At 67.2% G+C, this 56,667-nt stretch carries 54 protein-coding genes (1 of these 54 only partly in view); 29 read left to right on the top strand and 25 right to left on the bottom strand.

Annotated features, from left to right (window positions below; translation table 11 throughout):
* The 3 genes from LL06_RS03230 to LL06_RS03220 form a co-directional block, all read left to right on the top strand.
* Positions 1–371: the 3' end of a dienelactone hydrolase family protein gene (locus LL06_RS03230; RefSeq protein WP_244447034.1), read on the top strand. It extends 520 nt beyond the left edge of the window; only the last 371 of its 891 coding nucleotides appear in the window; its start codon lies beyond the left edge, outside the window; it ends in the stop codon at positions 369–371.
* 158 nt (positions 372–529) lie between these two features.
* Positions 530–886 (top strand): hypothetical protein, encoded by a 357-nt coding sequence (locus LL06_RS03225; protein WP_035522067.1) that lies wholly within the window; start codon positions 530–532, stop codon positions 884–886.
* A 172-nt stretch (positions 887–1,058) separates the two neighbouring features.
* Positions 1,059–2,147, top strand: coding sequence for a hypothetical protein (locus tag LL06_RS03220; RefSeq protein ID WP_035522064.1), 1,089 nt, complete (start codon positions 1,059–1,061; stop codon positions 2,145–2,147).
* A gap of 182 nt (positions 2,148–2,329) precedes the next feature.
* Here LL06_RS03220 and LL06_RS03215 read toward each other — a convergent pair whose 3' ends face one another.
* Positions 2,330–2,533, bottom strand: coding sequence for a hypothetical protein (locus LL06_RS03215; protein ID WP_035522061.1), 204 nt, complete (start codon positions 2,531–2,533; stop codon positions 2,330–2,332).
* Between the two features lie 83 nt (positions 2,534–2,616).
* Between LL06_RS03215 and LL06_RS27615 the strand changes: the two genes are divergently transcribed.
* From LL06_RS27615 to LL06_RS03180, 8 genes are all read left to right on the top strand, one after another.
* Entirely contained in the window at positions 2,617–2,766 is a 150-nt protein-coding gene (locus tag LL06_RS27615) for a hypothetical protein (protein ID WP_161784926.1), read from the top strand.
* Positions 2,767–2,771: 5 nt separating this feature from the next.
* Positions 2,772–4,172, top strand: coding sequence for a TIGR03808 family TAT-translocated repetitive protein (locus LL06_RS03210; protein ID WP_152599475.1), 1,401 nt, complete (start codon positions 2,772–2,774; stop codon positions 4,170–4,172).
* Positions 4,173–4,469: 297 nt separating this feature from the next.
* Positions 4,470–4,829, top strand: a complete 360-nt coding sequence (locus LL06_RS03205) for a hypothetical protein (RefSeq protein WP_035522059.1) — start codon at positions 4,470–4,472, stop codon at positions 4,827–4,829.
* Positions 4,830–5,006: 177 nt separating this feature from the next.
* Entirely contained in the window at positions 5,007–6,764 is a 1,758-nt protein-coding gene (gene arsA / locus LL06_RS03200; RefSeq protein WP_035522056.1) for an arsenical pump-driving ATPase, read from the top strand.
* A gap of 281 nt (positions 6,765–7,045) precedes the next feature.
* On the top strand, positions 7,046–7,678 hold the full coding sequence (locus LL06_RS03195; RefSeq protein ID WP_035522053.1) for a LysE family translocator: 633 nt from the start codon (positions 7,046–7,048) through the stop codon (positions 7,676–7,678).
* Positions 7,679–7,867: 189 nt separating this feature from the next.
* Complete coding sequence (locus LL06_RS03190) at positions 7,868–8,470, top strand: superoxide dismutase (RefSeq protein WP_035522050.1); 603 nt, start codon at positions 7,868–7,870, stop codon at positions 8,468–8,470.
* A 204-nt stretch (positions 8,471–8,674) separates the two neighbouring features.
* Positions 8,675–9,121 carry a cytochrome c gene (locus tag LL06_RS03185; RefSeq protein ID WP_035522046.1) on the top strand — a complete coding sequence of 149 codons (447 nt, stop codon included), beginning with the start codon at positions 8,675–8,677 and terminating at the stop codon, positions 9,119–9,121.
* Between the two features lie 40 nt (positions 9,122–9,161).
* Complete coding sequence (locus tag LL06_RS03180; RefSeq protein ID WP_035522043.1) at positions 9,162–10,085, top strand: cytochrome c; 924 nt, start codon at positions 9,162–9,164, stop codon at positions 10,083–10,085.
* Positions 10,086–10,142: 57 nt separating this feature from the next.
* Here LL06_RS03180 and LL06_RS03175 read toward each other — a convergent pair whose 3' ends face one another.
* The 3 genes from LL06_RS03175 to LL06_RS03165 all read right to left on the bottom strand — a co-directional run bounded on the left by LL06_RS03175 (position 10,143) and on the right by LL06_RS03165 (position 14,767).
* Positions 10,143–11,339 (bottom strand): TadE/TadG family type IV pilus assembly protein, encoded by a 1,197-nt coding sequence (locus LL06_RS03175; protein ID WP_035522040.1) that lies wholly within the window; start codon positions 11,337–11,339, stop codon positions 10,143–10,145.
* A 194-nt stretch (positions 11,340–11,533) separates the two neighbouring features.
* The gene (locus LL06_RS03170; RefSeq protein WP_035522038.1) at positions 11,534–13,639 is read right to left on the bottom strand and encodes a S9 family peptidase; all 2,106 of its coding nucleotides are present in this window, start codon (positions 13,637–13,639) and stop codon (positions 11,534–11,536) included.
* Positions 13,640–13,762: 123 nt separating this feature from the next.
* Entirely contained in the window at positions 13,763–14,767 is a 1,005-nt protein-coding gene (locus LL06_RS03165; protein ID WP_035522035.1) for an asparaginase, read from the bottom strand.
* A 385-nt stretch (positions 14,768–15,152) separates the two neighbouring features.
* On the opposite strand from LL06_RS03165, the gene LL06_RS03160 reads away from it, so the two are divergent.
* Complete coding sequence (locus LL06_RS03160; RefSeq protein ID WP_081963617.1) at positions 15,153–15,776, top strand: transglycosylase SLT domain-containing protein; 624 nt, start codon at positions 15,153–15,155, stop codon at positions 15,774–15,776.
* Positions 15,777–15,873: 97 nt separating this feature from the next.
* Positions 15,874–16,716, top strand: coding sequence for an EamA family transporter (locus LL06_RS03155; RefSeq protein ID WP_035522032.1), 843 nt, complete (start codon positions 15,874–15,876; stop codon positions 16,714–16,716).
* 35 nt (positions 16,717–16,751) lie between these two features.
* Here LL06_RS03155 and LL06_RS03150 read toward each other — a convergent pair whose 3' ends face one another.
* The 3 genes from LL06_RS03150 to LL06_RS03140 are packed head-to-tail and all read right to left on the bottom strand — an operon-like array spanning position 16,752 to position 20,076.
* Positions 16,752–17,006: a phosphopantetheine-binding protein gene (locus LL06_RS03150; RefSeq protein WP_035522030.1), complete on the bottom strand. Its 255-nt coding sequence runs from the start codon at positions 17,004–17,006 to the stop codon at positions 16,752–16,754.
* Positions 17,006–18,502 carry a hypothetical protein gene (locus LL06_RS03145; RefSeq protein ID WP_035522028.1) on the bottom strand — a complete coding sequence of 499 codons (1,497 nt, stop codon included), beginning with the start codon at positions 18,500–18,502 and terminating at the stop codon, positions 17,006–17,008. Before LL06_RS03145 ends, LL06_RS03150 begins: the two co-directional genes overlap by 1 nt.
* Positions 18,499–20,076: an AMP-binding protein gene (locus tag LL06_RS03140; protein WP_052161160.1), complete on the bottom strand. Its 1,578-nt coding sequence runs from the start codon at positions 20,074–20,076 to the stop codon at positions 18,499–18,501. The genes LL06_RS03145 and LL06_RS03140 overlap by 4 nt, the downstream gene beginning before the upstream one ends.
* 373 nt (positions 20,077–20,449) lie before the next feature.
* On the opposite strand from LL06_RS03140, the gene LL06_RS03135 reads away from it, so the two are divergent.
* Complete coding sequence (locus LL06_RS03135) at positions 20,450–21,457, top strand: TerC family protein (RefSeq protein ID WP_052161159.1); 1,008 nt, start codon at positions 20,450–20,452, stop codon at positions 21,455–21,457.
* A 12-nt stretch (positions 21,458–21,469) separates the two neighbouring features.
* Here the strand turns inward: LL06_RS03135 and LL06_RS03130 are convergent, their stop codons facing one another.
* The 3 genes from LL06_RS03130 to LL06_RS03120 form a co-directional block, all read right to left on the bottom strand.
* Positions 21,470–22,240, bottom strand: coding sequence for an SDR family NAD(P)-dependent oxidoreductase (locus LL06_RS03130; RefSeq protein WP_244447033.1), 771 nt, complete (start codon positions 22,238–22,240; stop codon positions 21,470–21,472).
* Positions 22,237–23,403, bottom strand: a complete 1,167-nt coding sequence (locus tag LL06_RS03125; RefSeq protein WP_035522025.1) for an acetyl-CoA acetyltransferase — start codon at positions 23,401–23,403, stop codon at positions 22,237–22,239. Before LL06_RS03125 ends, LL06_RS03130 begins: the two co-directional genes overlap by 4 nt.
* Before the next feature lie 147 nt (positions 23,404–23,550).
* The gene (locus LL06_RS03120; RefSeq protein ID WP_035522021.1) at positions 23,551–24,159 is read right to left on the bottom strand and encodes a glutathione S-transferase family protein; all 609 of its coding nucleotides are present in this window, start codon (positions 24,157–24,159) and stop codon (positions 23,551–23,553) included.
* Between the two features lie 211 nt (positions 24,160–24,370).
* Between LL06_RS03120 and LL06_RS03115 the strand changes: the two genes are divergently transcribed.
* Positions 24,371–24,709, top strand: a complete 339-nt coding sequence (locus LL06_RS03115) for a hypothetical protein (protein WP_035522018.1) — start codon at positions 24,371–24,373, stop codon at positions 24,707–24,709.
* A 53-nt stretch (positions 24,710–24,762) separates the two neighbouring features.
* The gene (locus LL06_RS03110) at positions 24,763–25,455 is read left to right on the top strand and encodes a L,D-transpeptidase (RefSeq protein ID WP_035522016.1); all 693 of its coding nucleotides are present in this window, start codon (positions 24,763–24,765) and stop codon (positions 25,453–25,455) included.
* A 70-nt stretch (positions 25,456–25,525) separates the two neighbouring features.
* Here the strand turns inward: LL06_RS03110 and LL06_RS03105 are convergent, their stop codons facing one another.
* On the bottom strand, positions 25,526–25,993 hold the full coding sequence (locus tag LL06_RS03105; protein ID WP_035522014.1) for a hypothetical protein: 468 nt from the start codon (positions 25,991–25,993) through the stop codon (positions 25,526–25,528).
* A 507-nt stretch (positions 25,994–26,500) separates the two neighbouring features.
* Between LL06_RS03105 and LL06_RS03100 the strand changes: the two genes are divergently transcribed.
* Positions 26,501–27,532: a DMT family transporter gene (locus tag LL06_RS03100; RefSeq protein ID WP_035522012.1), complete on the top strand. Its 1,032-nt coding sequence runs from the start codon at positions 26,501–26,503 to the stop codon at positions 27,530–27,532.
* Between the two features lie 34 nt (positions 27,533–27,566).
* On the opposite strand, the gene LL06_RS03095 is transcribed toward LL06_RS03100, so the two are convergent.
* Positions 27,567–27,998, bottom strand: coding sequence for a type II toxin-antitoxin system HicB family antitoxin (locus LL06_RS03095; protein ID WP_035522009.1), 432 nt, complete (start codon positions 27,996–27,998; stop codon positions 27,567–27,569).
* Between the two features lie 475 nt (positions 27,999–28,473).
* Between LL06_RS03095 and betI the strand changes: the two genes are divergently transcribed.
* The 4 genes from betI to betB are packed head-to-tail and all read left to right on the top strand — an operon-like array spanning position 28,474 to position 32,708.
* Positions 28,474–29,067, top strand: a complete 594-nt coding sequence (gene betI, locus LL06_RS03085) for a transcriptional regulator BetI (RefSeq protein WP_035522006.1) — start codon at positions 28,474–28,476, stop codon at positions 29,065–29,067.
* Entirely contained in the window at positions 29,064–30,608 is a 1,545-nt protein-coding gene (betC, locus tag LL06_RS03080; protein WP_035522003.1) for a choline-sulfatase, read from the top strand. Before betI ends, betC begins: the two co-directional genes overlap by 4 nt.
* Position 30,609: 1 nt before the next feature.
* Entirely contained in the window at positions 30,610–31,248 is a 639-nt protein-coding gene (locus LL06_RS03075) for a glutathione S-transferase family protein (protein WP_035522000.1), read from the top strand.
* A complete protein-coding gene (gene betB, locus LL06_RS03070; protein ID WP_035521997.1) occupies positions 31,245–32,708 on the top strand; it encodes a betaine-aldehyde dehydrogenase in 1,464 nt (487 codons plus the stop codon). Before LL06_RS03075 ends, betB begins: the two co-directional genes overlap by 4 nt.
* 19 nt (positions 32,709–32,727) lie before the next feature.
* Here the strand turns inward: betB and LL06_RS03065 are convergent, their stop codons facing one another.
* Positions 32,728–33,078, bottom strand: coding sequence for a helix-turn-helix transcriptional regulator (locus LL06_RS03065; RefSeq protein ID WP_035521994.1), 351 nt, complete (start codon positions 33,076–33,078; stop codon positions 32,728–32,730).
* Between the two features lie 6 nt (positions 33,079–33,084).
* Positions 33,085–33,330, bottom strand: a complete 246-nt coding sequence (locus tag LL06_RS03060) for a cytotoxic translational repressor of toxin-antitoxin stability system (protein WP_035521991.1) — start codon at positions 33,328–33,330, stop codon at positions 33,085–33,087.
* Between the two features lie 86 nt (positions 33,331–33,416).
* Here LL06_RS03060 and betA point away from each other — a divergent pair, with 86 nt between their 5' ends.
* Complete coding sequence (gene betA / locus LL06_RS03055; RefSeq protein WP_035522110.1) at positions 33,417–35,087, top strand: choline dehydrogenase; 1,671 nt, start codon at positions 33,417–33,419, stop codon at positions 35,085–35,087.
* Positions 35,088–35,360: 273 nt separating this feature from the next.
* Here the strand turns inward: betA and cysQ are convergent, their stop codons facing one another.
* Positions 35,361–36,227 (bottom strand): 3'(2'),5'-bisphosphate nucleotidase CysQ, encoded by an 867-nt coding sequence (cysQ, locus tag LL06_RS03050; protein WP_244447032.1) that lies wholly within the window; start codon positions 36,225–36,227, stop codon positions 35,361–35,363.
* A gap of 226 nt (positions 36,228–36,453) precedes the next feature.
* Between cysQ and LL06_RS03045 the strand changes: the two genes are divergently transcribed.
* From LL06_RS03045 to LL06_RS03015, 7 genes are all read left to right on the top strand, one after another.
* Positions 36,454–37,272, top strand: a complete 819-nt coding sequence (locus LL06_RS03045; protein ID WP_052161158.1) for a phosphoadenylyl-sulfate reductase — start codon at positions 36,454–36,456, stop codon at positions 37,270–37,272.
* A gap of 20 nt (positions 37,273–37,292) precedes the next feature.
* Positions 37,293–38,225 (top strand): sulfate adenylyltransferase subunit CysD, encoded by a 933-nt coding sequence (cysD, locus tag LL06_RS03040; protein WP_035521988.1) that lies wholly within the window; start codon positions 37,293–37,295, stop codon positions 38,223–38,225.
* Positions 38,225–39,703 carry a sulfate adenylyltransferase subunit CysN gene (gene cysN / locus LL06_RS03035; RefSeq protein WP_035521986.1) on the top strand — a complete coding sequence of 493 codons (1,479 nt, stop codon included), beginning with the start codon at positions 38,225–38,227 and terminating at the stop codon, positions 39,701–39,703. The genes cysD and cysN overlap by 1 nt, the downstream gene beginning before the upstream one ends.
* 50 nt (positions 39,704–39,753) lie before the next feature.
* A complete protein-coding gene (locus LL06_RS27610; RefSeq protein WP_161784925.1) occupies positions 39,754–39,894 on the top strand; it encodes a hypothetical protein in 141 nt (46 codons plus the stop codon).
* A gap of 171 nt (positions 39,895–40,065) precedes the next feature.
* Positions 40,066–41,310 (top strand): cation:proton antiporter, encoded by a 1,245-nt coding sequence (locus LL06_RS03030; protein ID WP_035521985.1) that lies wholly within the window; start codon positions 40,066–40,068, stop codon positions 41,308–41,310.
* Positions 41,311–41,492: 182 nt separating this feature from the next.
* Positions 41,493–42,440 carry a DUF808 domain-containing protein gene (locus LL06_RS03025; RefSeq protein WP_035521984.1) on the top strand — a complete coding sequence of 316 codons (948 nt, stop codon included), beginning with the start codon at positions 41,493–41,495 and terminating at the stop codon, positions 42,438–42,440.
* Between the two features lie 495 nt (positions 42,441–42,935).
* A complete protein-coding gene (locus LL06_RS03015) occupies positions 42,936–43,205 on the top strand; it encodes a hypothetical protein (RefSeq protein WP_035521983.1) in 270 nt (89 codons plus the stop codon).
* Positions 43,206–43,221: 16 nt separating this feature from the next.
* Here LL06_RS03015 and LL06_RS03010 read toward each other — a convergent pair whose 3' ends face one another.
* The 10 genes from LL06_RS03010 to LL06_RS27605 form a co-directional block, all read right to left on the bottom strand.
* Positions 43,222–46,362, bottom strand: coding sequence for an efflux RND transporter permease subunit (locus LL06_RS03010; RefSeq protein ID WP_052161162.1), 3,141 nt, complete (start codon positions 46,360–46,362; stop codon positions 43,222–43,224).
* A 62-nt stretch (positions 46,363–46,424) separates the two neighbouring features.
* On the bottom strand, positions 46,425–47,645 hold the full coding sequence (locus tag LL06_RS03005; RefSeq protein WP_035521982.1) for an efflux RND transporter periplasmic adaptor subunit: 1,221 nt from the start codon (positions 47,643–47,645) through the stop codon (positions 46,425–46,427).
* A gap of 329 nt (positions 47,646–47,974) precedes the next feature.
* The gene (gene bchJ / locus LL06_RS03000) at positions 47,975–48,634 is read right to left on the bottom strand and encodes a bacteriochlorophyll 4-vinyl reductase (protein WP_052161156.1); all 660 of its coding nucleotides are present in this window, start codon (positions 48,632–48,634) and stop codon (positions 47,975–47,977) included.
* Complete coding sequence (gene bchE / locus LL06_RS02995; RefSeq protein ID WP_035521981.1) at positions 48,634–50,271, bottom strand: magnesium-protoporphyrin IX monomethyl ester anaerobic oxidative cyclase; 1,638 nt, start codon at positions 50,269–50,271, stop codon at positions 48,634–48,636. Before bchE ends, bchJ begins: the two co-directional genes overlap by 1 nt.
* Before the next feature lie 213 nt (positions 50,272–50,484).
* Positions 50,485–50,763: a hypothetical protein gene (locus LL06_RS02990; protein ID WP_052161155.1), complete on the bottom strand. Its 279-nt coding sequence runs from the start codon at positions 50,761–50,763 to the stop codon at positions 50,485–50,487.
* Positions 50,763–51,956, bottom strand: a complete 1,194-nt coding sequence (locus tag LL06_RS02985) for a geranylgeranyl diphosphate reductase (protein ID WP_035521980.1) — start codon at positions 51,954–51,956, stop codon at positions 50,763–50,765. Before LL06_RS02985 ends, LL06_RS02990 begins: the two co-directional genes overlap by 1 nt.
* 5 nt (positions 51,957–51,961) lie before the next feature.
* A complete protein-coding gene (locus LL06_RS02980; RefSeq protein WP_035521978.1) occupies positions 51,962–53,311 on the bottom strand; it encodes a BCD family MFS transporter in 1,350 nt (449 codons plus the stop codon).
* A 25-nt stretch (positions 53,312–53,336) separates the two neighbouring features.
* Positions 53,337–54,233, bottom strand: a complete 897-nt coding sequence (gene chlG, locus LL06_RS02975; RefSeq protein ID WP_052161154.1) for a chlorophyll synthase ChlG — start codon at positions 54,231–54,233, stop codon at positions 53,337–53,339.
* Positions 54,234–54,358: 125 nt separating this feature from the next.
* Entirely contained in the window at positions 54,359–55,693 is a 1,335-nt protein-coding gene (gene ppsR / locus LL06_RS02970) for a transcriptional regulator PpsR (RefSeq protein ID WP_161784924.1), read from the bottom strand.
* 106 nt (positions 55,694–55,799) lie between these two features.
* A partial coding sequence (locus LL06_RS27605; RefSeq protein WP_052161152.1) for a hypothetical protein occupies positions 55,800–56,667 on the bottom strand: 868 nt, incomplete at its 5' end.

The following is a 56,667-nucleotide window of genomic DNA, read 5'->3' as shown; positions in this document are numbered from 1 at the left end:
AGAGATCCAACGGCAAGGTCGGCGCGGTCGGCTTCTGCTGGGGCGGCGGGCTGGTCAACCAGCTCGCGGTGCATGATCCGGAGCTCGACGCGGGCGTCGCCTATTACGGCCGCCAGGCGGACGCCGGCGAGGTGGGGAGCATCGAGGCGCCGCTGATGCTGCATTATGCCGGGCTCGACGAGCGCATCAATGCCGGGATCGACGCCTATCGCGCGGCGCTCGAGGCGGCCGGCAAGGCGTTCGAAATCCATGTCTATGACGGCGTAAACCACGCCTTCAACAACGACACTTCGGAAGCGCGCTACGACAAGGCGGCGGCGGAGCTGGCCTGGTCGCGCACGGTCGCGTTCTTCAGGCAGCATCTGGCCTGAGGCGCCCGGGCGGTGTCATCGGGATGTGGCGGACCGGGTCTAAACCGGCGGGGTGTTGCAGCCCCGCAATATCCCGTTCAAAACGGCGCGGGGCTGCTTGCAATGACCCAATTGCCTGTTTACGCTTACGTTAACGTCACTCATCCGGAGGATTCGCCGTGAACCCACTCGTCCAACGCATCACCGACACCGTCGGCATCGATTCCGCCACCGCCCAGCAGGCCATCGGCGCCATCCTGGTCTTCCTGCAGTCCGAAGGCCCCGCCGACAAGGTCAATGAGATGCTTGCCTCCGTCCCCGATTCCGAGGCGCTGATCGCGCAGGCGCCCAAGGGCGGCATGCTGTCGATGGGCGGCGTCATGGGTCTCGGCCAGAAGCTGATGGGCCTGGGCCTCGGCATGGGCGAGATTTCCGGCATTTCCAAGCAGACCATGGCATTCGCCCGCGAAAACGGCGCCGGCGATGCGATCGACGACATCGTCGCCTCGATCCCCGGCCTGTCGCAGTTCGTCTGAGGCCAGCCGACGCCTTTTCTTCTCCGATGCACCCGGCGGTCCGCGACCGCCGGGTTTTTTTACGTCCGGCGCCGCCGCGCGCGGCCGGGAGCCGTGCCTTGACGCCGGTCAAGGCGCAGGCCGCGAAATGCCCTTAAGGTCGGCCGCAGGGCCAACCAAGAGGTGCAGGATCATGAAGCGACGGGATCTCATCATTGGCGGCGGCGCGATCGCCGCGCTCGGGCTCACCGCCCATGCCCTCACCCGCGGCCCGTCCTACGAGACCGAAGCGGCGGCGCTCCGGGCGCCGCGGTCGCCGCAGGCAATGGGCGAGTTCGAATTCCTGGTCCATCACGCCACGCTGGCCGCCAACAGCCACAACACCCAGCCCTGGCTGTTCTCGGGCGGGGCCGACCAGGTGACGATCCGCCCGGATCTCGCGCGGGCCACGCCCGTCGTCGACCCGGACCATCACCATGTGTTCGCGAGCCTCGGCTGCGCCGCGGAGAACCTCGGCCTGGCGGCATCAGTCGCCGGCCGGTCGAGCGCAATCGAGAGCCTGGATGGAAACAACGGGCTGCGGGTGAGCCTCGGCGGCGCCGGCGCCACGCCGGATCCGCTGTTTGACGCCATCACCGAGCGGCAATGCACCCGCTCGGTCTATGACGGGCGCCCGGTGCCCGCGGCGGATCTCGCGGCGATCGAGGCGGCCGCCGCGGTGGACGGCTGTTCGGTGATGCTCGTCACCGACACGCCGCGGATGGAGCAGATCCTCGAGCTGATCGTCACCGCCAACACCGCCCAGGTCGAGGACCCGGCCTTCGTCGCCGAGCTCAAGCGCTGGATCAGGTTCAACGCCGGCGAAGCCCTGCGCCAACGCGACGGCCTCTATTCGGCCTGTTCGGGCAACCCCTCGCTGCCGGGCTTCATCGCCCGGCCCGCCTTCGGGCTGGTGTTCACGGCCGAGGCCGAGAACGCCAAATGCGCCGACCAGGTGCGCTCCTCGGCGGGGTTCGCGGTGTTCGTCTCCGAGCGCGACGACCCGGAGCACTGGGTGCGCGCCGGCCGCAGCTACCAGCGTTTCGCGCTGGCCTCCACCGCGCGCGGCATCCGGCACGCCTTCCTCAACCAGCCGGTCGAGGTGGCGCGCATGCGGCCGGAACTGGCGGCACTCCTGGGCACCGGCGGCCGGCGGCCGGATCTGCTGGTCCGGTTCGGCTACGCCAGGCCGATGCCGCGCTCGCTCAGGCGTCCGCTCGGCGACGTGATCGTGACTGCCTGAGCAGCGGCTGGAAGGGATGGGGCGGAACGCGCGCTAACCGGGGCGGCAGAAACGAAGCCGACGCCCGTAAGGGCGCCGGATCGTCATCGGTACAGTGAAATTGGGGTACAGCGAAATTGGGAGGAGCGGCGGGGCCGGGCCCGCCCCCAGGCCGACCCCGCGCTCCTCATCCGCCCTGCCGGCTAGGAGGCCTGGGCGGGACGGATAACTTTGTTCAGTCTGGCGGCGACGAACCAGGACACCGGGATCGCCACCAGCGCGCCGATCAGCGCCGCTATGGAAATGGAAACGGCATCCATGCGATCGACGGTCAGTGCCGCCACGACGAAACTGCCGGCCAGCATGGAACCGACCATGATATACACAACAGCTACAAGCTTGAGCATCGATGCCTCCTGAAGCTGGCCTTGCCGCCAGACCGCTGCAAGACCTTCGACAACCAAGCTAGACCCGGAACGGACGCAAAAACTTGATCTGGCTCAAGGAAAATGCGGATTCTTTGCCGACGGTGCATTTTCGCTGCCCCGGCGACAGCCGCCCGCTGTCGGCCGCCGTCCCGTTCAACGGCGCGGTGTGCCAGAATGGGGCAGCGGCGGCTGGCACGCTTCCTGCACCTTGAGCCGCATGAGCACGATCAATCCCATTCTGAGCCGCCGCGGCCTTCTCGCCGGCCTCACCCGCCTGGGCGCCGGCGCCGGCGCGGCCGGCCTGCTGGCGCCCCCGGCGCTGGCCGGAGAGCTGTTCTCGAGGATCGACCTGCGCGGCGGCCACGACGCGGATCTCGCCGGCCTGCTGCCCGACGCGATCGACGACCAGAGCCGGCTGTTCCAGCGCGCCATCGACCAGGCGGCCACGGAGGACCGGATCCTGCGACTGCCGCCGGGCAGCTACGTGATGTCCAACATCACCCTGCCCGACGGCGCGCGCATCGCCGGCGTGCCGGGCGCGACGCGGCTGATCTATGGCGGGCGCGGCCACGGGCTGCTGGCCGAAGGGGCGCGGCGGGTGGAGCTCACGGGCCTGGTGATCGACGGCGCCAACCAGCGGCTGGGCTCGCATGTCTCGGGACTTGTGCATCTGAGCGGCGTCGCGGAGGCCGTTCTTGAGGACGTGACCATCGCCGGCGCCGACGGCCACGGGATCACGCTGCAGGCCTGCGGCGGCCGGATCAGCACCTGCGAGATCTTTGGCGCACGGCTGGCCGGGATCTATGCGGTCGAGAGCCGCGGGCTTTCGATCACCCGCAACACCGTCCGCGATTGCGCCAATGGCGGCATCCTGGTGCATCGCTGGTCGGAGGGCGAGGACGGGACGCTGATCGACGGCAACCGGGTGATGCGGATCTCGGCCCGCGACGGCGGCACCGGCCAGAACGGCAACGGCATCAACATCTTTCGCGCGAACAACGTGATGGTGACGGACAACCATGTGTCGGACTGCGCCTTCTCGGCGATCCGCGCCAATGCGGCGAGCAACATCCAGATCGTCTCCAACCAGGCGCTGCGCTCGGGCGAGACGGCGATCTACGCCGAATTCGGCTTCGAGGGCGCGGTGATCGCGTCGAACCTGATCGACGGCGGCACGGTGGGGATCTCGGTCGCCAATTTCAACGAGGGCGGCCGGCTCGCCGCCGTGACCGGCAACATCATCCGCAACCTCAGCACCGTCGGCCCCTATCCGGCCGAATATGCCGGCTTCGGCATCGGCCTGGCGATCGAGGCCGACGCGGCGGTCAGCGGCAACGTCATCGAGGGTGCGCCGAAATGGGGCGTGCTGATGGGCTGGGGCCCGTTCCTGCGCGCGGTCAGCTTCACCGGCAACACGGTGCGCCAGTGCGGCGCGGGCGTCGCCGTCTCGGTGGTCGAGGGCGCGGGCGCGGCGCTGATCGCCTCGAACCTGTTCGACAGCGTGCCGGGCGGCGCCATCCTCGGCTGCCGCTGGAACGAGGTGGTGACCGGCGACCTGGCCAAGGGCGGCGCGGGCAAGTTCGGCCACCTGACGCTCGAGCGCAACGCGTTGGCGTGAGCTGTCTCCGTCACACCTCCCCCTTGAGGGGAGGTCGGCGACTGGCGCGCGAAGCGCGACAGAGCCGGGTGGGGGTGATGGGGACAAGATACCCCCACCCGGATCAGCTACGGCCTTCGGCCTTGCTTCTCCGACCTCCCCTCAAGGGGGAGGTGGACCGGTGTGGCGCGGGCCCGATCCATCCGAAAAATAATCCCCGGGCGCGCCCGGCGGGCCGATTGACAGCGGTTGCGGGCCGGCGGATCTTCGCTCTTGCCCGCCGGACAGACCGGCCCGGCGTCAACAGGGGTGAAGCGCATGACAAGACTGATTTCAATCTGCCTGGCGGCGACGCTCGGCATGGCGGGCATCGCGCAGGCGGATGTCGCCGCAGGCACCTACACGGTCGAGGGCACCAATCTCGACGGCAGCAGCTACGGCGGCACGGCGACCATCACGCTGAGCTCCGACACCACCTGCCACATCCACTGGAGCACCGGCAGCGAATCCGACGGCATCTGCATGCTCTACGGCAACGCGTTTGCCGCGGGCTACGTGTTCAAGGGCGGCGGCGTCGGGCTGGTGGTCTACCAGGTGATGGAAGACGGCTCGCTCGAGGGCGCCTGGACCATCGACGGCCAGTCGGGCTCCGGCACGGAAATCCTCACGCCTGAATGATCGCACGGGGCCGCCTCCCTCTCCTGTCGGGGAGAAGGTGGACCGGCGCGTGAGCTGCGAGACGGAGGAGGGGGCGGCGGGCGCGGCGCGCCCCTCCCCGCGTTTGCCCCAGATCAAGCCGGCGGGCGCGGATTGGCGCTAGGATGGCGTCTCCGCGTCCTGCACAGAAAGCCGGCCATGACAGATTTCAACGCCCTCACAGATCCCACCCCCTATCTGTTCTTCACCGGCAAGGGCGGCGTCGGCAAGACGTCGCTGAGCTGCGCCAGCGCGATTGCGCTCGCCGACCGCGGCCTCAAGGTGCTGCTGGTCAGCACCGATCCGGCCTCCAACCTTGACGAGATGCTGGGCGTGGCGCTCGCCGATGCGCCGACGCCGGTTCCCGGGATCCCCGGACTGTCGGCGATGAACATCGATCCCGAGGCAGCCGCCGACGACTACCGGGCCCGTGTGCTCGCGCAACTGGGGCCCGAGGCCAATGAGGAGGAAAGATCGACCGTCCGGGAGCAGCTCTCGGGCGCATGCACCACCGAAATCGCGGCCTTCGACGAATTCGTCGGGCTGCTTGCGGGCGACGCGCCAGAGTTCGACCACATCATCTTCGACACGGCGCCGACCGGCCACACGCTGCGGCTCCTGAGCCTGCCCAAGGCGTGGACCGGGTTTCTGGAAAGCAACGAGCGCGGCGCCTCCTGCCTGGGGCCGCATTCAGGCCTGAAGATGCAGGAGGAGCGGTTCCGCACGGCGCTCGAGTGCCTGGGCGACCCGGCCCGGACCACGATCGTGCTGGTGACGCGGCCCGACCGCGGCGCGATCCGCGAGGCGGCGCGGACCTCGGACGAATTGAGCGCGCTGGGGCTGTCCAACCAGATGCTCGCCGTCAACGGGCGGTTCCGCGCGGCGGGAGATGCGGACGCGGTGGCCTCGGCCATGGCGCGCGACCAGGAGGAGACGCTGGCCGCGATGCCCGCAAGGCTCGCGGGACTGCCCCGCGCCGAATTCCCGCTGCTCGGCTTCGACATGGTGGGATTGCCGGCGCTCCGCGCGCTGATGGCGCCGGAAGCGCCGCATCCGGCCGCCGTCGCCACGGAGCAGGAGCCGCTCGACCTTCCCGGTCTTTCCGCGCTGGTCGACGAGATCGCCGCGGGTGCGCGCGGCCTGGTCATGGTCATGGGCAAGGGCGGCGTCGGCAAGACCACCATTGCCGCGGCCATCGCCGTCGGGCTGGCCGCCCGCGGCCACGCGGTGCACCTGACCACCACCGACCCCGCCGCGCATGTGGGCTTCGTGGTCGACGGCGCGATGGCCGGGCTGACGGTCGACCGGATCGATCCCGCAGCCGAGACAAAACGCTACATCGACAAGATCATGGCCTCGCGCGGCCGCGACCTCGATGACGAAGGCAAGGCGCTGCTGCTCGAGGACCTCGCCTCGCCCTGCACCGAGGAAGTGGCGGTCTTCCATGCCTTCTCGCGGGTGGTGGCCGAGGCGCGCAGCGCCTTCGTGGTGATCGACACCGCGCCCACCGGCCACACGCTGCTGCTGCTCGACGCCACCGGCGCCTATCACCGGCAGATGACACGGCATCTCGACCCCGGCACTCCGGGCCGCGTCGTCACGCCGCTGATGCGGCTGCAGGACGCGGACTACACCCGCGTCATCCTCGTCACCCTGCCCGAAACCACGCCGGTGTCGGAAGCCGGCGCGCTTCAGGACGATTTGCGCCGCGCCGGCATCGAGCCCTATGCCTGGGTCATCAACAGGAGCATGGCGGCGACCGGCACGCGCGACCCGCTGCTCGTCTCGCGGCTCAAGGGCGAGCGCGCGCAGATCGACCGCGTCCGCTCCGACTTCGCCCGCCGCGCCTACCTGCTCGGCTACCGCACCACTCCGCCGGTGGGCCTGGGCGAACTCGGAAAACTCGCCTCGGAGTGAGGGTGTCGCGGGCCCTCCCTTCCCCTTGAGGTGAGGGATCGAGGGTGGGGTCATGAGCGAAGCGAACCCGAAAGACACCCCCACCAGGATCGCCTGCGCCAAGCTTGTCTCTCCGTTGGGACGAGCCACGGGTCTCGTCCCGTCCTGCTGACACCCTCGAGGGGAGGCAGGGGCTCTCGATGGGAGACTTCCTCTCAAGGCAGGAAAAGCGCCGCCATCTCCAATTGACATCCCCCACCCCGCTCGGCCAATCTCGTCCCATTCCCACCGGAGACCGCGCCATGTCCATCGAATTCCTGATCACCACGCTGATCGTGGTGCTGCTCCCCGGAACCGGGGTGCTCTACACGCTGGCGATGGGGCTCACCCGCGGGGCGCGGGCGTCGATGGCGGCGGCGGCGGGCTGCACGGCCGGGATCGTGCCGCATGTGGCGGCCTCGGTCATGGGGCTGGCGGCGCTTATGCATGCAAGCGCGCTGGCGTTCCAGACGCTCAAATATCTGGGCGTGATCTACCTGTTCTACATGGCCTGGCAGATGTGGCGCGACACCGGCACGCTGGCGATCGGCGCATCGCCGCAGGGCGCGGCCGAAGGCGGCGCGGCGGCCGGTCCGCTGCGGATCGCCGGAGCCGGGATCCTCATCAACCTGCTCAACCCCAAGCTCACCGTGTTCTTCCTGGCCTTCATGCCGCAATTCGTCGATCCGGCCGCGCCCGGCGCCACCGGGGAGATGCTCAAGCTGGCAGCCGTGTTCATGGCGCTGACCTTCGTGGTGTTCGTGGTCTACGGGCTGCTCGCCGCCCAGGCGCGCGACCATGTGATGGCGCGGCCCCGGGTGATGCGGCTGGTCAGGCGCTCGTTCGCCTCGCTGTTCGCGCTGATGGGCGCCAGGCTGGCGCTGGCCGCGCGCTGAGGCATGGCCCCCTCATCCGTCAGCTTCGCTGACACCTTCTCCCACGAGGGGAGAAGGGAGGCCGGCGCGAGGGGGCGCAAGGGAACCTTTTTGCCGCTGCCCCGTTGCCTGCTGGAGAACGCCAGCCTATGTTGGCGCGCATGACGGGGCGTACAAGCCCCGCGATCAATCACACATGAGGAGAGACCCATGGCCCTCGAATTGCCAGCCCTGCCCTATGATTACGACGCCCTTGCGCCCTACATGTCGCGCGAGACGCTCGAATTCCACCACGACAAGCACCACCAGGCCTATGTCACCAAGGGCAACGAATTGCTCGAAGGCAGCCCGCTCAAGGACAAGTCCCTTGAGGAGATCTGCAAGGCGGCCTATGACGAGAAGAACGCCGGGCTCATCAACAATGTCGGCCAGCACTACAACCATCTGCATTTCTGGAAGTGGATGAAGAAGGGCGGCGGCGGCTCGAAGATGCCGGGCGCGCTCGAAAAGGCAATCCAGTCCGACCTCGGCGGCTTCGACAAGTTCAAGGCCGATTTCGTGGCCGCAGGCGTCGGCCAGTTCGGCTCCGGCTGGGCCTGGCTCGCCGTCAAGAACGGCAAGCTCGAAATCATGAAGACGCCCAATGGCGAGAACCCGCTGATGCACGGCGCATCGCCGGTGCTGGGCTGCGACGTGTGGGAGCACAGCTATTACATCGACTACCGCAACGCGCGGCCGAAATATCTCGAAGCCTTCGTCGACAACCTGATCAATTGGGATCATGTCGCCGAGATGTACGAAGCAGCGCGCTGATCCACGCTCTTCGACCGGAACTGCACGCAGCCTGGCGCGTGAAGCGCCGGGCTTTTTCGTGCCGTGCGCCGATGCGGGACCGGATGCGGCACACCGTCTCCGGTAACGCGGCGATCACCTAAACTTGATTTGCCTGTCATGCGCTCCATGTAACGATGCCCTAGGGACAGTTCATCAACCGCATCACTCAACAGGAGAAACTTCATGAAATTTCGGACCTTGTTTGCCGCAGCCCTCATCGGCGCCGCCGGTTTTGCACCGGCCATCGCCGCCGACGAACCGCAGGTGGTTCGCCAGGAGATGATGAAGAAGAACGGCGCGGATGTCGGTACCCTCGCCAAGATGGTCAAGGGCGAAAGCCCGTTCGACGCCGCCGCGGCGCTGGCTGCGCTGACCGAAATCAGCGAAGTGGCCGCAACCTTCGGCGAGCATTTCCCGGAAGGGTCGGAAACCGGCTTCGAGACGGAAGCAGCGCCTGCGATCTGGACCGACCGCGCCGGCTTCGACGCCAAGGTCGCCGAGTTCAAGGAAGATGCGGACGCGGCCGTTGCCGCAGCCCCCGCCGATCTCGACGGGCTCAAGGCGGTGTTCGGCCCGCTCACGCAGAATTGCGGCTCCTGCCACGAGACCTACCGCCTGAAGAAGAGCTGATGCGGCTGACGCCCGATCCCGCACATCCCGGGCGCCGGCCGTGAAGCGGCTGGCGCTCGGACTGGGCCTGGCCGCCGTGGCCGGCGCTGCGGTGGCCTTCGTCGCCACCGCGCCTAGCCCGGTGGCGCCGGAACGGCTGGAGGCGATTTCCGAACTTGAAGGCGACGCCCAGGCCGGCGAGACCCTGTTCTGGGCCGGCGGCTGCGTCTCCTGCCACGCCGCCCCGGAGGCGGCCGGCGAGGAGCAACTGGTGCTTTCGGGCGGAGTCCGGCTCGCCAGCGATTTCGGCACCTTCATCGGCCCCAACATCTCGCCACACCCGGAAGCGGGCATCGGCGGCTGGAGCGTGGCCCAATTCGCCAATGCCATGCTCGCCGGCGTGTCGCCCGACGGCGGACACTATTATCCGGCGTTTCCCTATGGCTCCTACGCGCGGATGAGCGACCAGGACATCGCCGACCTGTTCGCCTTCCTCGGGACCCTGCCCGAAAGCGCCACCGCCTCCCTGCCCCACGAGATCCCGTTTCCGTTCAACATCCGCCGCTCGCTCGGCGGCTGGAAGCTCCTGTTCTTCTCCGACGAGCCGCGCGTGGCGCTCGGAGGCGACGATGCGCAGATCGCCCGCGGGCAATATCTGGTGGAAGGCCCGGGCCATTGCGGCGAATGCCACACGCCGCGCAATGCGCTGGGCGGCTTCGTCGGCGACGCCTGGCTTGCCGGCGCGCAGAATCCCGAAGGCGAAGGGGTGATCCCCAATCTCACCCCGGGCGGCAAGTCGATCAGCGGCTGGAGCGCCACCGACATCGCCTATTATCTCGAAAGCGGCTTCACGCCGGATTTCGACAGCGTCGGCGGCTCGATGGTCAAGGTGCAGAAGAACATGGCGCGGCTGACAAGCGGCGACCGGGAGGCGATCGCCGCCTATCTCAAGGCGCTGCCGGAACGGCCCAACGGCTGGGAGTGAACGCAAAAGCGCCGCCCATCCGGTGGAGGATGGACGGCGCTCTCGTCCCGGGTGGGCTCAGTTGGTCAGGCGGGTGACCTGCTTGACGGCTTCCTCGCCGATATCCTTGAAGGCCTTGGTCAATTCGTCGGCGCTCTCGGCGTCATAGTAGTAGCTGTCGCCCGACGCGCAGGCCTTGAGCAGGTTCTTGCCGCGTTGCGGCGCCTGGAACGCCACGGTGAAGACGAGAACCTTCTTGTCCTTGGCAGACTGGCAATGTTCCTTGGTCTTCTTGTCGGCCTGGTCATCGCCCCAGTCCGACCCGGTCTCGTTCTTGCCGTCGGTCATGAAGACGATGAAGGTCTTCGGGCTCTTCGATTTGTTCTTCGTGAAATGCTCGGTGACCTCGCCGGGGTCGGTGATCTGATCGAAGCCCCACTTCATCGCCGCTTCGGAGTTGGTGCCGCCCTCGGCGATGAGCGCATTGGCGAAGTCGGTGACCTTGGACTTGGTCCAGGACAGGTTGAGCTTGTCGCTGCTGTTGGTCTTGTTGTTGTAGGCGACGGCGCCCATGCGGGCATATTCGTTGGTGGGATCGGATTCCTGGATATGCGCGGTCAGGTTGGCCACGGCCTCCTTGAGCACGTCGATCTTGGGGACGTCGACTTCCTCGGTCGTGGTTCCGCATTCATACTGCCACCACCATGATCCGCAATATTTCGGCACCGTGACGGACTTGGTCCTGCCCGAGGCATAGGACATCGAGCCAGAATGGTCGAGCACCAGCATCATCGACAGCGGGTTGGAGCCGTCGCGGGCCGATTCCGAAGTGGCGCTGACGGCGACATCGATGTTGTCCTTGCCGATGAAACGGGCCAGCCCTGTTGTCTTCTGCGACGCCAGCACGACCACTTCCACCTTCCAGGCGGTCTTCGCGCCGGAGCCGGTCTTGGTCAGCTTGACGGTGGGGACGGCGGTGAAGCCGTCGAACTGCTGGGCATCGTCGGAGACCTGCCCGGTGAAGAATTTCGTGGCGTAGGCGACCGCCTGGTCTTCAGTGATGGTGCCTTCGGCGAGCTGGCTCGTGGTGGCGAGCGCCGCGCTGTCGGCCGCGTTCTGCAGACCGGTCTTCATCGACAGCGCGTTGGTGGTGTCTAGAACGAGACTGCCCGCGATGAAGATCACGGGAACCAGGATGCTCGCCATCATGGCGAAATTCCCGTCGGTGTTGCGGAGCAGTTTCCTTATCCTGGTCGTCGTCGGCGTGCTGGTCATCTCAGGACCTCATATCCGTTGGATTCGCTTATCCAGACAGATACACCAGGGTCCGTAAGAATTGACTTAACGCGGTTCGCGCAATTTTAAGCAATGTGCCGGCTTGCTTCGAAATTCCAGGCATAAACCTTGGTTTTCGGGCATTTTCCGCGGAACCCACCTGCCCCGTTTCATGCCAGACTGGTAAACCGGATCTAAACCTTGCCGACAACTTTCAGCGCGAAAGCGTATTCGAAGGCGATTTCCTCGAGCCTCTGGAACCGCCCCGAGGCGCCGGCGTGACCCGCCGCCATGTTGATCTTGAACAGCACCGGCGCATCGCCGGTCGAAAGTTCGCGCAGCCGCGCCACCCATTTGGCGGGCTCCCAGTAGGTCACCCGCGGGTCGGTCAGCCCCGCCACCGCCAGGATCGGCGGATAGGCCTGCGCCCGCACATTGTCATAAGGCGAATAGGCGGCGATGGTCCTGTAGTCCTCGGGCGAGGCCACGGGATTTCCCCATTCCGGCCATTCCGGCGGCGTGAGCGGCAGGGTGTCGTCGAGCATGGTGTTGAGCACGTCGACGAAGGGCACCGCGGCGATGATGCCGCCGAAGGCCTCGGGCGCCATGTTGGCGACCGCCCCCATCAGCATGCCGCCGGCGGAGCCGCCCTGGGCGACAATGCGCTCATGCGAGGTGAAGTTCTCGCGGTCGAGATAGCGGGCGGCGGCGATGAAATCGGAAAAGGTGTTGGCCTTCTTGCCGCGCTTGCCGTCCTCATACCAGGCGAAGCCCTTTTCCTTGCCGCCGCGGATATGGGCGATGGCGTAGATGAAGCCGCGGTCGACCAGCGACAGGCAGTTGGTGTTGAAGCCCGCGGGGATGGCGATGCCGTAGGAGCCGTAGCCGTAGAGCAGGCAGGGTGCGGTGCCGTCGATCGGCGTGTCGCGGCGGTAGAGCAGCGTGACCGGCACCAGCTCGCCATCGTCCGCCGGCGCCATGACGCGGCGGGTGACATAGTCGGCGGGCGTGTGGCCCGAGGGAACCTCGTCGCGCTTGAGCAGCGTGCGCTCGCGGGTCGCCATGTTGTAGTCGTAGAGTTCGGATGGCGTCGTCATCGACGAATAGCTGAAGCGGACGGTGTCGGTGAAATATTCCATCGAGCCGTGGAAGCCCAGCGCATAGGCCTCCTCGTCGAAGGCGATGGCGTGCTCTTCACCGGTGGTGCGATCCTGCACGACGATGCGCGGCAGGCCGTTTTCCCGCTCCATCCAGACCAGGTGGTTGCGGTAGGCGCTAACCGAGAGGATCAGCCGGCCGGGCTTGTGCGGCACGACTTCGATCCAGTTCTCCCGCCAGGGCGCGGTCACCGGGGCCTGGCAGATCTTGAAGTCCTTGGCGCCGTCGGCATTGGTGAGGATGAAGAAGACGTCGCCGCCTTCGCTCAGTGAATATTCGACGCCGGTCTGGCGCCCGGCCACCAGCAGCGGCTTGGCGGTGGGGTCGCCCGCGGGCAGCACCCAGCATTCCGAGGTCTCGTGGTCGTTGATGCCGATCAGGATGAAATCGTTGAGGCTCGAGCCGTGGACGCCCATGAAGAAGCCTGAATCGGTCTCCTCGCGGATCAGCACGTCCTCGCTCTGGGCGGTTCCCAGGCGATGGTAAAAAATCTTGCTGGGGCGGTGGTTGTCGTCCACCGCGGTGTAGAAGAAGCCGGTGCAATCGGCCGACCAGGCGCCGCCGCCGCCGGTGTTCTCGATGAGATCGGCGCGGTCCTCGCAGGTGGCGAGATCGCGCACCTTGAGCGTGAAGAATTCCGAGCCCTTGTCGTCATAGCCCCAGATCATCGAGGCGTGATCGGGCGAGTGCCCGGCGCCGGCCAGGCGGAAGTAGGCCTTGCCTTCGGCCTCGAGGTCGCCGTCGAGCATCATCTGCTCGGCCCCGCCGTCGCGCGGCGTGCGGAAATACTTGGGCTGCTCGCCGCCGGTGACGTAGCGGACGCCATAGAGAAAGGGGCCGTCGGGCGCGGGCACCGAACTGTCGTCTTCCTTGATGCGGCGGCGCATTTCCGCAAACAGGGTCTTCTGCAGCGCCGCGGTGTCGGCCATCGCCGCCTGCTGATAGGCGTTCTCGGCCTCGAGATGGGCGCGGATCGCCGGGTCGAGCAGCGCCGGATCCTTGAACATCGCCTGCCAGTTGCCGTCGCGCATCCAGGCATAGTCGTCTGTGCGGCTGATGCCATGGCGGGTGTCGGTGAGCGGCCGCTTCTCGGCTGTCGGGGCAACGGGCAGGTTCTCAAATGCGGACAAGGAAAGCTCCATGATCGGAAAGTCGGGGCTCGGGATCAAGCCGGTCCCCCGACATAGAGGCGGCGACGCAGGCGATCAAGGCGAGGACGGCTTTTAAACCCGCCGTCCGCCCATTCGCCGCAGGCCCCGCCCGGTTCAGGCCAGTTCGCCCGCCGGCCGGATCCGGCCGACCTCGATGCCGTTCCAGTTTTTCATCGTCTTGTTCGACCATTGGGCGAGCCTGGCCGACAGTTCCTCATCATCCGAGAACAGCTTGGCCAGCACCGCGCCGATCATGGCTTCGGCGCCGCGGGTGGAGCCGTCCTCGCATTTGAGCGCGATGCCGTAGCCCTTCTCGGGAATGGCGGCGCAGAAGACGCCCTCGGCGCCGGTCTTGGCGAAGATCCGGCCCGGCGCGAGGCTCATCAGCGCGGTGCAGGCGCGGCCGGTGCCGGCGACATAGAAGGGCTCGGCCATGCAGGCCGCCATCAGCCGCTTCGCCGCCTTGGCGCGCTCCGTGCCGAGGCCCGCGCCCGAGGCCATGCGGGCGAAGCCGAGCGCGATCTTGTCCAAGGGCGCGGCATAGGTCGGGATCGAGCAGCCGTCGGTGCCGCAATTGTCGTGGCCGAGGCTTGCGCCGGTGAGATCGGCCATGGCGTCGCGCACCGAGGCTTGGACGAAATGGTCGTAGCCGACATAGCCGTGGTGATCGACGCCCGCATGGCACGACAGGCAGAGGAAGCCGGCGTGCTTGCCCGAGCAGTTGTTGCCGAGCTGGTTGGGCTTGTCACCGGCGCGGGCCTGGGCGATCAGCACCGCCTGCTCCGAACTCCAGTGGCGGCCGCATTCGAAATCGGCTTCGGAGAGGCCGGCGCGGGACACCATGTCGAGAGCCAACCGCATGTGTTCGGGTTCGCCGGAATGGGAGGCGCAGGAAAGCGCCAGTTCCCTGTCGCCGAAGCCGTAGCGGTCGGCGGCGCCGGTTTCCACCAGCGGCAGCGCCTGCATCGACTTGACCGCCGAGCGCGGGAACACCGGCGTTGCGACCTCGCCCAGGCTCATCACCACCTTGCCGTCGCCATCGATGACCACGGCCATGCCGCGATGCCGGCTTTCGACCATCGGACCGCGGGTGACTTCGACGAGGACGGGATTTTGCATGGGGCGTGCTTCCTGGCTGTGACGGGACGTTCGAGCGGATCTCACCTCCGGCTCGTGCGCCCGAGTGATCGCAGAAGCGGGCGTCCTGGGCAAGGGGCGGGGAAGAAACGGCGTGCACCCGCGGACCGGCGATGCCGTGCAAGTCCGCGGCCGCGGCCCTGTCCGCGGCGCACGCCGTGCGCCACCCACCTCCGTCAATGACCTGAAAAGACGGATCTTTCGGCCCCGTTCCGTCGTCGGGATCCGGCCGCGACCGGCGGGCGGCGGCGTCCGCGCCCCGGGAAGCATAGGGACCTTGTTCTCGCCAAACGTCCCCGCCTCTGGATCCGGTCTTAGACTTGTCTGCGGCACATAGCTTTCACCCACACCCACCGGAGACCCTCTCATGGCCCAGATTTCCCTGTTCTCATCGCTGTTTTCCTGGCTGCCGCGCCGGCAGGCCCCATCCGCCGCCGCCGCCGCCGCTCTGCCGATGCCGGCGCCATCGGCGGCCCGGACGGACCCCGCGATCGCCTGGGGCGCGAAGGTCCCGGACGCGTTCAAGCGCAAGACCATCGCGCTGTGCCGCCGCCTCGAGATGGAGCCCGACCACCTGATGGCGATCATGGCCTTCGAGACCGGCCGCAGCTTCGACCCCGCCGTCACCAACCGCGCCGGGTCGGGCGCCACGGGCCTGATCCAGTTCATGCCGGCGACGGCCAAGGCGCTCGGGACGACCACCGCGCGGCTAGCAACCATGAGCGCCCTCGAGCAGCTCGACTATGTCGAAAAATACTTGGCCCCCTATGCCGGGCGGATGGGCGATCTCGACAGCGCCTACATGGCGGTGCTCTATCCCCGCGCCGTGGGCCGGGAGCCGGGCCATGTGCTGTTCCGCAAGGGATCGGTCGCCTACAAGCTCAACCGCGGGCTCGACGCCAATGGCGACGGCCGGGTGACCAAGGCGGAAGCGGCGGCCAGGGTGCGCGCCCTGCTCGCCGAAGGCCTGCGGCCGGGACTGATCGGCTAGGCGGTGGCCGGGCCGGTCGCCGTCCCGTTTCCCGATTGCGCCGCGGCGATGGATCGGTAAGCTTGGGGCCGACCCACCGGAACCGCCCTCACCTCTCATGCTGCGCACCATCCTGATCACGCTCCTGGGGCCGATGCTCTGGGGAACCACCTATGCGGTGTTCACCGAAACGCTGCCGGTGAGCCATCCGCTGCTGACCGGGGCGATGCGGGCGCTGCCCGCGGGCCTGATCCTGCTCGCGCTCAATCCGCGGATACCGCCGGCGGCGGCGCTCAGGCGCCATGCGGCGATCGGGCTTACCAACATCGCCATCTTCTTCGCGCTGCTGTTCGTGGCCGCCGCCCGGATGCCGGGCGGGTTGGCGGCGACGCTGGGCGCGATCCAGCCGCTGGTGGTGATCCTGATCTCGGCCTGGCTCATCGGCCGGGCGCCACATCCGGTGCAGATCCTCGCCGGCGTGGCGGGCGTCGCGGGCGTCGGCCTGCTGGTGCTGTCGCCCGAGGCGCGGCCCGACCCGATCGGCGTGGCGGCTGCGATCGGCGGGGCCCTGTCGATGGCGGCGGGCACGCTGCTGATCGACCGCTGGGGCCGGATGGGCACGCCGCTCGAGACCACCACCTGGCAACTGATCCTGGGCGGCGCGATGCTGATGCCGGTGGCGCTGATGGTCGAGGGCCTGCCGCCGGCGCCCGGGCTCACCGAGATCCTCGGCTATGGCTGGCTGATGCTCATGGGCACGGCGTTTTCCTATTTCGTCTGGACCCGCGGCATCGGCCGGCTGGGGCCGTCCACTGCCTATCTGGCGCTCGCGAGCCCGGTGGTGGCCACCGCCATCGGCGCGGCGGCGCTGGGCGAATGGTTCAACGCCTGGCAATGGGCCGGCATGGCGCTGGTGATCGGCGCGACCGCCGTGGGCGTGTCGATCGGACGGCGCGGCTAGGCCGCCTCACGTCGCCCGGGCAAGGACAGCCGGCGTCAGGCCGGGGCGCCCTCGCCGACCAGGTCGAGGATCGCCGCCAGGCTGTCGATCCGGGCGATCTCGAAATCCGGGTCGCTGAGGTCGAGACCGAACTCCGATTCGAGCATCATCAGCAGCTTCACCGCCGCCAGCGAATCGAGCCTGCCGCTGTCGAACAGGGAGTCTGTGTCACCGAAATGGGGCGACTGGCCGCGCTCGATGAGCAGGTCCGACAGGGCCGCGCGGACGGCGTGTGTTTTATCCAGATGCATCAGTTCACTCCAAACAGGCTGACAAAGAAGGTGAAACGGTCGCTGAAGGAAACGATGCCCGAGGAGTCATCGAAGATCTGCAGCAGGCCGAAGAAGCCCAGGACAAGGACGCGCGGCGCCACCTGGTAGCGGACGAAACCGTCCTCCGGCCTGGGCTGGGTCTGGTAGAGCTGCGACCAGATGATCCCGAGCGTCAGCGCCCCGGCATAGACCGTGTAGGACTGGAAATTGTCGATCGTGGCGGCCCAGCCGTCGAGGCCGAAGCCGGGCGCCTGGCTGATGACGTCGAACAGGATGTTGCCGACAAACGCCGCCATGAAGGTGGCGAAGGCGATGCGGAGCCGCGGATGCTTCTTGAAGCAGCGCTGGAACGTCGGGAAGAAGAAGAAATCCGACAACAGTTCCTTGAAATAGAACAGATAGCGTCCCCAATATTCGGAAATGGTGCGCGAGGCGAGCGGCCGGACCATGCCGCGCGGAATGGCGAACCCGGCCATGCGGATCACCGCCACGAAGGCGTGGACCGAGGCGCCGACGATGAGCACCTTCTCGAGGAAATGCACCGCCACCACCAGCCAGTTGAGCGCCACCGAATGGGCCTCGCCCGCGGCGACCGACCGGATCAGCGGCTCGAAATGGGGCAGTCCGAGGCGGGCATGGACGATCTCGCGGAAGACGAGGTCGCCGCCCCAGAACAGGATGACCGCCCAGACGACGAGCTTCAGCCCCTTGAGCCGTGTCCGGGCCATCGCGTCCGCATCATGGGCCTCGAATTTCGAGAGGTAGCCCGGGCCCTTGATCGGCACGATGCTCTCCGCCCAGAACGGGCGGACATAGCCCAGGAAGGTGGCGTTGGACAAAGCGGGCTTCTGCCTGACGCCCATCAGGATATAGCCGATGAAGAAGAAGGTGGCCGAGACATAGGCGACGGCAAGCCAGGCCAGCGTGAACAGCGCATGGCCGCGCGGAACCAGCAAGGTGACGGCGGTCAGCGCCACGCCGACCAGGAACAGCGACAGGACCGGGCGTTCGGCGAGGACGGGGACATGCCTGCGCCGCTGGTTTTCGATGAGCAGCAGCACGAGGGCCAGGAAGGCCGCGCCGCACAGGACCATGCCGGCCTGGGCGCTGCCCGTGAGCACGGAGGCCTCGCGCCAGATCTCGCCGAAATACTGGTAGTGGTCTTCGCTCTTGAACGGCCTGAGCAGGAAGTAGAGCGTGCCCATGCCGGCGAGCACGAGGGCGCGGCGGCCCGGCAGAAGCGCCGAGAGCACCAGGGCAACGGCGATGATCGCCAGATGCTTGGTGCGGACCACCGGCAGGAGCGCCATGAAGAGCAGGAACGCCGCGTGCAGCACGGCGATCCCCGTTCTCGACTGCGCCCATTGGAGGACGCGGCCGTTGCTGTCCATGCCGAGCCACAGCTCGCGCAGCCTGAGCGGGTTGAGCCCGGCCAGCGGCTTGGGCTGACGGGCGGGAAGATCAAGCGAGGTCATGACGCCAACTCCGGCTGGGTGGGTACTTCGTTATGGTCGAGCCGGGCGAGCAGCGCCTTGCGGTCGACCTTTCCATTGCCGTTGAGCGGCAGCGTCTCAAGCACATGGATCCGGGCCGGAACCATGTGCGGCGGCAGGCAATCGCGCAGCGCGGCGCGGATCTCGTCGCCGCCGGCCCGGCCGCCGGCGACAAAGCCGACGATTCCTTGCGCGCTGCCATGAGAGACCGGCCAGGCCACGGCGCAGGCCATGTCGGTGCCGGCGGCGCGCCGGATCTGCATGTCGATCTCCTCGAGCTCGACCCGGTGGCCGTTGACCTTGACCTGGTTGTCGAGCCGGCCGAGGTGATGGAACACGCCGTCCGCGTCGCGGTAGCCGCTGTCGCCGGTCAGGTACCACCTCTCGCCATCGATCATCGGGAAGCGCTCCGCGGTGAGCGGACCTTGCGCGAAATAGCCCTCGGCAAGCTGCCGTCCACTAAGCGCGATCTCGCCCGGGGTCAGATCGGCGACCGGACGGCGGTCGGCGTCGACGATCATCGCCTTCATGCCCGGATAGGCATGGCCGATCGCGACGATGCCGCGCGACGCCGTGACGACGCCGGGCTCGGTCCAGGGCTGGCGCAGGCAGGCGATGGTCGCCTCGGTCGGGCCGTAGATGTTGTCGACGACGGAGTTGGGTGCGGCCGCGGCCCAGTCGCGGGCGATCTCGACCGGCAGCGGCTCGCCGCAGAACAGCGAGATGCGCAGCGACGGCAGCGAGCCGGGCGCGAGCGCGCTGGTCTGCTTCATCATGGCCACCAGCGAGGGCACCGAGAGCCAGGTGGTGATCGCGTGCCTGGCGATGAAGCGGGCCGGCGCGACGAGATCGAGCGGCCGCATGATATACAGACAGCCGCCCGCCTGCCAGATCATCAGCATGTTGTGCACCGAGAGATCGAAGGTGATGTCGCAGGTCTCGGCGGCGCGGTCCTCCGGGCCGAAATCATACCAGCCGCGCATGGCGTCGATGTAGCTCGCGACCGCGCCGGCGCTGACCATGACGCCCTTGGGCCTGCCGGTGGTGCCGGAGGTGAACTCGATATAGGCGAGATGGTCAGGCGCCACGGGAACCGGTCGCGCGAGATCGTCGCCGGCGGCGAACCGTGCGGCGCGGCCTTCGGGTTCGAACTCGCCCGGGGTCCCGGTGGGCACGAGCAGCAGATCCGGGCAGTGGTCACGCACCGGGCCGCTCAGCAGCTTGAAGCCCGCCTGATCGACGATGAGCACGTCCAGATCGAGCAGGTCGAGCAGGTCGACGAGGCGCTGCTCGGGGTATTTCAGGCTGAGCGGAACATAGGTGCCGCCCGCCCAGGCGATGCCGAGAACTGCGACGCAGGCCTCGATGCTGCGCGACCCGAGGATTCCACAGCGGCCATGGGTCAGTCCGGGGCGGATCTGCCGGGCAAGAGTGCGGGATTTGAGCGCAAGGTCCGAATAGTTAACGGCGTCGGAGCCACAGACAATGGCTGATCGCTGCGGATGGGATCTGGAGTTTACATATATAAACTCGGCAATGTTTAAATTTTCCGTCATCTGATGTCCCGACAGGATACAATACATGCGGAACGTTACTGTCGAGCCCAAAACTAATCAATACATTTGTCCTTTGCCTGCCGTTTAACAAAGAATTAACTTTAACGCGGACATTTTTACGATCATTTTATAGACTTTTACCTGCAAGCAGAAATTCAGGACAAACCCGACTTTCCGGGAGCGGCGCGCCCGGTCGTCGGCAAGGCCGGCCGGGATCCGGGGCGGGAGAAACTATCTTTTCGTCAGCCGATTGAATTCGCGCCGGCAATCCCGATCTATGGCAGGCTCTGATTTTCGTTCCTTGCGGGGGATCCTGGCCGCATGCGGCCGCGATCAGGCTAAATGCGGGCGGATCGTCTCGGAGGCTTTCGACTTGGACTTCATGTATTTCAACATGCTCGGCACGCCCTTGTGGACGTGGGCCGTGTTCCTGGCGCTCGTGTTTGCGCTGCTCGCCTTCGACCTCGGCGTGCTCAATCGCAAATCGCACGAGATCGGCATCCGCGAGAGCCTGTGGCTGTCGTCCTTCTACATTTCCGTGGGCCTGTGCTTTTCGGTCTGGGTCTGGCAGCAGCTCGGCGAGCGGGCCGCGGTGACCTATCTCACCGGCTTCGTGATCGAGAAGAGCCTGGCGATGGACAATATCTTCGTCATCGCCGTGATCTTCTCCTATTTCGGCGTGCCCCGGGCCTATCAGCACCGGCTGCTCGTCTACGGCGTGCTCGGCGTCATCGTGCTGCGCGGCCTCATGATCGGCGCGGGCGCGGCGGTGGTCGAGCGTTTCGAATGGGTGCTGCTGATCTTCGCAGCCTTCCTGATCTTCACCGGCATCAAGATGATGCGGGACGGCGACGAGGAGTACGATGTCGCCGCCAATCCGGTGCTCCGGTTCATGCGCAGCCGGTTCCGCGTGACCGACCGCCTGCATGGCGAGCATTTCTTCGTGCGCCTGCCCGCGGCAAGCGGCGACAGGACGCTTCTCTACATGACGCCGCTGTTCCTGGCGCTGGTGATGGTGGAACTCGCCGACGCCATCTTCGCTGTGGATTCGATCCCCGCCGTCTTCGCCATCACCACCGACCCCTACATCATCTACACGTCCAACATCTTCGCCATCCTCGGTTTGAGGGCGCTGTTCTTCGCGCTCTCGGCGATGCTGCACCGTTTCGTCCACCTCAAGGCAGCGCTGTCGCTGGTGCTGATCTTCATCGGCGGCAAGGTGCTGGCGGCCGAATTCCTCGGCATCGAGAAGGTGCCGCCGGCGCTGTCGCTCGGCGTCACCGCCGCGATCCTGGCGGGCGGGGTGGCGCTGTCGCTGTGGCGGACACGCTCCGAGGCCGCTCCGGCCGCCGCGCCGCAGCCGCGCGAGACGAGGGACTGACGGCTTCCCGGCCTACCGCCCGGCGACGATCCCCGAGGAGGCGAAGCCGCCGTCGACGGTCAGCACCTGGCCGTTGATGTAGCTCGCCGCGGGGGAGAGCAGGAACAGGATGGCGCTCGCCACCTCGTCGGCGCGGCCGTAGCGGCCGAGCGGCGTGTGGGCGGTCCAGAGCCTGCGGTCGTCGATCGAGGGCGCCCTGGCGCTGGGCGCGGTGTCGATGGCGCCGGGGGCGACCACGTTGACGCGGACGCCCGAGGCGCCCCATTCATTGGCGAGCACCTGGCTCATCAGGATGATTCCGGCCTTGGACGCGCCATAGGCCACGCGGCCGGCATTGGCGCGCTGGCCCGCGACCGAGGCGAGATTGACGATCGCCAGCGTGTCGCCCATCTGGTCGAGGCAGGCGCGGCAGACAATGAAGCTGCCGGTCAGATTGACGTCGAGGACCTGGCGGAAGATCTCGGCGCTGGTCTTTTCCGCCGGCAGGTCGCGATCGATACTGGCGCAGTTGACGAGGCCGGTGACCGGGCCGAAGGCGTCGACGGCCTGGGCCAGGCACTCGGCCACCTCCTCCTCGTCGGTGACGTCGCAGTTGAGCGCCAGAACATCCTCGCCCTCGAGCCGTTCCTCGGTGCGGGTCACCGCGTCTCCGCTCGCATCGAGGATGGAGACGGCGACGCCCTCGTCGATCAGCATGAGAACGGTGGCCTCGCCGATGCCCGAGGCGCCGCCGGTGACCACGACATGGCCGGCGAGGCGATGGGCGGCGAGGCCGGCGCTCACCGGATCCGCTCGAGGATGGAGACGTAGTTGGCGACCGCGGCGCCGCCCATGTTGAAGATGCCGCCGAGTGTCGCGTCCTTGACCTGGATGCCGCCGGCCTCGCCGGCAAGCTGCATCGAGCTCAGCACATGCATCGACACGCCGGTGGCGCCGATCGGGTGGCCCTTGGCTTTCAGCCCGCCCGAGGGATTGACCGGCAGGCGGCCGTCCTTCGCCGTCTCGCCGCTCATGGCCAGCGCCCCGCCCTGCCCGGGCTTGGCCAGCCCCATCGCCTCATATTCGATCAGTTCGGCGATGGTGAAGCAGTCATGAGTCTCGACGAAGGAGAGATCGTCGAGCGAGGTCTTCGAATTGGCGAAGGCCCGCTTCCAGCCGAGTTCGCAGCCTTCGAAGGCGAGGATGTCGCGCTTGGACATCGGCAGGAAATCCTGCACGTGCTCGGCGGCGCGGAACAGGATGGCGCGCGGCGCCTGCATGGCGGTGGCGACATCGGCGAGCACGATGGCCGCGGCGCCGTCGGAGACGAGCGAACAGTCGGTGCGCTTGAGCGGGCCGGCGACATAAGGGTTCTTGTCGCTCTCGGTGCGGCAGAAGTCGAAGCCCAGATCCTTGCGCATCTGCGCCCAGGGGTTTTCGACGCCATTCCTGTGGTTCTTGGCGGCGATGGCAGCCAACCCGTCGCTCTGGTCGCCGTATTTCTGGAAATAGCCCTGGGCGATCTTGCCGAAGACGCCGGCGAAGCCCGCGGGCGTGTCGCCGTCCTCGGGCAGGTAGGAGGCCTTAAGCAGGTTGGCGCCGATCTCGGGCCCCGGCGTCGTCGTCATCTGCTCGACGCCGACGACCAGAACCCGGCGCGCAGCACCCGCGCGGATCGCCTTGATGCCCTGGTGCACGGCGGCGGAGCCGGTGGCGCAGGCGTTTTCCACCCGCGTGGCGGGCTTGAAGCGGAAGGCGTCATCGGCCTGCAGCACCAGGCTCGCGGTGAAATCCTGGGCCGAGAAGCCGGCGTTGAAATGCCCCAGATAGATCTCGTCGATGTCGGAGGCCTCGAGCCCGGCATGCTCGATCGCCTCGCGCGCCACTTTCGTCACCAGGCTCTCGACGGTCTCGTCGGCCAGTTTTCCAAAGGGCGTGTGGGCCCAACCGATAATGCAGGCGGTCATGAAATGCGTCTCCGTGAATCTTGTCTGTCGTCGGCGCGCATTTTGAGCGCGCGCGCGGCTTTGTAAAGGGGAGAAGCGCACAGGTCGCGCCGCGGGCCGGGCCCAAGGGGGGCCAGGCCCTGCGGCTTTTCGCGGCGGGCGGCGGATCTAGGCTCCCATGTGCGCCCGATCGAACGCGACGGCCTCGTCCGCGGAAGGGCGCGCCTGGCAGCGGGCGATCCAGTCCCTGATCACCGGCACATCCGGCGTGGCCGCGGGAAACCAGACATAGGGCGAGGTCAGCAGCAGGTCGACCGCGGTAAACCGCGATCCCATCAGGAAGTCGGTCTTTTCAAGCTGGGCAACCAGCCGCGCGGTGACTTCGGCCGGGCCGCGGAAGGTTGCGTTAAGAAAGGGATGGCTGAGACCGGCCGCCTGGAAGACGATCACCGGCTCGACCACGTCGCCGTACCAGGCGAGCCAGCTCAGATAGCGGCCGCGATCGGCGTCGCCCACCCGGGCGCCGAGGCCCGCATCGGGAAACAGCTCGGTGAGATAGAGGATGATGGCGGAGGATTCCCAGATCTCCACCCCGTCATGGACCAGCAGCGGCACCTTGCCCTCGGGATGCGGATTGGCGGGATCGGCGCCGCCCGATCCGTCCTGGCGGGCGATGGAGACGATGCGGACATCGACCTGATCCATCACGCCAAGCTCGATGAGCAGGCGGATGATGCGCGACGAGCGGGACTGGGGGGCATGATAGAGCGTAAGCATGGGAGAACTCCTGGATGGATGGTGCGGAGCCATGACTAGCACTAGCATGCTGCCAGATTTCGTCAGCAGCGTGAAGCGGCCATGGATCGCGGCGGTGTTCGACCAAGTCTGCCGCCGTCCGCCCCTGCCCCCACCCCCGCCTCACCGAAACTTGATCGGGATCGGGCAGTCTTGACTGGAATTGGCCACAGTTGGCGGTAAGAAACCGGCCATGGTCATTCGCCGCCTTCTCCTTCTGTGTCTGCTGTCCGTCACGCTCGCGCTGACCGGGCCGTTTGCGCGCGGGGTGTCGGCGCAGGCAGCGGCTTCGCTCAAGACGGCGGAGCTTGCCCGGCCCGGCGTGGTGACCGGGCTCAAGACCGCGGTTCCCGCCAAGCGCTGCCAGCGCGGCGCGGTGGCCTGGTCAAGCTGCGCCCTCGACCTCGGCTACCTGCCCGAACGCGACGGCATCGGCATGGCCGGAGCCGGCAAGGCGTTCGATCGGGTGCTCGATGGAACGTCCGGCGGCCTGTGGCGTTCAAGGCTGTTCAGGCCTCCGCGTATCGGCTGAGCCGAAACGGGCCGGCAACGGCCTCTTCCCTTCAGCCTCAAAGGACTTCATCCATGATTACCCGACGCATTTTTCTCAGCGCGGCCTCGATGGCCGCGCTCTCCGGCTGCACCTCGCTGGGCAGCCGCACCCTGCCCGCCCCTGCCCCCGAGCCGCGGGCTGCGGTGATGCCCGCCTTTTACGGCCCGGTGCTCGACGAAGGCTATGCCATCCCGGCGGTGCCGCAGGGCGTGGTGCCCGAACGCTTCTGGCGCCAGCGCGTGCCCAATCCGTTCCCCAACGAGGCGGCGGGCACGATCATCGTCGACACCGGCACCTTCTTCCTGCATCTGGTCGAGGAGGGCGGCACCGCGATGCGCTACGGCGTCGGCGTCGGCCAGCAGGGCTTCTCCTGGGGAGGCTCCGCGGTGGTGCAGTACAAGCGCAAATGGCCGACCTGGAAGGCGCCCGACGACATGGTGGCGCGCAAGCCGGAGCTCGAGCCCTATTCGGTGGCCAATGGCGGCATGGAGCCCGGGCTGATGAACCCGCTCGGCGCCCGGGCGCTCTATCTGTTCGACAATGGCGAGGACACGCTCTACCGCATCCACGGCAATCCGGAAGCCCATTCCATCGGCAAGGCGGTGTCCTCGGGCTGCATCCGGCTGCTCAACCAGGACATCATCGATCTGTATGAACGGGTGAAGAGCCGCGCCAAGGTGATCGTGCTGCAACCCAACCCGGCGCTGACGGCGGGCCTCACCTGAGGCCTGCCGGCGGCGGCGCCTGCGGGACCGTTCACACGGGTTTCGCAGGCCTCGGCCGCCGGGCGCCGACCTACCCAACCGGGCCGGCCGGCGCAGCGCGCGCCGGCCGGCCCGGATACTGGGCGTAGCCCTCGAGCCCGTACAGCGCGGGGCGGATCTTCTCCATGAACACGAAGGGATCCTCGAGCGAGGCCACCACGTTCACGAACACGGCCGGCAGGTCCTGGAGGAAGCGGATATGCATCACCGGACCTTTTCGGTCGATGATGGCGCAGGCGATGTGCAACTGGTCCTCGCCGATGTTGATGTAGAAATGGTCGGCGATGTCGTCCCTGCGCGATGTGGCGCACAATCCCGTCTCGGAAATGCTCAGCACCCGCAATTGCGCGTTGGTGATCTGGCGCAGTCCCTTGCACGTGTACAGGATGTTGAACAGGACGGTGCATTTATGCCACTGCACGGCAGGATTGTCCTGATCCGGGGCGAACCGGGTCAGATAGTTCTTTCGGGCGGTCTGCGCGAGGTGCTCGGTGGACATGATGCAATTCCTTTCCACGAAGATGCGACCTGGATTGAAACGCGGGTGCAGGCTCAGGAAGCGGCGGCCGGTCGGAAAATCCCGATTGCCGCCTGAGGAGAAACGCCGCGGCGATGGAATCGTTGCATCCAGGGCGGGAGCCGGCGCTGCGCGGCAGGCCCGCGCACCCCAAGGATCCGAGATCCCCGCCTAAACCTCTGATTTCAAGAGCGAATATTTGTTAACCCTTGGCTAACCATGCGGGGCGACCGTTGGCCGGCGCCCGCGTCCCGGCCCGGTCTCCTGCGCGCATGCCGGCCGGCGCGACGGGCATCGGCTGGCCGGCCAGTCTGACTGTTCGCCGGCAAGGGCGCGCGCGGCGGCGGCGCTGTATTTTTTCCGAGGCGGTGTCGCGGAAAGGCGCGCAGGGCCTGAAAAAATCAGCCATGGCTTGAACCTTGCTCACGGGCAACCGCGCGGTGATGCGCCGGCCTGCCTTGCCCGCCGGCCGAGGAATGGGAACCAAGCATGACTGTCGCCGCCGCCGCGCCTGTGCAGTCCTCGCGTCCGCTCGAGGGAATCGCCTGCATTCTTTGCGGCGCCTGGTGCTTTGTCGGACAGGACCTGCTGATCAAGGACCTGCTCGGGGCGCAGCCGCTGTGGATGCTGATCTTCGCCCGGGCCTGCATCTCCATCCTCGTGCTGGCGCCGCTGATCATCTGGCTCGGCGGCAAGCACCGGCTCACGACGCCGCTGTGGCGGATCCACCTGGTGCGGGCGTTCCTGCTCACCGCCGGCTTCGCGATGTATTATGCGGCCTTTCCCTTCATGCCGCTCGCCGAAGTCTCCACCATCTTCTTCTCGGCGCCGCTGTTCATCGGCATCCTGGCGGCGCTGTTCCTGGGCGAGAGGATGGGGGTTCACCGGATCGCGGCGCTGGTTGTGGGCTTCGCCGGCGTGCTGCTGGCCATGGCGCCGGGCCAGGAGAGCTTCCAGTGGGTGGCGCTGCTGCCCCTGTTCTGCGCCCTGTCCTACGCCACCTCGATGATCCTGACGCGGCGGGTGGGCGACGGCGAAAGCAGCCTGACCATGGGCCTGTGGACCATCGGCGGGTCCGGGGTGATGATCTGGCCGCTCGGCTGGCTGGTGACCACGCTGGTGCCGATGGGGCCGGAATTCCATCACCTGCGGCTCGAGTTCATCGTGCCGGATGCCGCGCAGGCGGCCAATCTGGCGCTGCTGGGCGTGGTCGGCATGACCGGCTACATTCTCCTGAGCCGCGCCTACCAGGTGGCCAATGCCAGCCTGATCGCGCCCTTCGACTATGCCTATCTGCCCTTCGCGGCCACGGCGGCCTGGTTCTTCTGGGACGAGGTTCCGGCGCTCAACACGCTTGCCGGCATGGCGCTGATCATCGGCGCGGGGCTCTATATCGGCTACCGCGAACTGCGCTCGCCGGCCCGCGCGGTCTCGCCCGCGCCGGTGGGCGAGACGGTGATCGCCACCGGCGTCCCCGCCGTGACGGAGGACAGCGGCGAAGCGCCGGAAAATGCTGTGTGAGGTCTCGTCGGCGGTCTGGCTTGTGCTGACGGGATCAGGCCGCTTCACGCACCGACACCACAATCTCCCGGCCCAGAACCGCAAGTGCTGCTTCGATCAAGGCAAGTTTGGTGGGATGGTCGGGATCGAGGATACGTCGGGCCTCGGTCTCCTGCCTGCCCAGCCGCCGCGCCAGTTCAGACTTGGACAGACCGCTTGCCGCAAAGGCCTCGATCACCGCGAGCTTCAAAGCCGTCGTGGGATCGACGGCGATTTCGACCAACCCGGCCTCGGTCGCCCGCGACTGAGGCAAGGCGCCATCTTGCGCAATGATGCCGCGCAGGGCCAGACCCAGCGCCTCGCGGGCGCTTGCGAGGGCGTCGGCCCGGCTCGCACCATGGGTGATGGCGCCTGGAACATCGGGGAACGTGACCAGGAACCCGCCATCCGGGTCCGTTTCCAAGATCGCCCTGTAGATATATTGCATGATCTTGCGCTTTCTCTCGGTTCGTGAAGTCCCCGCGATCAGTCGATCCCGAGCTGTTTCTTGATGAGCCTCACATAGCCAGGGGTCAGTTTTCACCGGATTTAATGGTGGTCATCCTTCCATCGAAGCAGACCCGGTAATGGGAGCCCTTTCCCTTGTCGGTAAAGACCTCGAAGGGCTTGTTCTGTCTTCGGGCAAATGCCTTCAACTCCAGGAGCAATGCCTCACGCTTCATCTGCCCCTGCCTTCTCTCGAAGCCAAATTCGCACATTTTAGTTCGATAGACAAGACATGTCGCACATTTTTGTACGACATTGCCCCTGCATCGACGTGTGATCGGGCCACTTTTTCGGGTTGAATCGGGCCAGGACTGGATCCAGCAGTTTTTCATTGATTGACCAGTCAATCAAAAATACACTGTCCCCTCGTTTCGCATGTTCATGACGGTTTTTCCTTGCCCCCGGGAGTCATCACGATGCCGAAAATCGGAATGGAGCCGATCCGCCGCAAGGCGCTCACCGACGCCGCGATCGAGGCCATCGGCGCGCGCGGCTCCATGCATGTCACCATGTCCGACATCGCCGGGCGCGCCGGGGTCTCGCCGGCGCTGGCGCATCATTATTTCGGCTCCAAGGAGCACCTGATCGCGGAATCGGTCCGTTCCCTGCTGCGCGACCTGAGGGCCGACGCGGACCGGGCGCTGAAGGCCGCCGCGAACCACCGGGCGCGGGTCTCGGCGATCATCGCGGTGAGCTTTTCCGACAAGCAGTTCTCCGACGAAGTGGTGGCCGCCTGGCTGGCGTTCTACGTCGATGCGCAGCGCGCGCCGGAGATCGGGCGGCTGCTGTCGATCTATGCAAGGCGGCTGCATTCCAACCTGATGAGCGGCCTGAAGCCGCTGGCGGGCGAAAGCGACGCGGAGCGCATCGCCGAGGGCGCCGCGGCGATGATCGACGGGCTCTACATCCGCAAGGCGCTCGGCGCCGGCCCTGCCCGGCACGACGCCGTGGCGCTGGTGGAGGACCACATCGAGACGCAACTTTCTGAGCTTCGGAGGAGGACAATATGACGAAGGAAGCACGCGCGGGCGCCAGGCCCAACATTCTCATCGTCATGGTCGACCAGCTCAACGGGACGTTCTTCCCGGACGGCCCGGCCGACTTCCTGCATGCGCCGAACCTCAAGGCGCTGGCCCAGCGCTCGGCCAGGTTCAGGAACAACTATACCTCGTCGCCGCTGTGCGCGCCGGCGCGGGCCTCATTCATGGCCGGGCAGTTGCCGAGCCGCACCCGGGTCTATGACAACGCCGCCGAATATGTCTCCTCGATCCCGACCTATGCCCACCATTTGCGCCGCGCCGGCTACTACACGGCGCTGTCGGGCAAGATGCATTTCGTCGGCCCCGATCAGTTGCACGGCTTCGAGGAGCGGCTGACCACCGACATCTACCCGGCCGATTTCGGCTGGACGCCGGACTACCGCAAGCCCGGCGAGCGGATCGACTGGTGGTATCACAATCTGGGCTCCGTCACCGGCGCGGGCGTGGCCGAGATCACCAACCAGATGGAGTATGACGACGAGGTGGCGTTCCTCGCCAACCAGAAGCTCTATCATCTGAGCCGCGAGAGCGACGACGCGGACCGGCGTCCCTGGTGCCTGACGGTGTCGTTCTCCCATCCGCACGACCCCTATGTGGCGCGGCGCAAGTTCTGGGACCTCTACGAGGGCCGCAACGAACTCCTGCCCGAGGTCGGCGCGATCCCGTTCGAAGACCAGGATGCGCATTCGCAGCGGCTAATGCTGTCCTGCGACTACACCCAGTTCGACATCACCGAGGAGAATGTCGCCCGCGCCCGGCGCGGCTATTTCGCCAACATCTCCTATGTCGACGAGAAGGTGGGCGAGCTGATCGATACGCTCAAGCGCACGCGGATGCTCGACGACACCGTCATCCTGTTCTGCTCCGACCATGGCGACATGCTGGGCGAACGCGGCATGTGGTTCAAGATGAGCTTCTTCGAAGGCTCCGCGCGGGTGCCGCTGATGATCGCCGGCCCGGGCATTCCCGCCGGCCTGCACCGGGCGCCGGTGTCCAACCTCGACATCGCCCCGACGCTGGCCGACCTCGCCGGCATCTCGATGGACGAGATCATGCCCTGGACCGACGGCGAGAGCCTCGTGCCCACCCTGCAGGGCGGGACGCGGACCGCGCCGGTGCTGATGGAATATGCCGCGGAAGGGTCCTACGCGCCGCTGGTCGGCATTCGCGAGGGCAAGTGGAAATATGTCCATTGCGCGCTCGACCCCGACCAGTTGTTCGACCTCGACGCAGACCCCGAGGAACTGACCAATCTCGCCGCCGACCCGGCCCATGCGGATGTGCTCGCGGATTTCACCGCCAAGCGGCTCGCCCGCTGGGACATGGCGCGCTTCGACGCCGAGGTGCGCGAGAGCCAGGCGCGGCGCTGGGTGGTCTACGAGGCGCTGAGGAACGGCAGCTACTATCCGTGGGATTTCCAGCCGCTGCAGAAGGCTTCGGAGCGCTACATGCGCAACCACATGGACCTCAACATTCTGGAAGAATCGCAACGCTATCCGAGGGGAGAATGACATGCTGACAATCTGGGGACGAGCCACCTCGTCGAACGTGCAGGCGGTGATGTGGACCATCGCCGAACTCGGCCTGGCGCACAGGCGCCACGATCTCGGCCTCGCCTTTGGCGGCCTCGACACGCCGGAATACCGGGCGATGAACCCGAACGGCCTGGTGCCGACGGTGCGCGACGGCGATGGCGCGCCGATGTGGGAAAGCGCGGCGGTCGTGCGCTATCTCGCGGCCCGCTATGGCGATGACGGCTTCTGGCCGCGCGACCCGGCGGCGCGCGTGCAGCTCGACATGTGGGCGGAGTGGATCAAGACGACCTTCGCGCCGCATTTCGGCGGCCGGGTGTTCTGGCCGCTGATGGGCCGGCCCGCCGGCGGGCCAGAGGCCTTCGCCGCCGCGGTCGCGGGATTGAAGCCGCTGGCGAAAATGCTGAGCGAGCGGATCGGCCGCGGCCCCTATCTGGCGGGCGAGACCTTGAGCTTCGCCGACATGATCATCGGCGCCCAGCTCTACCGCTACTACACGCTGGATTTCGACCGCGCCGACACGCCGGAGCTCGACGCCTATTACCGCAGGCTCTGCGAACGCCCGGCCTATCGCGAGCACGCGATGGTCTCCTATGACAGCCTGAGGATTTCGACATGAGCGTCCAGCCGCCAGCCTCCCACCATGTCGCCGGCTCTTACGTCGAGGACGACGCCGGCGCGGTGATCGAAAGCATCTACCCGGCGACGGGCGAGCTGAACGCGAAGCTCCATTCGGCGACGCCCGCGATCATCGAACAGGCCGTTGCCGCGGCCAGGGCGGCGCAGCCGGCCTGGGCTCGGCTCAAGGGCGTCGAACGCGGGCGGATCCTGCTGCGCACGGCTCAGATCCTGCGCGCGCGCAACGCCGAGATCAGCCGCATCGAGACGCTCGACACCGGCAAGGCGATCCAGGAGACGCTGGTGGCAGACGCGGCGTCCGCCGCCGACGCGCTTGAATATTTCGGCGGGCTCGCGGGCGCGATCACCGGCGAGCACATCGATCTGGGCTCCGACTTCGTCTACACGCGGCGCGAGGCCCTGGGCCTCTGCGCCGGCATCGGGGCTTGGAACTATCCGATCCAGATCGCGGCGTGGAAATCGGCGCCGGCGCTCGCCTGCGGCAACGCCTTCATCTTCAAGCCGTCGGAAATGACGCCCCTGACGGCGCTTCTGCTGGCCGAAGCCTTCGCCGACGCAGGGCTTCCGGCAGGCCTCTTCAGCGTGGTGCAGGGCTATGGCGATGTGGGGGCGGCGCTCGCCTCCCATCCCGGCATCGCCAAGGTGTCGCTGACGGGCTCGGTGCCGACGGGGGCCAAGGTGCTGGCCGCGGCCGCGCCGACCGTCAAGGCGGTGACCATGGAACTCGGCGGCAAGTCGCCGATCCTGGTGTTCGACGACGCCGATCTCGAAAGCGCCATCGGCGGGGCGATGCTCGGCAATTTCTACTCGACCGGCCAGATCTGCTCCAACGGCACCCGCGTGTTCGTCCAGCGCGGCGTCTACGCGCGTTTCCTCGCGCGGCTGAAGAGCCGCACCGAGGCGATCCGCATCGGCGATCCGCTCGATCCCGACACGCATCTGGGGCCGATGGTCTCGGTGGCGCAGCGCGACAAGGTGCTGGGCTATATCGAGACGGGCAAGCGCGAGGGCGCGCGGCTTCTGACCGGCGGCGGCGTGCCGGAACTGCAGGGCTTCGGGAGAGGCGCGTGGATCCAGCCGACCGTGTTCGCGGACGTGACCGACGACATGGCCATCGCGCGCGAGGAAATCTTCGGGCCGGTGATGAGCGTGCTCGCCTTCGACGACGAGGATGAGGCGGTCAGCCGCGCCAATGCGAGCGTGTTCGGCCTGGCGGCCGGCGTGTTTACCGCGGATCTGGCGCGCGCCCACCGGGTGGTCTCCAAGCTTGAGGCGGGGACGACCTGGATCAACGCCTACAACCTCACCCCGGTCGAGGCGCCGTTCGGCGGCGTCAAGCAGTCGGGCATCGGCCGCGAGAACGGCCACGCCGCGATCGAGCACTACACCCACCTCAAGAGCGTCTACGTGGCCACCGGCCCCGTCGACAGCCCCTATTGAGGCGCGGGTGATGGCGCTGTCAGACCACGAGATCGTCGAGATCGACACGAAGGGCGGCGGCAATGCGCCTGAGCACATCGACGGAGCCCGCCTTCTTGCCGTTCTCGATGTCGGACAGATGCGGCTGGGAGATGCCCGCGGCTTGCGCGAGTTCGCTGCCGGTCATGCCGCGATACTTGCGGTAGGTGCGGATGCGGCTGTCGGTTTCCATGAGTTCATGGACGAGGTCGGAAGGCCAGGTCTCCTCGCCTGCCCTGACGCGCTCCATGATCGCCTGGGCCTCAAGGCTGTCGATCAGGTCTTCATACTCGTCCTCCGGCACGAGCACGTAGGTCTCGCCGTCAATGGTCATTTTCCGGATTTCGCCCATCGGCAGTTACTCCTTGTAGATCCCGCCGCGCGGACCCGCCGCGACCACCAGGACAACCAGGCCCTGGTCATCGAGGATGACGCGGTCCTGGCCGACCCGGATGCGGTACAGGTCGGAGCCGGACAGCTTCCTGATATCGACTTCTTCCCCTCGCGCGAATGCATCCACCTTGGCGAAAATCGCGGCGCGCCGCTTGGGTTGCATCCGGGCGAGGCTCTTTTCCGCAGCCTTGGAATAGAAGACCCGCTTCATCCGAATAATATAGCTCTGAGCTATATTCTGGTCAATCGTGACCTTGCAGAGCAAACCCTCCACTAGAGACGAGCGTCCCCATGACCATGCAAGCAGATTTCGTCATCATCGGCGCGGGCTCGGCGGGCTCGGCCATGGCCGCGCGGCTGAGCGAGGACGGCAGGCATTCGGTGATCGTCATCGAGCATGGCGGATCGGATTTCGGGCCGTTCATCCAGATGCCCGCGGCGCTGTCCTATCCGATGAACATGGGGATCTACGACTGGGGCTACGCGACCGAGCCCGAGCCGCATCTCGGCAACCGCCGGCTGGCGGCACCCCGCGGCAAGGTGATCGGCGGCTCCTCCTCGATCAACGGCATGGTGTTCGTGCGCGGGCATGCCGAGGACTTCAACCACTGGGCCGACCAGGGCGCCACCGGCTGGTCCTTTGCCGACGTGCTGCCCTATTTCAAGCGGATGGAGACCTCGCACCAGAACGGCGGCATCGGCGGCGAGGAGGGCTGGCGCGGCACCGACGGGCCCTTGCATGTGCAGCGCGGGCCGGCGGTCAATCCGCTGTTCAAGGCCTTCATCGATGCGGGCCGGCAGGCGGGCTACGGGGTGACCGAGGATTACAACGGATCGCGCCAGGAGGGCTTCGGCCTGATGGAGCAGACCATCCACAACGGCCAGCGCTGGTCCACCGCCGAGGCCTATCTCAAGCCCGCGCTCAAGCGGCAAAACGTCAATCTCGTCAGGGGCCTGGCCCGCCGTGTTGTGATCGAGAATCACCGCGCCACCGGCGTCGAGATCGAAGCTCACGGATCGATTCAAGTGGTTCAAGCACGGCGTGAAGTGATCATCGCCGCCTCCGCCTTCAACTCGCCCAAGCTGCTGATGCTGTCGGGCATCGGCCCGGCCGCGCATCTTGCCGAGCACGGCATCGAGGTTGTGGCCGACCGGCCGGGCGTTGGGTCGAACCTGCAGGACCATCTCGAGGTCTATATCCAGCAGGAATGCATCCAGCCGATCACGCTCTACTCCAAGCTCAACCTCGTCTCCAAGGCGCTGATCGGGGCGCAGTGGCTGTTCTTCCGCAAGGGGCTCGGGACCTCCAACCAGTTCGAGGCCTGCGCCTTCGTGCGCTCGGCGGCGGGCGTGCCCTACCCCGACATCCAGTTCCATTTCCTGCCCGGCGCGATCCGCTACGATGGCAAGGCGGCGGCGCCGATGCACGGCTTCCAGGCCCATGTCGGGCCGATGCGCTCGCCCTCGCGCGGCCATGTCCGGCTGCGCGCGGCCGATGCCCGGGCGGCGCCGGTGATCCGCTTCAACTACATGAGCCATGACGAGGACTGGCGCGACTTCCGCCGCGCCGTGCGGATCACCCGCGAGGTCTTCGGCCAGGCCGCGTTCGATCCGTTCCGCGGCAGGGAGATCCAGCCCGGCGCGGATGTGCAGAGCGACGCGGAGATCGACGGCTTCATCCGCGCGCACGCCGAGAGCGCCTATCACCCCTGCGGCACCTGCCGGATGGGGCGCGCCGACGATCCCGGCGCCGTGGTCGATCCCGAGACCCGCGTCATCGGGGTCGACGGCCTGCGCGTCGCCGACAGCTCGATCTTCCCGCGGGTGACCAACGGCAATCTCAACGGTCCGTCGATCATGACCGGCGAAAAGGCCGCCGACCACATCCTGGGACGGGCGCCGCTCGCTCCGAGCAATCTCGAACCCTGGATGAACCCGAACTGGCGTGAAAGCGACAGGGTCGCCTGAGCCGGAGCGAGGTCCGAGCCGGTTGTCCGGTTCCGGCCAAGGAGTGTTCAGCCTTGTCGAGTTCTTGGCGCGGCCGTTCGACAGCGATGCCGCTGTTGCGCCCGCAATCCCCCGGACGTGCGGATGCCGGACGGGACCCAGGCGACCGGGCACCCGGTCGAATCCCGACCGCGCCACCCTGCTCATCACCGTGTGGAAGATCGCCCGCCAGGATCTTTGCTATACTGCCGGTTGAGGTCTACGGCGGGCCGCGCACCTGCGGCTCCCGGCCTGTCAGTTCCGCAGGCGCCGCGGGGCCGCTTCGCGCGAGCGGCCCCGCGGCGCGTCGGGGTGCCGGCCCCAGCAGACGAACCGGCCGCAGTCGAAATCGGAATTGTCGACGCCGTATTCGAGCGGCTTGCCGTCGAGGCCGAGGGTGATGCCGCCTGCCGCGCGCAGCACGGCGTCGCCCGCGGCGATGTCCCACTGGTGCAGGCAGACGAGCCGCGGATAGACATCGGCCTTGCCTTCGGCGACGAGGCAGAATTTGAGCGACGAGCCGATATGCGTGGTCTTGTGCGGCGGCAGGGCGTCGAGCCAGGCCTGGGTCTCGGGCTCGCGGTGGCTGACGCTGACCAGCGCCACCGGCATCTTCGGCAGCGCGCGGGTGCGGATTTCCCGCCGGTTGCGGATTTCGCCCTCGGGCGTGACGTCGCAGACATGCGCCTTCGGCCCGGCGCCGCTCCACAGCCGCCCGAGCGCCGGCGCAAAAACCACGCCGGCAACGGGTTTCAGATCCCGGATCAGCGCGATATTGACGGTGAACTCATTGCGCCCGGCGATGAAATCGCCGGTGCCGTCGAGCGCGTCGACCAGGAAATAGGAGGCCTCGGCGCAGCTCGGGCATTTGCCGTCCTCGGCCATTTCCTCAGCCACCACCGGAACCTCCGGAAACTGCGCGTTAAGCTGCGCCAGGATGATGGCTTCGGCGGCCCGGTCGGCCTGCGTCACCGGGGTCAGGTCCGACTTGATCGACACCCGGGCGCCGGCGGCGCGGGCTGCGAGGATCTCCCGGCCGGCGGCAATGGCGGCGCGCTCGAAGGTCTCGATCAGATCCGGCAGCGGGCGATGATCAGGATCGGAAAGGTCAAGCACGCCCATCGGCAAGGGTCCATAATCGCGTTACTGGTTACGTTTGGCGTCGCATGATTGGCGCGCCCGGTCAATGTTGAGTGCATTGCAACAATGGCGGTAATTGGACGGATTTTTCCATTGGACCCGGCATTGGCGGAACAACAGACCTCATCGACGCGCACATAAAGACTGTGGTGCCTCGTTAATCGGGCGGCGCAAGGCGAAAATCGGCTCAACAATCGGAGCCGAAACCATGACCCTGCATCACCCTCCGGCCGGCGGCGGCCTGTCGCCCCGCCCGGACTTCGGACCGGCCCTCGCCGCACAGTTGGCCCAGGATCTGGCCGCCCTGCCCCTGCCGGGCCGGATCCTGAGGATCGCGGGCCTGGGGCGGGCGGTGTTCACCACCTCGCTCGGGCTCGAGGACCAGGTGCTGACCTCGCTGATCGCCGCGACGGGCGCCGACCTGCGCATCGTCACGCTCGACACCGGCCGGCTGTTTGCCGAGACCGAGGCGCTGATCGGCGAGACCGAGGCGCGCTATGGCCTGTCCATCGAGGTGTTCAAGCCGTGGAAGGAAGAGGTCGACGGCTTCGTCGCGCTCTACGGCATGAACGGCTTCTACGACAGCGTCGAGGCGCGGCACGCCTGCTGCCATGCGCGCAAGCTGCAGCCGCTCGGCCGGGCGCTTGCCGGCGCCGAGATCTGGGTGACGGGGCTGCGGCGCGGCCAGTCCGGCAACCGCGCCAATGCGCCGCTGGCCGAATGGGACGCCGACCGCAGCCTCATCAAGGTCAATCCGCTGGCCGACCAGTCGTTGGACGCGCTGCAGGCGCGGGCGAAAGCCGACGATGTGCCGGTCAACCCGCTGCATGCCCGCGGCTTCCCGTCGATCGGCTGCGAGCCCTGCACCCGCGCCATCAAGCCGGGCGAGCCGGAACGCGCCGGACGCTGGTGGTGGGAGCAGGACGAGCGCCGCGAATGCGGCCTGCACCTGTCGGCCTCCGTGTCGGGATCGCGCGCCCAGGGGCAACCCAGGCCCACGGCCAAAGCCACGGCTTCGGCCTCGTGACCATTGCAAGGACATCAAGCATGAACGTGATTGAACACGGGCGCGGCAAGCCGCCGCTCGATCCGCATCTGAAGGCGCTGGAAAACGAGGCGATCCACATCTTCCGCGAGGTGGCGGCGGAATTCGAGCGTCCGGTGATGCTCTATTCGATCGGCAAGGATTCCTCGGTGCTGCTGCACCTGGCACTGAAGGCGTTCCATCCCGGCAAACTGCCGTTTCCGCTGGTGCATATCGACACCGGCTGGAAATTCCCCGAGATGATCACCTTCCGCGACGAGGTGGTGGCCAGGCACGGTCTCGACCTCATCGCCCACACCAATCCGGACGGGCTGCGCGACAATGTCACGCCGTTCAGCCACGGCTCGTCGCGCTACACCGACATCATGAAGACCCAGGCGCTCAAGCAGGCGCTCGACATGGGCAAGTATGACGCTGCCTTCGGCGGCGCCCGGCGCGACGAGGAAGCCTCCCGCGCCAAGGAGCGGATCTACTCGTTCCGCACCCCCGACCATGCCTGGGACCCGCGCAACCAGCGGCCCGAGCTCTGGTCGATCTACAACGGCATGATCCATACCGGCGAGAGCGTGCGCGCCTTCCCGCTGTCGAACTGGACCGAGGTCGACATCTGGCGCTACATCCAGGCCGAGAAGATCGAGCTGGTGCCGCTCTATTTCGCCAAGCGCCGCAAGGTGGTGGAGCGCGACGGCATGCTGGTGCTGGCCGAGGACAAGCGGCTGGAGCTCCTGCCCGAAGAACAGGTGCGCGAGGAGATGGTGCGGTTCCGCACGCTGGGCTGCTTCCCGCTCACGGGCGCCGTGCGCTCGACAGCCACGACGCTCGACGAGGTGATCGCCGAGCTCGAAATCGCCACCGTGTCGGAACGGCAGGGCCGCGCGATCGACCGCGACCAGTCGGGCTCGATGGAAAAGAAAAAACGCGAAGGATATTTCTGATGACAAGCCAACATCTTTCGCAGGCGCTTCGTCCGGGCGAGGACATCCTCGATGTCGACCCGCATCCGGAACTGGCCGGGCGCCAGGCGCGGCCGCTTCGCTTCATCACCTGCGGCTCGGTGGATGACGGCAAGTCGACGCTGATCGGCCGGCTGTTGTGGGACACCAAGGCGGTCAAGGAAGACCAGGCGGCGACGCTCAGGCGCGATTCCACCGGCAAGCAGAACGAACTCGGCCTGCCCGATTTCGCGCTGCTGCTCGACGGTCTCCAGGCCGAGCGCGAACAGGGCATCACCATCGATGTCGCCTACCGCTATTTCTCCACCGACCGGCGCTCCTTCTTCGTCGCCGACACGCCGGGCCACGTGCAGTATACCCGCAACATGGCGACCGGCGCCTCGACCGCCGACCTCGCGGTGCTGCTGGTCGACGCCCGCGCGGGCCTGCTCGAACAAACCCGCCGGCATGCGACGATCGCGGCGATGATGGGCATCCGCCAGTTCGTGCTGGCGGTCAACAAGATCGACCTCAACAATTACGACGAGGCCGGCTTCCAGGCGATCGCCCGGGCCTTCCGCGAGATCGCGCTGTCGCTCGGCGTGCGCCAGGTCACCGCCATTCCGGTCTCGGCGCTCAAGGGCGAGAACATCGTCACCCGCGGCGACGACGTGATGCCGTGGTACAGCGGCCCGACGCTGGTCGAGGTGCTGGAGAAGGCCACGCAGCGCACCGGCCAGACCACCGGCTTCCGGCTGCCGGTGCAGCGCGTTTCCCGCCCCGGCGAAGGCTTCCGCGGCTACCAGGGCACTGTGGCCGGCGGCTCGATCAAGCCCGGCGACAGCGTCGTGGTGCTGCCTTCGGGCGTGGAGGCCAATGTGAAGGCCATCGTCACCTATGACCTGGTGCGCAACGCGGCGGTGCATGGCGACGCCATCACGCTGGTGCTCGACCGTCCGGTGGACGTGGCGCGCGGCGACATGATCGCGGCGATCGACCAGCGGCCGATGACCGGCCGGGCCTTTACCGCGCGGCTGGTGGCACTGTCGCCGGACGGCGTGGTGCCGGGCAAGCGCTACTGGCTCAAGGCCGGCTCGCGGCGCCAGCGGGTGCTGGTGCGCCCGACCTCGCAGCTCGATCTGTCGACCGGCAACTGGGACGACGCGACCTACCTGCCGGTCAACGGCATCGGCGTGGTCGAGCTCGACTTCGAGGATGTGGCGATCTTCGACAGCTACGAGACCAACCGCGACACCGGCGCCTTCATCCTGATCGACCCGGAAAGCCTCAACACGGTGGCGGGCGGCATGATCGACGGGCGGCGCTCCAAGACCGGCCGCTTCGACGCGCTGCCGGACGCCGACCGGGCCACCGTGACCCTGCCCGCGCGGCTGCTGGAAGCGTTCCTGAAAACCGAGTTCGCCCGCTCGCACGCCGGCGAGATCAAGGTGACGGGGCCCGAAGAGGCGGAGGGGGAGTAAAGTCCGGTCGCTGTCCTCCAGGGGGTACGGCGGATTGCCGTACGCCTAACATGGGACAGATCCCCAATCCGGCCCGGGACGCAGTTGCCATCGTGGACAAGCCGGACGCAAGGGCGATGACGCATGGCCTGCGTCCGGCAGCCTCCATCGCCCTGATCGGCGTCGACACAGGCGGCAAGGTGGCCGTGTGAACGCCAAGGGGACTTCCCAACCCTGACCCGCGACACGGCAGGCCGCCGTTGAGGCAGGGGCGGAGACGCGGACTTCTTCGCCCGCCCCGCGCACCCGCCACATTCCCGCCTGTTCCTTGGCCGGTTTTCGGGTTAGGACTGCCGCTGCCCCTTCCGGCGCGGGATCCATCGATGCAGCATGAACCATTCTTCGGCCTGAACTCCTATCATATCGCGCTGGCTGTCATCGGCGTGGTGGTGATCCTGGCGCGATGGCTGCCGCGCCTTGTCTCCAATCGCGAGCCGGCGTCGCCGCCGCTGATGATCCTGTTCGGCGCCGGGGCTGCGCTGCTGATCCCGGGCATTCCGACCATGCCGGACCCGCGCGCGGCGCCGCTGCCCTGGGAGCTCCTGAGCGAGCTCACGGTGATCGTGGCGCTGTTCGGCGCCGGCATGCGCATCGACAGCCTCAAGCCGTTCAAGCGCTGGATCCCGACCGTGCGGATGCTGGCGATCGCCATGCCGCTGACCATCCTGGCGGTGGCGCTGCTGGGCGTCGGCGTCGCCGGCCTGACCGTGGCCGGCGCGATCCTGCTCGGCGCGGTGCTGGCGCCGACCGATCCGGTACTGGCCTCCGACGTGCAGGTCGGACCGCCGCACGAGGGCGACGAATCGCCGGTGCGCTTCACGCTGACCACCGAAGCCGGCCTCAATGACGGGCTCGCCTTTCCCTTCGTCTATCTCGGCCTGATCGTCGCCGCCGAAGGCCTCAATCCCGGCGCCTGGGCGCTCGACTGGGTGCTGCGCGACGTCATCTACCGCATCGCGCTCGGCGTCGCCATGGGCTGGCTCGGCGGCAGGGCGCTGGGCTATATCCTGTTCAAGGTGCCCAGGGGCGCGGTGCTGGCCGAAACCGGCTCCGGCGTCATCGCGCTCGCCGGCGTGCTGCTCTGCTACGGTTCGACCGAGCTGATCGAGGGCTATGGCTTCATCGCGGTCGCGGTTCTGGGGCTGACCTTGCGGCGGATGGAGGCGGATCACCATTTCCACCGGCGGCTGCACGATTTCTCGGAATCGATCGAACACGCGCTGACCGCGCTGCTGCTGGTGGCGCTCGGCAGCGTCATGCCGCTGCTGTTCGACGACCTGACCTGGACGCATTTCGTGGTGGCCCTGCTGCTGATCCTGGTGATCCGGCCGATGTCGGGCTGGATCGCGCTGACCGGGACCGGCCTCAGCCGCCGGGAGCGGGGCGTGGTCTCTGTCTACGGGGTGCGCGGCATCGGCTCGATCTATTATCTGTGCTATGCGGGCAGCCATATCGAATTCATCAATGAAGGCGCGCTGTGGTCGCTGATCGCGCTCGTCATCCTGATGTCGACCATCCTGCACGGCTTCACCGTCGGCTGGGCCATGGACCGCCTGAAGGAGAAATGACGATCGGCCGCCCGCCCGGCCCCTGCCGGCGGAAACCGATAAGGCTTGCGGAACCGTTTCGGATCTCGCAAGTTGACCCCGGGGCGCGTGGCCGGCGCTGCCGGACCCGCCCTCCCCCTCATCCGGCTCCCCGCCGAAACCGGGCTTCTGCGCCTCCGAAGCAGCATGGATAAAACAGCACAATGAGCGGATTGCTTGCCCTTCTCGACGATGTCGCAGCCCTGACCAAGCTGGCTGCGGCCCAGCTCGACGACATTTCCGCCCAGGCCGCCAAGGTGGGCGTCAAGACCGCCGGCGTGCTGATCGACGACACCGCGGTGACGCCCAAATACGTGCATGGCCTGCCGGCGGCGCGGGAACTGCCGATCGTCTGGCAGATCGCGCGCGGATCGCTGTTCAACAAGCTGGTGATCCTGCTGCCGATCGCCATGCTGCTCAACGTCTTCGCGCCGTGGCTGCTGTCGCCGCTCCTGATGATCGGCGGCGCCTATCTCTGCTACGAAGGCGCCGAGAAGATCTGGCACCTGTTCCATCCGCATCCGATCCCGGTCGACGCCGACAATCCGATCGACCACGCCCATCTCGAGAAGCAGCGCGTCGCCGGCGCGATCAAGACCGACTTCATCCTTTCCGCCGAGATCATGACGATCGCGCTGTCCTCGATCGACGCCTCGTCGCTGTGGGCCGAAGGCGCGATCCTGGCCGTGGTGGCGCTCGGCATCACGGCGCTGGTCTATGGCAGCGTCGCGGTGCTGGTGAAGGCGGACGATCTCGGCCTGAAAATGGCGCAGGACGGCTATTTCGGCGCAACCCGCGCCGTCGGCCGCGCGATCGTGCGCGGCATGCCCGCCTTCATGGAAACCATCGCCGGCATCGGCACCGCGGCCATGCTCTGGGTCGGCGGCGCGATCATCATCCACGGGCTCGAGGATTTCGATCTCACGACGATCGGCCATTTCGTCGAAGACATGTCGCACAAGGTCCAGGAGTCCGTGACCGTCGCGCCGGGCTTCCTCGGCTGGGCCACCGAGGCGCTGATCAGCGGCCTGTTCGGCCTCGCCATCGGCCTCGTCGTGCTGGCGCTCATGGGCGTGGGCACGCGGCTGACGGCGGGATTCCGGAAAGCCTGACGGTCCCGCAGAGGGCTCAACTGCCGAATTGACTTGATATCGCATGTGATATCATATTGCCGCCATGATTGTGGTGGATGCCAATATCCTGCTTTCGGCCCTTCGTTCTTCAAGAGGAGTGTCGCATCAACTCTTGCGCACAATGCTCGCGGGACAGGTCCCCTTTGCCGTTTCGACGGCCATCGCCCTGGAATACGAGGCCGTTCTGAAACGGCCGGGAATTCTAGGTAGCGAGCCATGGATAAGCGGAGATGAAATCGACGTCGTGTTGGATGCAACCTTCAGCCGGGCCCAGTTGGTGTCCCCCTAGTTTCGTTTCAGGCCGTTCCTGGCCGATCCCAAGGACGACATCTACCTCGAATGCGCCTTGGCGGCAGGTGCAGCAGCCATCATCAGCAATGACAGGCACTTTCATCATCCGGCGGTCCGGGCGTTCGGCCTTTCCGTCATGGGAGCCGGGGAGTTCGTGGCCGAGACAACGAGAAGGAGATAATCATGAGTACCTATCCGCTCAGACTGGCAGATCATGTGATGGAGGAAGCGAAGCGGGCCGCGGCGGAGGACAATGTGTCCCTCAACCAGTTGCTCTCGGCATTCATCGCCGACGGCATTGGCCACCGGCGCGCCATCCTGGAGCTGAAAGACCGGGCAGCGAGGGGAAATGTCGATGCCGCGCTCGCCATCCTCGATCGCGCGCCCGATGGGGAGCCCGATCCCGGCGATGAACCGGTCGACAAGCAATCACCGGCGGCCCGCCGGCAATAGCAGCCCGCGGTGACGATCACTCGCCCGGCGACAATTCCTGCTGCTCCTCGCGCGGGCTGGCCATGCGGCTGGCCTCGCGCAGTTCGGAATCGAGCCGGTGCTCCTCCTGGGCCGACGGGGTGGCGAAGCGGGCCAGCATGAGATAGGCGACGGGGGTCAGGAACAGCGTGGCGACCATCGCCAGGCCGAGACCGCCGACGATCACCCAGCCGAGCGAAACGCGCGCCTCCGCGCCGGCGCCGAAGGCCGTCAGCAGCGGCACCGAGCCGAGCACCGTCGACACCATGGTCATCATCACCGGGCGGAGGCGAAGATTGGAGGCCTCCTCGATGGCGCGGCGGATGTCGAGCCCCTGGTTGCGCAACTGGTTGGCGAACTCGACGATCAGGATGCCGTTCTTGGCCATGACCCCCACCAGCAGCACCAGGCCGATCTGGCTGTAGACATTGAGCGAGCCGCCGGTGAAGGCCATGGCGAAGATCGCGCAGGCGATGCCGAGCGGCACGGTCGAGATGATGATGAAGGCGCTGACGAAGCTTTCGAACTGCGCCGCCAGCACCAGGAGCACGACGATGATGGCGATGCCGAAGGTGATCAGCATGTCGTTGGAGGATTGATCCAGCGTCGCGGCCTCCGACAGCGGGATGATGCGCACGCCTCCCGGCATCAGCGGCTCGGCCATCTCGACGGCCTGCGACCAGGCCTCGCCGAGCGCGAAGCCGGGGGCGAGGCCGGCGGTGATGGAGACCGAGCGCATCTGCTCCTCGCGCCTGAGATCGGGGGCGACGGCCTTCTCGGTCAGGGTCGCGATGGTCGACATCGGCACGATGCGGCCGTCGCCCGCCTTGAGGTAGATCGATTCGAGATCGGTCGGATCGTTGAGCGGGTTGGTGGTCGACATCAGCTTGACCGGATAGGAGCGGTCCTCGATGAACACCTGCGCCACTTCCCTGCCGTCGAGCAGCGCCTGCAGCGCTTCGGCCAAGCCGTCGATGTTGACGCCCAGGTCGGAGGCGCGGGCGCGGTCGATCTGCACCGAGATCTGCGGCTGGGTGGTCTCGTAGGACAGCCGGATCTGTTGGTAGCGCGGGTCTTTCTCGAGCAGGTCGACCATCTCTGTGGCGACGTCGGCCAGCTCGTCATAGCTGTTGCCAACAAAGGCGAACTGCAGGCCGTTGCCGGCGCCGCGGATGCCCAGGCTGTTGGGCTGGATGGCGAAGGCGCGCACGCCCGGCACCGAGGCCACCGCGCGGTTGAGCTCGCCGACGATGTCGTTCTGCGAGCGCGCGCGTTCGCCCCAGGGCGCGAGGCTCAGCACCATGAAGCCGCTGTTCGACGAGCCGCCGGAGCCGGCGATGGAGAAGATGTTGGTGACCTCGCCGCTGTCCCTGAGCGGCGAGACCAGGCGTTCGATCTCGACCATGCGGGAGCGGGTGTAGTCGAGGCTCACGCCCTGGGGCGCGGAGATCCGCATCAGCGCCACCGCCCGGTCTTCCGGCGGGGTCAGTTCCTGGGGAATGGTCGGAAGCAGCGCCAGCGCCACGCCCGCCGTCATCACGGCGATGATGATGACGACCAGCGGCGCATCGAGCGCCCGGTGCAGGAGCGAGGAATAGAGCCGCGACAGGGACAGGCCGAAGCGGACCACGGCGCCTGGCCGGGCGCCGGCCTTCGACATGTCGCGCCGCTTGATCAGCCGCGAGGCCAGCATCGGGCAGAGCGTCAGCGCCACCACGCTGGAGATCATCACCGTGAAGGCGAGCACGAAGCCGAACTCGGTGAACAGCCCGCCCGCCTGGCCGGGCAGGAAGGAAATCGGGATGAACACCGCGGCGAGCGTCGCGGTGGTGGTGATGACGGCGAAGAACACCTCGCGGGTGCCGAGCACCGCCGCGGCGCGCACGCCCATGCCCTCGTTGCGCCGGCGCACGATGTTCTCCAGCACCACGATGGCGTCGTCGACGACCATGCCGGTGGCGAGCACCAGCGCCAGCAGCGTGAGGATGTTGACCGAAAACCCGGCGAGCCAGATCGCCGCAAAGGCGCCGATCAGCGACACCGGAAGCGTCACCGCCGGGATCAGCGTGGCGCGCCAGTCGCGCAGAAACACGTAGATGATGGCGATCACGATCAGCACGGCGATGATCAGGGTGGAGCGCACCTCCTCGATGGCGCCGCTGATGAAGATGGCGTCGTCGCTCGTCACCCGGATGTCGACACCCTCGGGCAGGACCGACTGCTGGATCGCCTCGGTGGCGGCGCGGACGCCTTGCGAAATCTCGAGCGTGTTGGAGGCCGACTGGCGGACGATGCCGATGCCGATGCCGGTGCGGCCATTGGCGCGCAGCACGGATTCGCCCAGATCGGCGCCGAGCGTGACGCTGGCGACGTCGCGGAAGCGGACCCGATCGTTGATATAGAGGTTCTCGAAGCCTTCCGGCGTCGTCACGTCGGCCGTGGCGCGCACGACGATGTCGGAGGTCTGTGCCGTGAGCGAACCCGCCGGCACATCGAGCGCCACATTGCTGAGCGCGCTGCGCAGGTCGGCCAGCGTCAGCCCGAAGGCCGCCAGCCGCGACTGGTCGACATCGACGCGGAAGATCTTCTCCCGGTCGCCATAGACCGCGACATCGGCCACGCCGGCGACGGCGGCCAGGCGGTCGACCACCAGGTCCTCGACCAGAACGGTCATGTCCTGGACGTTGTAGCGGTCCGACGTCACCGCCAGGCGCATCACCGGATCGGAATTGGCATCGGCCTTGACGATGCGCGGATCATCGGCGCCGTCGGGCATGTTGTTGGTCACCCGGCCGAGCGCGTCGCGCACGTCCGAGGCCGCCACGTTGAGATCGATATTGTCGCCGAATTCGATGGTCACCCGGCTGCGGCCGAGCGTCGAGGTCGAGGACATGGAGGTGACGCCCGCGACCCGCGCCACGGCGCCCTCGACGATCGCCGTCAGCTCGCGGTCGACGGTCTCGGGCGCCGCGCCGGTGAAGTTGGTCGTGACCGTGATCACCGGCCGGTCGACGTCGGGCAGTTCGCGGATCTCGGCGCCGTAAAGACCGGCGAGGCCCGCAACCACGATGAGCAGGCTGATCACCACCGCCAGCACCGGGCGGCGCACCATCAGCGCGGCGCCGCCGCCGGTTTCCATCGCCCCGGTCTCAGGCTGGTCGGCGACCGCCCCGTCCCTCGGATCTTCGCCGGCGCCGCCGCTCATGCGCCGCTCCCGGAGCCGGTCTTCTGCGGCACGGTGCTCTGGGCGGTGGGTTCGCCCGCGGCCTCGGACTGCCTGTCCCCGCCCAGGATGCGGACCGCGGAGCCGGACCGGACGCTCTGCACGCCTTCGGTGACAACCAGGTCGCCGGCGCTCATCTCGGCCTTGACCAGCACGGAATCGGAATTGCGCTGGATGATGGCCACGTCCATGCGCTCGGCCTTGCCGTCGGTGACGCGCCAGACATAAGCGCCAGTGGAATCCCACTGGATCGCCAGCGGATCGACGGCCGGCCAGCGCTCGCCCTCGAACGCGACGGTGACCTCGAACGACATGCCGGCGCGCAGCAGGTCATCGGGATTGGGGATCAGGGCGCGCACGCGCAGGGTGCGGCTCGCCTCGTCGACGCGGTTGTCGACGGCGGAGATCTCGCCCACGAAGGCTTCGCCCGGACGCGAGATGGCGGTGGCGGCGATCTCCTTGCCGATCTGCATTCCGGAGGTGAAGCGTTCGGGCACGAAGAACTCGACCAGGATCTCGCTGCGGTCGTCGATGCTGGCGATCTCGGTCTGGCTGGTGACGTAGTCGCCGGTGTCGACGGCGAGAATTCCGAGCGAGCCGGAGATCGGCGCGGTCACCGTGCGGCGCGAGAGGTCGAGCTCGGCTTCGCGGAACGCCACCTTGGCGGCGTCGAGCGCATTCTGCGCCTGGGCGGCTTCGACGCTGGAGACCGCGCGGCTGGCCACCAGGCTCTGCAGCCGGTCGGCCTTCGCCTGGGCGTCGGCGACGGCGAGCCGGGCGCGCTCGACGGCAAGCTCCTCTTCGGCCGCGTCGAGCCGGATCAGCACGTCGCCGCGCTCGACCTTGCCGCCGGGGCGCACCGGGATCTCGACGATCTGGCCGGAGACCAACGTCCTGACCGACACCGAGCGCACCGCCTGCCCGCTGCCGATGGCGGTGAGCCTGTCATTGACCAGTCCCTCGGAGACCGCCGCGACGACGACCAGCGCCTCCTGGGGTCCGCGCGGTCCGCCCTGGCGGGCGCCGCCCTGCCCCGATGGCGCGCCGCCTGCGGTGTCGCCCGCGGGGGCGAAAAACGAGATGCGCTCGAGGCCGTTGCGCGCAAGAATGTCATGCGCTCCGGGATAGAATGCGGACCAGATCAGGAAAGCGGCCCCGACAAGGACGATCGAAACCAGCAATTGCTTCCACAGTTTCAAGGTCGTGCTTTCCTTCTGTAACGACCGTCCGGACACTGCCGCACTGCCTACGATCTTCACTTCGTACTGGACGCAATTGCGCATGGCGCGCTCTGCCGCTGTCAAGCAAGATAGGGCGCGTTATGTGAACGGCACCTGTATTTAGACCAAAACATGACCCGGGAAACAGATTAATTGGCGCCGGCGCGCAGAAGCGCGCGCGCCGCGCGGCTCTGAAACCGCGAGACTGCACAGGCGATACCCAGGCCGCACAGAATATGTGCAGCCGCCTTGCCGGCCGGCGGAGGGACGCGGGAGTTCGACGTCGGGCCCTCAGGGCCGGCCCGGATCTAGCCGCGCCACCGCACCTCGAACCGGTCGACCCGCCCGCGGGCGTCACCGATCCGGTGGCTGACCGTGACCGGGCGGACGAGCAGCGTTGAGAACAGGGTCTCGAAGACGGCCGCATGCCAGGGGCAGCCGGGCATCGGCAGGGGATTGCCGCCGATCTCGATGATGCAGGGATGGCCCGGCGTGACGCGCACCTCCGCCTTGCCGGCGAAGGTCCAGGCGTTCGACCTGATCGCCTTGAGCAGGGCGCGCGCGGCCAGGCCCGCGGGCAGCGCCCTGAGCAGCGTCTTGGCGGGGCCGGGAATGCGGTTGTCGAGAATGTAGCGCCCGGTGCGCCGCCCGGCGTCGATCATCACCGACCGGAAGGCGTCACTCCCGAGGCCTGAAAGGAGCTCGGCGTTGAGGCAATGCACCCGTTCGGCCGGCACCATCCGGTCGGGCGGGCGGTCGAACCAGTCGCCCATGCCGGCATTATCGAAGAGCGCGCGGGCGCGCCCGGCGCCCTCGAAGTCGATCAGCGCCAGACGGGTCTGGATGATGGCGTTGGGGCCGACCTGATGGCCGGCCGCGGGATGGGAGGCGCCGTCATCGGACGCAGGCTCGGTCGCGGCGGACCGGGCCGCGTTGAGCAGCGAGTGACCGATGCCGCCGCCGCTCATTACTCGGCGGCCTCCGGCTTCTCCTCGAGCTGCTGGGTTCCGCCGCCGCAGGCCATGATCTGGCCGGTGTCGTCGTCCTTGAGCTTGGCGCGGGCCTTTTCCAGCGCCACCTTGCGGTCGTGGATGGCGTTCCAGTCTTCCATCTGGGCGGGCGCGATCTTGCGGGTGCGGTCGAAATTGAAATTGACCTTGTCCTTCGATTGCGGACCCCAGTAATTGGCCTTGCCGAGATCGTAGAACTTGCGTTCGAAGCCCGCCTTGAGGAAGGCCTTGAGGCAGCCCAGCAGGTAGCGCCGCCGGAATCCGGTGCCGCGCCAGGGGTAATGGAACAGCGCCTTCTGCATGTAGAAGCGGCGGTAATTGTTCATCACCCGGTCGAGCAACTCGCCCCGCGACATGGCCTCGGGCTTCATGATCGGGGTGACGAAATTGTACTTCTCGAAGTCGAAGATCTCGACCTTGTCGCCCAGTTCCTGGAACAGCGGCGTGAACGGCCAGGGCGTGTACATGGCCCAGTTGGCAAGATCGGGCTGCCAGTCCCAGGCCATGCGGTAGGTTTCCTCGAGCGTCTCGGCGGTCTCGTTGTCGAGGCCGACAATGAACTGGGCCTCGACGAAGATGTCGGCCTCGCGCAGCAGCCGGATGGCTTCCTTGTTCTCGGAGACCTTGGTCTCCTTGTTGAAGCGGTCGAGCTTGAGCTGGGCGGCGGCCTCGGTGCCGAGCGAGATGTGGACGAGGCCGGCCTTGCGGTAGAATTTCAGCAGTTCCTTGTCGCGCATGATGTCGGTGACGCGGGTGTTGATGCCCCATTTGACCTTGTCGGGCAGGCCGCGGGCAATCAGTTCCTCGCAGAACTGGATGAACTTCTTGCGGTTGATGGTGGGTTCCTCGTCGGCCAGGATGAAGAAGCCGACCTGGTGGTTGTTGACGAGGTTCTCGATCTCGTCGACCACCTTCTTGGGATCGCGGACGCGGTAGTCGCGCCAGAATTTCCACTGGCTGCAGAAGGAACAGGTGAACGGGCAGCCGCGCGCCATGTTGGGGATCGCCACGCGGACGCCGAGCGGAACGTAGATGTACTTGCTCCATTCAAGCAGCGACCAGTCGGGATTGATGCCGTCGAGATCCTTGATCGTCGGCGCCGCCGGCGTGGCGACGATCTTGCCGTCGTCGGCGATATAGGCCAGGCCCTTGATCGCGGCGCGTTTCTCCTGCCATTCCCCTTCGGCCACGGCGCGCACCAACTCGCGGAAGATCTCCTCGCCCTCGCCGCGCACGATCACGTCGACCCAGGGTGCTTCGGACAGGACCTGCTTGTACATGAAGGTGGCGTGGATGCCGCCCAGCACGCGCAACGCGCCGGGGACCACCTCGGAGGCGATCTTGAGCACGTTCTCGGCCTTGTAGATCGACGGGGTGATGCAGGTGGTGCCGACGACATCGGGCTGGAGTTCGGCCAGGCGCCTGGCCAGCACATCGTCGGGAATGTCGTTGGTCATCGCATCGATGAAGTGAATGTCGTCGAAGCCCGCACCCCTGAGGTGGCCGGCGAGATAGGCGGCCCAGGCCGGCGGCCAGTTGCCGGCGATTTCAGCGCCGCCGGAATGGTAATTGGGGTGAACGAGAACGATGCGCATGCTGGTCTTCCCTCACTGTGTGTCATCTCAACTTGACACAAAAAACGTCCATTAATTTTGACATAAATCAAAGATCGGACGGAACAGTCAGGTCCCCGGCGCAAAGCCCGGCGGTCATCTGTGACAAAGCCGGGGTCAAGCGGCGGCGGCCGGCGCCGCCCGTGGCGTCACGGCCGTTCTGGAGCGGGATCGGTTTGCGGTTGTTTGGGACGGTCAGGGCCTGCGGAACAGCCGCGTGAACATGTCGGCGGCGTGGGCGAAAAGGGCCGCCACCAGCCAGGCGGCGATCATGCCGGCGGAGGCGCCCGACAGCGCGGCGTAGAGCGCCGCGAGCAGGGCCGCGCCCGAAGCCATGGTCAGGATCAATTGCCTGATCGGGGCGCGGCGGCGCAGGAAGGCGGCGACCAGCACCGCTTCGAGCGCGATGACCGCCAGGGCCAGAAGCGCAATCCGGCCGTCAGCGACGAAGGCGAGGACCCAGTCGGGCCACATCAATGGGCGGCCGGGCGGAGCAGTTGCCGCATGTCCTTGAGGAAGACGCGGACATGGGCTATGGGGTCACGCCTGACGAGCTTCTTGTTGAGATAGCTCTCCCAGGTCAGCCGCTGCACATCGGCGTCCTTGCACATAGTGACGAATTTCTCGCGACGCTTGTCGTTGCGGTACCAGAACCACTGCATCATGCCGAGGATCCAGAACACCCGGCCATGGGCCTTCTGGAACCGCTTGCGGGCGTCGGCGAGATGTTTCGCCTGGCCGGTTTCGAGCACCTTGATCGCGGCTTCGGCGCCGAGATCGCCGGTGTGCATGGCGTACCAGATGCCCTCGCCCGAGGACGGCGCGACGACGCCCGCGGCATCGCCGATCAGCAGCACGTTGCGGCCGTCGTCCCAGCGCTTCATCGGCTTCAAGGGCAGCGGAGCCCCCTCCTCGCGGATGGTCTCCGCTTCGGCCAGGCCGAAGCGCGCGCGCAACTCCTTCGTCGCCGCCTTCAGGTCGAATCCCTTGACGGCGGAGCCGCAGCCGACGCTGGTGTAGGGTCCGTGCGGGAACACCCAGCCGTAGAAATCCGGCGAGATCTCGCCGTCATAGATGACCTCGCAGCGGGCCGGATCGAAATTGCCGGTCCCGTCGGCAGCGGGCGAACGGACAATCTCGTGATAGGCAAACACGTAGGGTGGCCGCACTTTCGGCCCGAAAATCGCCCGGCGGACCGCCGAATTGGCGCCATCGGCGCCGATGACGATGCGGGCGGTCACGGTTTCGGCCTCGGTGTCCTTCGACTTGCCAAGCTTGACGTCGACAAGCCCGTCGGCCCGGTGCTCGAGCGCGGCAAAGCCCGCGGCGCGGTAGTCGGCGCCGGCCTCGCGGGCACGGGCGCGCAGGTAGGGATCGAACTGGTCGCGGTCGACCATGCCGACATGGCCGACATCGCCGATCTCCATCTCCACCTTGAGCCCGCTCGGTCCGGTCATCCGGGCGCCGCGCACGCGGGCCTTGATCTGCTCCGGGGCGATGGCGAACTGGGCCATGGCGTTGGAGGGGATCGCCCCGCCGCAGGGCTTGGTGCGGCCTTCGCGATCGACCAGCAGCGTCTTCTTGCCGCTCCAGGCCAGCCGTTCGGCGGCGCGCGCGCCGGCCGGGCCGCCGCCGATCACGATCACATCATAGGTCTGCGTCTGCATGGGACTTACTCCGCTGGAACTGCATAGGCGGACGGCACCCCGTCGCCTGCCCGCGACCGCGCGGGCGTCTTGATGAGAAGCGCGATCGCCGCGGCCATCAGGAACAGGCCCGCCTCGAGGCCGAAGACCACGGCGAAGGAGAGCGGCGTGTCGCCGGTGAGCGCGCGGGTGACGTCGATCGCCACGGTGCCCAGGAACCCGCCGAGGCCGAAGGAGACCGCCTGGGCCGCGCCCCAGACCCCCATGCGGATGCCTTCCGACGCGCCGTCGCCGCCCGAAGCCAGCATCATCATCGCGCCGATGGCCGCCACCGCGAAGGCGCCGTTGGCGACGCCAAGCAGGAAGATGTTGGCCTGGAGCGGCCATGCTGGCGCCACCAGCGCCGAGAGCGACAGGCCGCCGAGCGCGATCGCCGAGCCGATGCAGCCGAAGAAGATGAAGCCCTTGAGGATCATCGGCTTCCTTTTGGCAAACAGCGAGCCGAGGATGCCGACCAGCGCCATGCCGGCGAAGACGCCGCCATGCTGCACGCCGGAAACCTGCGTGGTCTCGCCCGGGGTCAGGCCGAACAGCAGACCGCCGAAGGGCTCGAGAATGAGATCCTGGGTGGCGTAGGCGAGCATCGAGACGAAGACGAAGACCGTGAACAGCCGCGCGTCGCGGTCGGCCCAGGTGGCGGCCAGGCTCTGCCGGAAGCCGAGCCGCTGCGCCGCCGGCGGGCCGTCGACGGGAACGGTGTCGGCCTCCACGTTCCATATGGCGAGGCAGGTCATCAGGAAGGCGATGAGGCCCGCGCCGGCGGTGACGAGGATCAGCCGGTTGAACGAGAACGGATCAAGCCAGGCGCCGGAGACGATGGCCGTGACGACGATGCCGGCGATCATCATCATCCAGACGATGGTGGCGGCGGCCGGCTTGCGGTGCAGCGCGGTGCGGCTGGCGAGCAGCGCCAGCAGCGAAGTGCCGGCGGCGCCGATGCCGATGCCGACGCCGAGGAAGCTCAGCACCGCAAGCGCAATGGCGAGCCAGAAATGACCGGTGAAGACCAGCGTCGTCGCCGCCGCCGCGGTGCCGGATAGCGCCAGCAGGGCCACGCCGCCGACGATCCAGCGGGTGCGGCTGCCGCCCCGGTCGGAGCCGTGGCCCCACAGCGGCCGGGAGATCTGGACGCCGTAATGCAGGCCCACCAGCAGTCCCGGGATCATGGCGGCGAGCGCCAGTTCGACCACCATCACGCGGTTGAGCGTGGAAGTGGTGAGCACGACGATGGAGCCGAGCGCGGCCTGGACCAAGCCGAGCCTGACGATGGACAGCCAGCCGAGGCCTGGCGACGATGGTGAAGCTTGACGTGTCATGCGATATTTCCCCTCATCGCACAGCCTAGGGACGGATCGCGAAAGCGGTGATCATCATCCCGGTGACATAGAGCCCGACGCCGAGCGCCGAGTACCAGATTGCCTTGCCCTTCGGATCGGCCACCAGCCGCGGCAGGGCGATGGCCTGCGCCAGCGTCAGAGCGCCGACCAGGGCCGCGGCCCAGACATGGCTCCAGGCGGCGAGCAGGCCGATCACCACGATCTGCGGGACGATCATCGCCAGGCCCGCGAACAGGGCGGCGTTCTTCGCGCCCATCTGCACCGGCAGCGAGGCGATCCCCATCTGGGCGTCGCCTTCCATCGACTTGAAATCATTGAGCGTCATGATGCCGATGGCGCCTGCGCCATAGAGCAACGCGACGGCGAAGATATCTCCGCCGGGCGCAGTTCCGAGTGCGGCCGCCGCGGCGGTGATCCAGGGCAGGCTCTCATAGGAGAAGCCGCAGGCGGCGTTGCCCCACCAGCCGTTGCGCTTCAGACGGAAGGGCGGCGCCGAATAGGCCCAGGCCAGCGCCAGGCCGATGGCGGCGGCGATGAACACCGTCATGCCCAGAAAGCTCGCGACGACCATCGACAGCACGGAATTGGCGATGGCCACGCCCAGGCCCCAGCGGCCGGGCATGCGGCCCGAGGGGATCACCCGGTCGGGCTCGTTGATGGCGTCGACATGGCGGTCGAACCAGTCGTTGACGGCCTGGCTGGTGCCGCACAGCAGCGGGCCGGCGAGCAGCACGCCGAGCGCCACCGCGAACCAGCGGTCGGAGGTGATCTGTCCTGCCGAGATCGCGCCGCAGGCAAAGGCCCACATCGGCGGAAACCAGGTCACGGGCTTGAGCAGGGCCAGCACCGCACCGGGTGTCGGCACCTTGGGACGGGAGGAAGCTGCGTGCGCCACGGTCATGGCAAAAGTTTATGACCGGCGCACCGGACAGTCAATCCAAATTGACAGTGTAAATGTTTTTTTACAGGCCTGTCCCGGGCATTTTCGGGCCGCCTTGGCGGCGTCGCGCGGCGCTCAGGGCCGGGTCAGGCGCGGCCGTTGTAGTCCTCAAGGCCGTAGCGCTTGAGCTTGAGATAGAGGCTCTGCCGCGACAGGCCCAAGAGATCGGCGGCGGCGGCGCGGTTGTTCTCGGTCTGCGTCAGAGCCGCCTCGATGCAGAGCTTTTCGATGACGTCGGCCGATTCGCGGATCAGTTCCTTGAGCGGCACGCGGCCGATCAGTTCGGAGAAGTCAGAGGTGGCGCCGTGCACTCCGTTGGTTTGCGCTGATGAGGGCATTTCGCGCGCGCCCTGCTCCGTGACGATCACCGAATAGAGCGGATCGCCGCCGGTATCGATGCGGGTCGCGGACAGGCGGACCGGGCGCGAGGATCCGAGATCGTCGCGCACGACGGTCAGGAACTGGCGCACCTCGCCCTCGTCGCGCAGCCGGCTCGAGAGCACCTGCATGTCGACGCTCGAGGCGCCGAGCCAGTTGTTGACATTGCGGCCGACGGCAAGGTTGCGGCTCAGAAGATGGATCATGTCGAGAAAGCGGCTGTTGACCGAGAACACAGTACCCTTGGCGTCGATGACGATCTGCGCTTCGGGCACCGCTTCGGTCCAGCCCCATTTGTCGGCGGTGAGGCCGCGCATGGGATGATCCTCCTCGACCTGCGGGACGATCGAGACGAGGTGATTGATCTTGCCGTTCTCGCGGTAGGGGCTGATGCGCAGCTCGACGGACGCGCCATTGGAAGAGGCCGTGACGTTGAGGGTGCGGGTCTGGCCCAGCGAGCGGGATTCGGCCAGCGCCTCCACCAGCCGCTCGCGGCTGTCGCGCTGGACCTGGGAGACCAGCGTGTCGCCGACCAGCTTGGACAGCGCCACGCCCATGATCTGTCCGGCGGCGGCGTTGCCGTCGATGATGCGGCGGGTCTCGCCGTCCACCACCAGCAGGGCGCCGTCCATCTTCTGATAGATGACGCGGTAGCGTGCTTCCGACTCGCGGACGCGGCGGTATTCCCGCTCCAGTTCGAACTGGACCTGGATGAGCTGCTGCTGGACTTCGGCGAATTTGCGCAGGTCGGTGCCGTAGGCGACGAGGTAGGGGAAGCCCTCGATCCGGCGCAGGATGTATTCGACGGGCAGATCGGCGCCGCGCGGTCCCGGGTGGTTGACCTGGTGCGGGCGGCTGACGCCGGACTTGGCGCATTCGTCGATCAGGCTGCGGATCTTGTCGACGCTCTCGCTGGTCACCGTGTCGGCCCATTGCCGGCCCGGCCAGTCTTCCACGCCAAAGCGGTCGATGGTGTGATCGAAATAGGCCACGTCGATGATGGAGCCGGAGGAATTCACCAGAAGGGTGACGTCAGCACCCAAGGATCCCAGGGTCAGCGCTACCGCTGGCGGGATATCTTCAAAGGCCTGCAACGTCTTTTCAAACGTCCGATGTGCTGCCCTAGTCGAGTGTTGTTCCATTTTCCGATCAGGCACTTTGCGACGGTTCCAACAGGGAGCCGTTTAATTCCGCCGCTGACTGCGCCGAAATGCGAGTTGCACCAAGCCTCTCCGCTGTCTCTAACGCGATATGAGCATTGCTGCAAACCTTTTCAACGCCCCGCTCCGCCAGCCATTGAGCATTTTCCTCAGCGGCCGGACCGCCAGCAATCACACAGGTCCGTTCCCGATTTACGGACGTGGCTAATGCGTGCAGCACGGGTTCAACATGGTTCTTCAGTGCGCTGTCGAGCCATGTAATGCAAACCAGTTGAAAATCACTGGTTTTGAGCAGGTTTGGCACATCCAGCGTGCGGTCGGCGAAGACGAGGCGGGTTTCCCAGCCGCGCAGCCGAAACCGTTCTTCCATAAGGCTGACGGCAAAGAGATGCGTCTCGCCATTTGGTATGATCAGCAGCATCGACCGGTCACAGGCGAAGGGTTCGAAGCACCGGTTTTCCTGGCTCAGCGCCGTCAGGATCCGCTGCAGCCGGGACGAGGCGATGACGACCCGGACAAAGCCCAGCCTGTCGCAGCCCCAATCCTCGCCCAGCCGCGCGGCGCAGGCCTCGAGCAGGTCCAGCATCTCGGAGGGTCCGAGCGAGCGGGCGCGCATGAAGCCCACGAAGTCGAAGTCCCCGTCGGTCAGCACCTTGGCGTAGACCTTGTCGAGGACGGAGATGAAGCGCTGGACCACGGCCAGCGCCGTGGCCCCCGGCGGCCCGGTCTTTATCCGGCCCCGGACCTGGCGCCGGATGCCGTTGGCCTCGGCGCGGCCGCCGCGCGGCCCGCCCTTTCCGGACCCGGCGCCTGCGCCGCGGGCGGGCGGGGGCTGGCTTTCGGCCCCGGCGGGCTGG

It is taken from the genome of Hoeflea sp. BAL378 (assembly GCF_000759435.1).
GTDB lineage: Bacteria > Pseudomonadota > Alphaproteobacteria > Rhizobiales > Rhizobiaceae > Hoeflea.
The sequence above is the reverse complement of the archived record's forward strand: the minus strand, read 5'-3'. Positions and strand labels throughout refer to the sequence as shown.

Excerpts from the sequence above, each read along its gene's own strand:
- LL06_RS03220 (WP_035522064.1), top strand. The coding sequence starts at position 1,059 with ATGAAGCGACGGGATCTCATCATTGGCGGCGGCGCGATCGCCGCGCTC.
- LL06_RS03215 (WP_035522061.1), bottom strand. The coding sequence starts at position 2,533 with ATGCTCAAGCTTGTAGCTGTTGTGTATATCATGGTCGGTTCCATGCTG.
- LL06_RS03210 (WP_152599475.1), top strand. The coding sequence starts at position 2,772 with ATGAGCACGATCAATCCCATTCTGAGCCGCCGCGGCCTTCTCGCCGGC.
- LL06_RS03205 (WP_035522059.1), top strand. The coding sequence starts at position 4,470 with ATGACAAGACTGATTTCAATCTGCCTGGCGGCGACGCTCGGCATGGCG.
- arsA (WP_035522056.1), top strand. The coding sequence starts at position 5,007 with ATGACAGATTTCAACGCCCTCACAGATCCCACCCCCTATCTGTTCTTC.
- LL06_RS03195 (WP_035522053.1), top strand. The coding sequence starts at position 7,046 with ATGTCCATCGAATTCCTGATCACCACGCTGATCGTGGTGCTGCTCCCC.
- LL06_RS03190 (WP_035522050.1), top strand. The coding sequence starts at position 7,868 with ATGGCCCTCGAATTGCCAGCCCTGCCCTATGATTACGACGCCCTTGCG.
- LL06_RS03185 (WP_035522046.1), top strand. The coding sequence starts at position 8,675 with ATGAAATTTCGGACCTTGTTTGCCGCAGCCCTCATCGGCGCCGCCGGT.
- LL06_RS03175 (WP_035522040.1), bottom strand. The coding sequence starts at position 11,339 with ATGACCAGCACGCCGACGACGACCAGGATAAGGAAACTGCTCCGCAAC.
- LL06_RS03170 (WP_035522038.1), bottom strand. The coding sequence starts at position 13,639 with ATGGAGCTTTCCTTGTCCGCATTTGAGAACCTGCCCGTTGCCCCGACA.
- LL06_RS03165 (WP_035522035.1), bottom strand. The coding sequence starts at position 14,767 with ATGCAAAATCCCGTCCTCGTCGAAGTCACCCGCGGTCCGATGGTCGAA.
- LL06_RS03160 (WP_081963617.1), top strand. The coding sequence starts at position 15,153 with ATGGCCCAGATTTCCCTGTTCTCATCGCTGTTTTCCTGGCTGCCGCGC.
- LL06_RS03155 (WP_035522032.1), top strand. The coding sequence starts at position 15,874 with ATGCTGCGCACCATCCTGATCACGCTCCTGGGGCCGATGCTCTGGGGA.
- LL06_RS03150 (WP_035522030.1), bottom strand. The coding sequence starts at position 17,006 with ATGCATCTGGATAAAACACACGCCGTCCGCGCGGCCCTGTCGGACCTG.
- LL06_RS03145 (WP_035522028.1), bottom strand. The coding sequence starts at position 18,502 with ATGACCTCGCTTGATCTTCCCGCCCGTCAGCCCAAGCCGCTGGCCGGG.
- LL06_RS03140 (WP_052161160.1), bottom strand. The coding sequence starts at position 20,076 with ATGACGGAAAATTTAAACATTGCCGAGTTTATATATGTAAACTCCAGA.
- LL06_RS03125 (WP_035522025.1), bottom strand. The coding sequence starts at position 23,403 with ATGACCGCCTGCATTATCGGTTGGGCCCACACGCCCTTTGGAAAACTG.
- LL06_RS03120 (WP_035522021.1), bottom strand. The coding sequence starts at position 24,159 with ATGCTTACGCTCTATCATGCCCCCCAGTCCCGCTCGTCGCGCATCATC.
- LL06_RS03115 (WP_035522018.1), top strand. The coding sequence starts at position 24,371 with ATGGTCATTCGCCGCCTTCTCCTTCTGTGTCTGCTGTCCGTCACGCTC.
- LL06_RS03110 (WP_035522016.1), top strand. The coding sequence starts at position 24,763 with ATGATTACCCGACGCATTTTTCTCAGCGCGGCCTCGATGGCCGCGCTC.
- LL06_RS03105 (WP_035522014.1), bottom strand. The coding sequence starts at position 25,993 with ATGTCCACCGAGCACCTCGCGCAGACCGCCCGAAAGAACTATCTGACC.
- LL06_RS03100 (WP_035522012.1), top strand. The coding sequence starts at position 26,501 with ATGACTGTCGCCGCCGCCGCGCCTGTGCAGTCCTCGCGTCCGCTCGAG.
- LL06_RS03095 (WP_035522009.1), bottom strand. The coding sequence starts at position 27,998 with ATGCAATATATCTACAGGGCGATCTTGGAAACGGACCCGGATGGCGGG.
- betI (WP_035522006.1), top strand. The coding sequence starts at position 28,474 with ATGCCGAAAATCGGAATGGAGCCGATCCGCCGCAAGGCGCTCACCGAC.
- betC (WP_035522003.1), top strand. The coding sequence starts at position 29,064 with ATGACGAAGGAAGCACGCGCGGGCGCCAGGCCCAACATTCTCATCGTC.
- LL06_RS03075 (WP_035522000.1), top strand. The coding sequence starts at position 30,610 with ATGCTGACAATCTGGGGACGAGCCACCTCGTCGAACGTGCAGGCGGTG.
- betB (WP_035521997.1), top strand. The coding sequence starts at position 31,245 with ATGAGCGTCCAGCCGCCAGCCTCCCACCATGTCGCCGGCTCTTACGTC.
- LL06_RS03065 (WP_035521994.1), bottom strand. The coding sequence starts at position 33,078 with ATGGGCGAAATCCGGAAAATGACCATTGACGGCGAGACCTACGTGCTC.
- LL06_RS03060 (WP_035521991.1), bottom strand. The coding sequence starts at position 33,330 with ATGAAGCGGGTCTTCTATTCCAAGGCTGCGGAAAAGAGCCTCGCCCGG.
- betA (WP_035522110.1), top strand. The coding sequence starts at position 33,417 with ATGCAAGCAGATTTCGTCATCATCGGCGCGGGCTCGGCGGGCTCGGCC.
- cysQ (WP_244447032.1), bottom strand. The coding sequence starts at position 36,227 with ATGGGCGTGCTTGACCTTTCCGATCCTGATCATCGCCCGCTGCCGGAT.
- LL06_RS03045 (WP_052161158.1), top strand. The coding sequence starts at position 36,454 with ATGACCCTGCATCACCCTCCGGCCGGCGGCGGCCTGTCGCCCCGCCCG.
- cysD (WP_035521988.1), top strand. The coding sequence starts at position 37,293 with ATGAACGTGATTGAACACGGGCGCGGCAAGCCGCCGCTCGATCCGCAT.
- cysN (WP_035521986.1), top strand. The coding sequence starts at position 38,225 with ATGACAAGCCAACATCTTTCGCAGGCGCTTCGTCCGGGCGAGGACATC.
- LL06_RS27610 (WP_161784925.1), top strand. The coding sequence starts at position 39,754 with ATGGGACAGATCCCCAATCCGGCCCGGGACGCAGTTGCCATCGTGGAC.
- LL06_RS03030 (WP_035521985.1), top strand. The coding sequence starts at position 40,066 with ATGCAGCATGAACCATTCTTCGGCCTGAACTCCTATCATATCGCGCTG.
- LL06_RS03025 (WP_035521984.1), top strand. The coding sequence starts at position 41,493 with ATGAGCGGATTGCTTGCCCTTCTCGACGATGTCGCAGCCCTGACCAAG.
- LL06_RS03015 (WP_035521983.1), top strand. The coding sequence starts at position 42,936 with ATGAGTACCTATCCGCTCAGACTGGCAGATCATGTGATGGAGGAAGCG.
- LL06_RS03010 (WP_052161162.1), bottom strand. The coding sequence starts at position 46,362 with ATGGAAACCGGCGGCGGCGCCGCGCTGATGGTGCGCCGCCCGGTGCTG.
- bchJ (WP_052161156.1), bottom strand. The coding sequence starts at position 48,634 with ATGAGCGGCGGCGGCATCGGTCACTCGCTGCTCAACGCGGCCCGGTCC.
- bchE (WP_035521981.1), bottom strand. The coding sequence starts at position 50,271 with ATGCGCATCGTTCTCGTTCACCCCAATTACCATTCCGGCGGCGCTGAA.
- LL06_RS02990 (WP_052161155.1), bottom strand. The coding sequence starts at position 50,763 with ATGTGGCCCGACTGGGTCCTCGCCTTCGTCGCTGACGGCCGGATTGCG.
- LL06_RS02985 (WP_035521980.1), bottom strand. The coding sequence starts at position 51,956 with ATGCAGACGCAGACCTATGATGTGATCGTGATCGGCGGCGGCCCGGCC.
- LL06_RS02980 (WP_035521978.1), bottom strand. The coding sequence starts at position 53,311 with ATGACACGTCAAGCTTCACCATCGTCGCCAGGCCTCGGCTGGCTGTCC.
- chlG (WP_052161154.1), bottom strand. The coding sequence starts at position 54,233 with ATGACCGTGGCGCACGCAGCTTCCTCCCGTCCCAAGGTGCCGACACCC.